The organism is Levilactobacillus tongjiangensis (genome assembly GCF_003946345.1).
Taxonomy (GTDB): Bacteria; Bacillota; Bacilli; order Lactobacillales; family Lactobacillaceae; genus Levilactobacillus; species Levilactobacillus tongjiangensis.
Map to the genome: position 1 here is coordinate 113,822 of NZ_RHNY01000007.1, position 45,118 is coordinate 158,939.

Consider the following 45,118-nt stretch of genomic DNA (forward strand, 5'->3'; position numbering starts at 1 on the left):
TTTTCACCCATTGCTGACACCTGAGCTGACACCCAAGTGATTTTTCGGAATTTTTGGTCTTTTCCTGACACCCAATTTTAGATATCCTTTGAAATCCCCTTAAATACGCCCATGGCACCCTCTGGGGTCTCTCGTGTATAAGAATCGGTCATAGTGATGCTTGCGTGACCAAGCCAATGCATGACGTCAGTTTCGGGTAGTTTTTCTGTTCGTGCCTTCGTCGCAAAGTAATGTCTTAGTAGGTGAGGATGTATTGTGATCCCTGATTTTTGGGACACTCTTCTCATCATGGTATTTGTATACTGTACGTGATATGGTTTTCCAGTTTTAGGATTCAACCACAAAAAATGGTCTTCCGGGGCCTCTATATTGTGGTCTTCAAGAATTCTGTTGGAATATAAGATTGCGTATTTTATGAGATCAACATATTCACCGGCAACCCAGATAGTCCGGTAAGATGATTCTGTTTTTAACCCGGTACCTGTCGGCTCATTGGCAGTTCGGGCTACATAAAATTTAATGCCACAAATATCTTTTTTGTTGACTTCATCACGTTGGAAAGTGAAAGACGATTTGGTGCGCAGACCCATCATCTCGCCTCGACGTTGACCCAATGTCATCAGTTTAATGAATGCGTATTCGTATTTATTAAGTTGTTCCTTTGCGGTCTTCATGAACAAGTCAAAATCACTTTTGGTTAGGTCTTGGCTTTTGGCCGGTTTGCCACCAGTGATAACTATATGTCGCAACTTATTTTTTGTGATGACGTCATTAATTTCAGCGTCATTCATAGTTTGCTGCATTAGGGAATCGACACGATGAAGCGTGCTTTTCGTGTAGCTGCCACTTAGCACAAGCTCATCTATGAAGTGCTGATACTGTGGACGAGTGATCTTTTGGATTTTTTGAGAGCCAAATGATTTGCGAAAATGGGTATTATAGTAGGTCTTATTCGTGCTGGCTGTTGAATTCTTCCAGACACCCATACGTATTTTGCGTTCAGCCATTTGGTCAAAATAATTGTTGAGTGAAATTTGTTTACGCTCAGCAGTCGCAATTGAGCCATCGAACAGACGGGTTTCAAATTTTCGTAAATCCTGTTCAGCATCTTGCCAGTTTAAAAAACCACTTGTTGAGTACCAGTCATCTTTGCCCATGGCGTTTCTGTACTGCTTGCGCACACTGTATCGCTTACCTCGCTTAGTTTCGTACCAGTAAATATTGGGATGTTTTTTCATTGCATATCGCTTAATTGCCATGTCGATTCCTCCTAATGGAAATTAGTTAGCTTGACTTTTCCAAACGTACGTTCTTTTGATGGCAAAAAAGAAAATCCCGGATAGGGACTTTTTTGTATTGCTATGGACCTTGTTGGACTTGAACCAACGACCGGACGGTTATGAGCCGTCTGCTCTAACCAACTGAGCTAAAGGTCCAATGAACCCTGCGAGAATCGAACTCGCAACCTACAGTTTAGGAAACTATTGCTCTATCCTGTTGAGCTAAGGGTTCGGATAATTGTAAATTCGTTTTCTAAATAAAAGCCCAATTAAGGGCTGTATTTGTTATCGTAATTCGAGAAGCTTTTTTTTATTATCCCAAGGCAATAGATTTATACGTGCTTCATCTGCAATCTTTTGTGCTTTATCTGACACATTACCAACATTACTGTTGAAAATAATTGAATAAGTTGGGGTGTTATTCAGTTTGTTAGCTGTACCACTTAGAATATCTGTAAATTTATAAGCATTAATCATAACTTCATTTATTGATATTTTTTGTTGAAAGTCAATCATTCGTTGGGGCCGATCCTTTTTTTCAGGAATAGTGTAATCTATTGAATATGAAACGCCACTTTTACCTTCTGCCGGCCAACCAGACAGGCCACCAAAATCATTTTCTCTGAAGTACGTGTATATTTCTTCATAAAATAGACTTTCAACATTGGATTTTTTAGTATTGGACAGATCATTTATTTGAATCATTGCTGAAATTAGATTCTGTTTCATTGCAGGAAAGTTAGAAACTTTGCCACTAATCGAAAGAATATCATCAATCTGATCTATACCATATCTTTCTTTTATTTTATCAATAATCCGTTTTCTTGCGTATGAAGTTACATCAATACCATATAAAAATAGATCCTCAAAGATGGTACCGTCATCGCTTATTCTTATCCGATCGGATGATAATGGTGTTACGTATATTCTCATATTGTCACCGATCATATTTTCAAATGGAGTAGTAATTTCATCGGATTCGTCGATAGTTTTGATTTTATATTGATTTCTAAGCCATGTGGCATAATCATCGAGCATTTTATTGGTATTCATGTAATTTCACCTCCGTTTACTTAATTATAGTGGCCATTATACAGTTGATAGAGAAATAGATAAATCACTAAGCTCAAAATTATTATATTTTAAAAAGGTAGCCAAAGACTCAATGATATCGGAAGTTTGATTGTAATTTTCGATATCTGACAGTGGAATTGCATCAAGTCCATCGTTATGTTCTTCATCAAAGATATGAACGTGAGGTGTGGGGATACCCTCATGAGTCGCACCAATGAGATCAATACGTATCATGATGCTTTTATACATCAGTACGTAGGAAAGGTCATTCTTTCGGATATGTCCCTTGCGTACCTGTATGACTCTGAACTCTTTATCTGGATCAAAGGTGGCATGACCTTTGATAATCTTTTGCGCTCCCTGCGGAGCACAGTAAATTTTATTTCGGTTGACAGTTTTAGGGTAATCATGTATTTTTTGATATTCATCATTCTCCATTGTGCCACCTCCTTTAATTTATTCTATATTTCTCCCCGGAATCGAACCGAGGGGAGTCACCGGACAGAAGCTATGTTATCTATCTTTAACCCAGCCGCTATTAGTAAATTTCCAACTTTTAAGAATTAGAACTCCTGTTTTATAATGTTCTACTTTATCCCAGTACTTAGATTTTGAATATTTGTCTCCATGACGCATAACGATTTTTGATCTTGATGTAGGACTGTACGGTGAGCTAATACGATTACCGTCTTTCCATGAGTTGAATGATTGAAAACCAGAGTTGTCCTTTTGATAATAGGTTTTTCCGTTCACTCGAATTCTTATGACATCGTTGCTTTCACTATCCCACTTTGCATAATACTTTTTATAGATACTTTTTACCGTGATGTAGTGTCCAGACTTACTGTTGGCATCACTGGCTGATGTGTAAAGTTTCTGAGGGCCTTCGTCTGCTTGTAAGTATGCCGGTGTATATTTGTCGTAATAGTATCCGTTGAATTTTGAAGCCTTGTATTTCACAGAGGGGTGTTTGGCAATTGCCTTTGTCTTATACCAGTAGTCCACATACGTTCCGGTATCTGGTATTTCATGCCACGGTTGTTTAATAGCAGGATGACCTTTATGGTTAACGCGTTTCCACATACCCTCATCATCAGTTCCGTATTTACCGATTCTGTAATACCCCTTTGGTGTTTTTGACACATACATATCGGCGTGTCCATTTGCATAGGAGGGGAACTTTACTCCTGAGTAGCTGCTGGTTCCATTTATTCCGGAAATTTTAAAATGATAAGTAGTAGCAGTTAATTTTTCATAGCTGTCATAAAATGGGTCATAATGATACCAAGTTCCCCTCAGTGATGAAGGGACTTTTACGGCCTTAGCACTGGCATTTGAGTCTGTGAATCCAAGCGCAAATCCTGTGGATAGTGTTAGTAATCCAATGAATGCGAAAATATGTTTTTTCATGCTTTCCTCCTGAAATATGTACAGCTTTTAACGTCATCGGGTGTGGACGGAAATATTAGTCTCTAACGCATTAAAATCTAATCAATACGTTTCTTCTAGTTATTGATACACTTTTTAAATCGTGAAATTACAGCATTTAGTAGATAGCTAGGTATGCCAAATTGTTCCATAAATGGGGATACATTATTGAAGGTATATCCAGTAACATCAACATAAATAGGAATTAGAATGTCTAATCCAGTCATGTTCGCCGCACGTTCATACTTTGACTTGTTTGAGAAGCTAGAATAGTAGAGTGTTCCTTCATCGCCATTAACGACGTGTCCTATTTCGTGAGCCATTTGGAATGGTATTTCTTTTTCCTCATGCCAATTCGTATTAACAACAATTGTTTTAGTATCAGGGCGAGATGCAGAAGGAGTATGGCTGTCAAAATGGCTGGTCAAAATTACGGTTATTTTATGATCGTATGCGTATTTCATAAGATTGACGATAATTACGTCCATACAGCTAGTCCTTCTTCCCACCCCTGAGCAAGCGCTCCATATACTTTAAGTCTTCATCAGGTATAATTCGACCTTCAAAGGTCATAATTTTCTTTTTATCGTTGATTTGGTCCTTAAGGTCGACGTATTCTGGCTTGTCAGTTTCTTTAGTGGCAAGGTCGCTGTTATTTATTCCTGCCATGACAAATATTTGCTCTTTAGAAACGCGCAACCCCTTTGCCATTTTCTCAAGTGTAATGGGTTTAGGGATATTTCTTTTCCCATTCTCTACCTGAGACCAGAAGGAGTTCGAGAGGTTAGCTTGAAGTGCAGCTTGTCGAATTGTGAATCCTTTTTCGTTTCTCAGCTTTTTCAGCTGAGAACCAAATTTTGTTTTATCTACTGTCATTGATTTCACAGCCTTTCTACGACATTAGTATAACAAAAGAGAAACAAAATAATATCAAAAGTAAAACAAAAATAGCAATATATGGTTGCAAAAGTGAAACAAGAGATGTATATTAGATATGTAATCAAGGAGGTGGTATTGATGAAGATGCGATTAATTAGTCCTGATAGTCTCCGCGAGCGTATTGCACTTAGCGGTTATTCTCAAAATGGATTTTCGCGTCATATCAACGTTACTAGTGGGTATTTATCATTGGTTCTTAATCAAGAAGTGGATCCTTCACCAGTAATAGCAAAGAAAATTTCTAAGGGCGTCGGTGCTGAAATAGCAGATCTTTTTTTTGCACTTGATGGGCGCAAAAGTGAAACAAACTCTACTGAACCTGAGGAGGTGAGCTGATGAAAGAAAAGAAAACTGGGGAGTCGTTCGGCTTAATCGATTCCGTAATGATTTTTTTAAATCAACATCAGCGATTCGCTAACGTTTGGTTACCAGTTTTGTTAGCCACGGCCACCAGTTTGGCGTGTTTATGGCTATCGACACAATAATGGGCAATATGACACTTTTGTAGAAGGTTTGTTTGCGAAATTCGAATTGGTTTTCAAAGTAATGCAGACCATGTTCTGTCAAAACGTATCGTTGAGCCTTATTAATTTCGATGTAATTATTGTGAACTAAGTATTCAAGAGCGCTGTTAAAGTCTTGATATGAAATTCGATTTATTTTAAAAATGATCGGATCGGAATAAGCAAAGGACCTAAGTTCCTGAATGTTAATTATGTCGGCGCCAAGCATCGTTTTGTGGCAAAGGTGCAAGACAATGCGTGCCTTTTTATAAAGAATTTCGATAGTAATCGCTCCCTTTTGATAATACCTAATTGTCTCATAAAGAGGACGACTACTAAAACGAGTAAATCTGAGGAGGTGAGCTGATGAAAAAGCATGAAGTGATTCATTTTTACAAGTCAGGTGGTTTTAATCACTTGGTAAATGTCTCTGTTGATGATAATTTGTTTGCCGCAGTTACCTTTACTGATAGTGAGATGAAACGAATTGAACAAAAATATCCACTAGCAAAGGATAATCTGTTTGCACTAGTGGACGGTGTAGAAATTAAATTAAAAAGCTAAAGACCGAATTTGTTTTCAATTAGCTTAGCTGCAACTGAGCTAAAAATGTTTAATGAAGCAGAACCCATCTTAGAAGCAATTGTAGATTTAGTTTCCTCCCAATTCGTGTTATCTCGGATATTGTCGAGAAATTCATGACCTTTGTACGTAATCTTCGTAAAGGCATAAGCATCAGGCATCTGTTGATACTTTCTGCCATCAACGAAGCCACCATCTATCAGTTCGATAAAAGTATAGTAAAACGTATCTAGGTCAAAAAGATCAGAGATATTAGAGGATTCAATTACTTGCTGCAAGTCCGATTCCGAGCCACCGTCATAAGGAACGAGTTCTAATAGTAAGAGCAAATCTCTGACACATTCATGATTAAGTTTCATAATTTATCACCTCCTTCAAGTATCAATTGTACCAGAGAAGGTGAGTGATATCGGTAGCCTGAGGAGGTGAGCTGATGAAGAAAGAAGAGTTCGAAAGCGCAGTTCTTACAGAACTTCGTAGTTTAAACAAAACGCTCAAGATTATCGCTAGTAACCAAGAGCGTCACGAAACGCCATTGTCATCGGAAGAATTGTCCAAAATAGTCAAAAATGACATCCGGCAAAGCATGAGAAGCGTAGAGAAAGAATTACTTAGCTGATGTGTCGTCAACTAAGAACTCTTCTAGAAGGTTATGAACTGCTCGAAGAGTGGATACTTGAAAGCTGCTGCTAACTTTAGTGGCGATCTTTGATGCTATGAGATTACTATCCGAATTATTGTTAATGATTTCGCTTACGGAATCTCCAATTGTTGATACAAACTTTTCAGTATTCTGGTCGTCCAAGGCAGTTTCAACAATTTTGTTGAAGCGCTCTTCAAATTCTGCTTTTTCCATGATTATCACCTCCTTACGCACTAATTGTACCAAAAGAGGTGGCTAATATTAACGTTTCAAAGAACGGGGGTGACACTATGCTCCAAGTTCTAGCAGCAGGATTACTAATTCTTGTGATTGGACACTGCTCATCAAACTAAATTTTAGGAGGAAACACTATGGATTTATCAATTGAGGAAACAATCGAACAGGTCGCAATGAATAGCCGTTGGTCAGTTAAACAATTGGAGTTATTGCGTAAGGTTCATGGCGACGAGTTCATCAAGAGCGTGTTTGTTCTTGAATGTGACGCCGAAGAAACACAGCTTAACGACGCAATGGCCATTCAATAGTCTAATCGTATCAAACTATCGAAGAAAAAATTGCGATATGTTTTCCGTTATGGGGAGTGATGTTTAATGCAAGAAGTTGCGTTTGATAAGCCGCTAGTTGGCCGAATCCGTGAATTCTTTACAAAACACCCTGAATTGCATCAAAAAGATATGGCAAAGGCGTTGTTTATGTCTGATAGCCAACTCAGCAAGTTACTTAATGGTTCAAAATTTTCTAGCTTAGCAACAAGAGTTCGGTTGGTGCATTGGGTCAAGGATATCTTGGTCAGCTGGTCGGCAGCACGAATTGACTTTGGTTTACCGTCGTTCATGTTTGATCGGCGACGAACCGGAGACTTGCTGGGACTGCTGTGCCAAGAAGAAAAAGAATCACGAGAACGTGAAGAAATACAGGCAGAATATCTGGATGCTTTAACTACTAAACCGATCAGTCGGACTGCTCGGCAGACACAGTTAATTGAGATGTTTCCCAAGGAGTTGTTGGAAGACATCGGGGCAAAGCAAGCGTTATTTGCAAAAATCTGTGAAGAAAGTGATAAGGACCCGCAACCATTCATCGATGCGTACAACAAACAATATGGGGGGTGACATCATGCAAATCTCTGGTATCAGTGAAGATCAATTTGTGGATAAGATTGTGGATCGTTTAATTGAAAAGGTGTTGCCAGAGCTTAAGAAACAGGCAGAGGAACAGGAAAAAAAGGATAAAACGCTCACTAAGAAAGACGTTTATACCGACTATATCCCGTGTTCACCGAACACGTTCAATGACTTCTACTTGGCCCAGACAGACCTTCCAAGAATGCGAAAAGGCAGTCGGATAGTATTTTCTGAGAAAGCAATCATCGAGTGGAAGGAAAAGTATGGTAAAGAATACAAAATTTAGGAGGGATAAAGATGGACTTGTTTTATCACTATGTTGGTGAATGTGTGTCATGGTTCGGATTGATCTCTGGGGCAATGTTTCTAGGATTCAAGCTTTCTGAGAGCGTCCACGACATGGGCGGCTGGAAAGCATGGGCAATGGATTTCTTCGGATTGGAGGACAAAAAATGACATTTTGGCATAAAAAAAGAGCTCTGAGTAGCAGCTCAGAACTCAAAGATAAATTACATTTATCCTATTTCTATAACCTTAATTCTACTCCAGACGGGCGGTGGTTGCAATGGCGATGAACGTGCCAGATCATGCAACATTCGATTTTGTCCGGTACATGAATCGGCTGGAATCACAGCCTGAAACGGGATTCATGACCAAAGATACCAATGGCAACCCCATGATTTCTGGTGAAACTTATTGGGAAGCAGAAGGCCGATATGTGCCGACCGATGAAGCTTCAATGCACGACTTTTTAGATGCTGAGGGCGAGGATTACGGAGCCCAGATTGATTGGGACTATGACCATCTGGCAGCTATCTTGGAAGATTTTAAAGGCGCGGAGGTGATCTCATGGACGTAGTCAAGGTACACACAAGCAGTCGTTTCCAGCCTAAAGCAGTGGTTGCTACTAATTTAGCTGAACTAGATGACATTAAATCTGATCTGTTCAAGGAAGTTCAATTGTTGGCCGAGAATGATCGACTTAGCAATGATGAGATTGATCGGCTATACAGCATCAGCGACGAGCTTGTTGCTTGGTCACCCAATTTGGAGGAGGAAGAATAAATGGCTACAAACGAAGTTGCAGAAACCCAACGTTCACTAGACGCGGGTGTTCAGAACCAAATTAATCAAATGATGAATCAGGAGAATGGCTTGAAGCTGCCAGCCAACTATGCTGTTGGAAATGCTCTCAAGTCCGCATTCTTTGCTTTGAAGAGTAGCAATGATGGTGATCTGATTCAGATTGCGGCACACGTTCCTGAAACGAAGACATCTATCGCTAATGCTTTGATGGACATGGTTGTTCAAGGATTAACGCCTGCAAAAACGCAAGTTTATTTTATCAAGTATGGAAATAAGGTCCAAATGCAGCGTTCCTATTTTGGGACGCAGGCCGCACTAAAGCGGCTGTCGGAGGTTGACGATTGCTGGGCTAATGTGGTTCACGATGGTGATGACTTTGAGATTTCCGCGGAAGATGATCGATTAATGGTCACCAAGTGGAAGCCAACATTAGAAGGCCTTGATGGTCAAATTAAGTACGTGTATGCGGTCATTAAGATGGCCGATGGGACTCACCAGTACACTGTAATGACCTTCAAGCAAATTCAAAACAGTTGGTCACAGACACGGTCTAAAGGAGCTGTCCAAAATAAATTCAGTGACGAGATGGCCAAACGGACGGTTCTTAACCGGGCCGCTAAGAACATTTTAAATACTTCTGATGATTCAGATTTGGTCGTTGGAGCCATCAATAATACTACTTCCAACGAGTATGACGAGGATCAAACAGCCAAAGATGTGACGCCTAAGAAGGTTACTGATTTGATCGGTAATGCGGACACAGAGGAACCAACGCCTCCTGAACCCGTTGAACAAGCAGAAACAGATGAACCAGCAGAACAAGAAGAACCGGTTGATACAAATACGGACGAAAGTAGCTCTGACGATATTCGCTCCATTGAAAATATGAAGCCGGGTGATAAGCAAGACAAGGACACTGTCAACAATATTTTGGATGGCCTTGAAGAATCTGAAAATCATAAGGGGGATGGTGACGATGCAAGCAGCACCGAAGAAGGACAGGGTGAACTCTTCCCACCAGACGTTTATTCTAAGTTCTGACAATTACTACGGTCAAGAAGCCAATAAAAACTTCATGAGCCCAACTTGGTTTAAGAAGTTCGTTGCCTGTGAGGCAGAGGCATTAGCTGAATTGAGAGGCGAGTGGGCACCTGATGAGGATAAGACCGCTTTATTGGTTGGTAATGACCTGCACAGCTATTTCGAGTCGTCGGAGGCCCACGAACGGTTCTTAGATGCCAACAAGGAAGTGATGTTATCCAGTCGTGGTAAGACTAAAGGCCAGCTAAAAAGTGAGTACAAGCAGGCCGACATCATGATTGACTCGCTCAAAAACGACAAGACGTTCACGCAGTTATATCAAGGTGAAAAGGAATCAATCGTTACTGGCGTAATTTCTGGCGTTAAATGGATGGGCAAATTGGACTGTTTGAACTTAGATCGTGGGTATTTCATCGATCTAAAGACAACGCAGGAATTGTCTAAGCGGTTTTGGGATAGCCGTAGTCACCGGTGGGTACCATTCGTTCTGAAATATGACTACCAGCTTCAAATGGCCGTCTATCGCGAGCTAGTCAAGCAGCAGTACGGAATCGAGTGTGAACCCTACATTGTTGCAGTAACAAAGCAAAGTCCGCCGGATAAGGCGGTTATCACGATTCCTCATGAGTATATGGAGGATGCCTTGCAACGAATAGACGAGCAGCTACCCCATTTTGAGGATGTCATTGCTGGTGTGCAGGCCCCTGTTCCATGTGGTAACTGTGCTTACTGCCGTGAACATAAGCAGTTGGAAAACATCATCAGCGTTGATGACTTACTAGATAGTTAGGGGGTGCTGGTTTGAATTTGTTTGTTGAGCTAAAAGCGTTCCGCAATTTTCTCGAAACTAATCCCTTGAAACCCAATGCTCAAGTTTTGTGGTTCCATCTTATGATGATCGCTAACGAGAGCGGTTGGAAAAAGGAATTGTCCATACCTAATTCGGTACTAATGGCTCGAACGGGCATAGCGTCCAAAAACACCCTTATCAGTAATCGCAACATTTTGATTCAAGCCAAGCGAATTTCTTATAAATCACGAGGCCGTACTAGGGCAGGAATTTATGTCATCACACCTTTTGATGAAACTTCTAGTCCTAAAGGTGAACCAGTTTCTTCACCAAGTAATGCCTCTAGTCCTATAAATGAACTAGAAACAGGACTAAGTTCTTCACCAGTTTCTTCACCAAGTTCTTCACCAGAAACTTCACCTTATCTAGACATAGACTCAGACGTAGACAAAGACAAGACTAGTTCATTAGGTTCTAGTAGGGATGGATTTAATCAATTTAAGTCAACGCGCACGTACGTGAGTCATTGGCCGACCCCGAACAAGGATATGACCTCTCAGCTTAAACTTTACCGGCAAGAAGTGGGAGATGATCTATTGACCCACAGCCTTGAATATCTTGCTAAGAATAACGTTAGCCCGGCTGGTGTGCCTAAATATCTTGAAAAAGTGATTAATTGCTGGGTGAAAAACGATATTACGACAGTCTCTGATGCCTTGAACTATGAGAAAAACAGAACCACCGTTCCATCAGGAGACGGTGACGTTCCTGATATACCGATTTTTAAACTAACAGATTAGGAGGCTACAACATGAAAAATTTACAAGAATTAATTATGGGCAGTGATAGCGATAGCGTTGCAGTTGATGCTCGAGGATTGCATGACTTTTTGGAGGTTGGGAAAGACTTCTCAACTTGGTTTAAAGACATGACTGATTACGGGTTTGTCGAAGGTAAGGACTTTTCCCCACTTTCGGGGAAAAGCCGTGGTGGTCGGCCTCGCATTGAATATGCAATGGCTTTAGACATGGCGAAAGAAGTGTCAATGATTCAGAGAACACCAAAGGGCAAGCAAGCCCGCGAGTACTTTATTTCGATGGAGAAGCGAGCCAAGCAAGCCGAACTGGTTATGACGCCAGAACAGAAAATTGACTTGTTGATTGAGACTGGGAGCCGCGCCAATCATCGGCTAGACCACGTTGAGGAACGCATGGACGACTTCGAGGAGAACCGCCGACTAGAGACTGGCGACTATACGACAGTCAGCCGTGGCGTATCTAGGGCAGTCAATTTCTACGTTCGTGACCGTCATCTGCAGTTGACCAAGGAGCAACGGTCGGCACTGTATAAAGATATCAATGGCGGACTAAATCAAGTTTGTGGCGTCCGTGCACGAATCCAGATTAAGGCCAAGGACTTCGACAAAGCTATGAAGTACATCGATGACTGGCGGCCAAGCACTGCTACCAAAATGTTGATTCAGCAGACAGAATTGCCATTGGCAGGTGTCGCCGGTGATTGAGTTAGTCGTATATGGTGAACCAGTACCAGCAGCGCGGCCACGTTTTAATCGTAGCGGACATGCGTATGATCCGTTGAAAAGTCGGGCGTATAAGCAGTACGTGTCATTAGAAGCTAGCAAACAGTATCACGGTGATTTAATTGGCCGGAAACCACTAGTGGTTCATATAGCAATTTATCGGCCAATACAGACCAGTGTCAGTAACATTGAACATGCTAGGCGGGCCCAGAACGTTCATCGGCCAATAGTTAAACCAGACACGTCCAATTACGTCAAGCTCATTGAAGACGCGCTCACAGGCGTTATCTGGGAGGATGACAACTGCATTGTTGATTTAACGGCCAGTAAGTACTACTCAGACGATCCGAGAATTGAAGTTACAGTTACTGAGACGGGAGCGAAGAGGCCAAATAATTTAAAAGAGCCTCATTATTAATACTTTATTGGCCCCAGATTCTAGTGCGATGAGCCAATTGCGAGCTAAAGCTGATGGAAAGGTTTAGGGTCGAAGGTACACTCTCAGGTGAATAATGGAAAGAGGATTGACTAAAATGGCGAGCAATTCAAAACTAATGGGATTAATTAATGACGCTGAAGATAATTATGGAAAGCCAAGTAATTGGCCTGAAAAGGTTACTGAGAAGATTAATGCGGAGGCTAATCGAATTAATGATTACGAACACACACCAGCAAATGAGGTATTACGTCATTTGATTTGTCATGGGTATACAAATACTCAAATTACGTTAGATGAACAAAGATCTTCAAATAAGGATGTGATTTTATGGCTAAAGTTCAAGAATTAAAAATTGCCCCAGAATTCATGGAAGCTCAGCTTAATGGACTAAAGAATTTCGAAATCCGTAAGAACGATCGTAACTTTGAAGTTAACGATATGCTGTGGCTTCGAGAGTGGTCTAATGGCGAGTATACAGGAAGAAGCGCATCGGTCTCAGTTACTTTCATTACTGATTATAAGCAGATGCCAGGGTATGTTGTATTGTCTACACGGCCGGTTCAACTTGACACTTTATTAGTTGAAATTCTTATGCTAAATTAAGCGATGATGGAACGCCTAAGACCGTTATGACAAAGGCCGGCGAGGTTCTCAGTGAGCGTGCGTTAGGCTATTACAACTCATTGCCGCAAGCCTTGCAGGCAGTCGCTAAGGATATGATGAAACGCGGTGATGGGCGTGTCACAAACGTTGATCAGTACGTACAAAAGGCCAAGTCAGTAGATGTGGCACTCAACCATGCAGTTTATGAGCATGGGTTAGAGCTGGAAAAGCAATCACAAAATATTTAGACAGCAAAAAGGGCCGCCCGCCAGCAGCCCTTACCCAAATTATGCTTACTCAATGGTCAACAACTAATTATAGCATAACCAAGGGGTGGCAAGCGCTATGGAAAGCATCTTTAAGAATGTGGATGAGGATAAGACGATTGAAAAAGCTGAGTCAGTGCTAAAAGATTATTGGAAGTGGAAATTGCGGGCACGGCGCGCGCGTTTCAACTTGCAGAGTCCTGCAATGGACGGCATGCCACAAAGTCCCAGCTTCGAAAACCACGTTGATGAGAAGCATGTAAACAAGCTTAACGCCGAATTTATGGCTAATCTGGTAGTCAACGTTATTAAGGCGATTGGCATTGACGAGCAGACTGACCGCTATTCACAGGCACTGTATTTCTTGTACATTAAGCGATATTCAAAGGTAAAGTGCATGGCCTGTATGGATCATATCTCAGATAAGACATTCGACAAGTATCTACATGAGGGCCAGCTTGCTTTCGCAGAAGTCTATCCTGACGCTGTTGAGGACTTAATCGTTAAAAAGCCACAAAAGTATGAGCCAGAGAAACGTGCAGAATTTAGCTTTGATTAATTACTCCGTGTTTTTTTCGATAAAATTCCGGGAAAGTTCCGGGTTCACTCCGGATTATACATGGATTCGGGGTGTAAATTAGTAGTATCGAAAGATGTAGGGAGGTCACCCCGCCTCATCTAACACGCATAGCTCAATTTAAACACTATTCTAGCTCGCCAAACTCCTTCATAAAATTGACCGGCCTGCATAACCGGTCAGTAGGGACCTTTAACTCAGTCGGCTAGAGTAGATGGCTCATAACCGTTCGGTCGTAGGTTCGAATCCTACATGGTCCATTGGACGCAATAACTTAAAGGAGATGGACTCTCCCGTTCATCCAAGGCTATAGCGCCCATCACGTACTGTGGCGGAATAGGTAGACGCATTGACTCATGAGGGTAAGAACTGAAATTCCTACCTTCATGAGTCAAGGCCGGACATGTAAGCTCAATCGAAGAGCGCACGCCTGATAAGCGTGAGGTTACTGGTTAGAATCCAGCCATGGCACACTAAGGCTATGCAGGGTGCGAATCCCTGCCAGTACATTGGCCCTAAACAAATCTTGCTTAACATTGGGTCAAAAATCTAATTGAAAAGAGGTGAAGACTCCTCTCGGTTGAGAAGTCTCGCCTGCATCGGTTAGGTGATTTCGTAGAGACTCAGTTTGGACGACTGGGTCTTTTTTGTTACATAAATTTGGTGGTTAGACTTATGTCTATCCGTTTTGGAGGGATGCCCGATGTGGCGACGAAGTGTTGAAGATTTGATAGTGGGACTTACGGCGCTTGCTGTGGGTATTCTGATAGGGTGGTTGGCCTACTTATGGTAAAACACAACCAAACACCCATGTATTGGCAAAATGGCTCATATGCGTCTAAAACAGGGCATAAAATTGAACGCGATTTGGACCCGTGGGTCAGAGAGCAGTATGCAAAGCATCACCCGCAAAAGAGTGGTGCTTTTTCTGTTGAAGAAAGATTGGGAAAGGATGCCCAAAAGGTAAAAGCATCATCAGATGGAGACCAATAGTAATTACAAAACAAACACGGATTGGGAGGTGGTGAAAATGATTGCCAAGACGAAGAACACCGAAGCGGGATGAGGCCAAAAATATTTGGCGTGCATCAGGTAAAACAAAGGCTTTAAAAGACATTGCGGATGAACTGGGAGTCGCCGCTTCAACAGTACGAAAATGGAAATCCACTGACCGCTGGGATGATGAACTGAAAGGGAACGCTCCAATTGAAAAGGAGCGTTACGATTCATTGCGAAAAAACCAGAACGCAGTTGGCAACCATGGGGGCGCCGCCCCACCTCATAATCATAATGCGGTCACTCATGGTCTATTCGCTAAGTGGCTCCCTGATGATACCAGCGATATTCTGCAGGTTGTGGAGCAACAATCGCCGGCAGATATTATCTGGCAAAACATCACGCTGCAGTACACGGCAATTATCAGGGCACAGCAAATTATGTACGTTAACGATCACAATGATCTAAGCGATGAGATTTCTGGTTCAGGCATGGGGACAACCTACGACGTGCAGTATGCATGGGACAAACAGGCTACTTTTATGGCGGCACAGTCCCGGGCAATGGGTACGTTGGGCAATTTGATCAAGCAGTTCGTAGCGATTGCTGATGAAAATGATATCCGGCGCAAGCGTATCACGTTGATGGAGGCCCAAGTTGACAAGGCTAAAGCAGAAGTTGCCCAGCTTAAGCGTGACAGCGACCGTGATAACCTACCACTGCCGACATTCGTTGATGATGTACCGGAAGATGATGAAGAGATTAGAGGAGATGCAGATGGTGATGACAACCAAGCCGCCAAAAATACAGATTAAGTACCTCATTGGCAAGGGGTACAACGAATTCTGGCACGACAAACATTTCTATCGCGTAGTCAAGGGGTCACGGGGCTCTAAGAAATCTCGGACCACTGCATTAAACTTCATCTACCGAATTATGAAGTATCCTTGGTCAAACTTGCTGGTGGTTCGTCGGTACTCCAATACCAATCACGATTCAACTTACACAGTTTTAAAATGGGCGATTAACCGACTTGGGGTTAGTCGCCTTTTCAAATGCAACGAAGGAAAACCAGAGATTACGTACCTACCTACCGGCCAGAAGATTATTCTTCGTGGACTAGATGATCCACTGAAGGTCACCTCAGTGGACGTGGATACGGGAATTCTTAGCTGGGCTTGGTTTGAGGAAGCCTACGAGATAGAGAACAGCGATAAGTTTGAAACCGTCGTTGAGTCAATCCGTGGAAGCTTAGATGATCCCTATGCTGAGCACCAGTACGTTCCGGCTGACGAGTTAATCAAGCGGGAGAAGTGGAAGAAGGAGTTCTTCAAGCAAATCACGCTAACCTTTAACCCTTGGTCGGAACGGCATTGGTTGAAACCAATGTTTTTTGACCCGGAGACACGTAAGCCAGATGTCTTTGCTCGAACGACTACCTTTAGGGTCAACGAGTGGCTTGATAAGCAAGATAGGCAAAGATACCTAGACTTGTATCGAACTAACCCTAGACGGGCTCAGATTGTCTGTGACGGCAAATGGGGAGTTGCTGAGGGACTTGTATTTGAAAACTGGGTTGTTGAAGACTTTGACGTCAATAAGGTAGTAGCGGAGTCGGATGGCGTGGGGCATGGAATGGACTTTGGGTTCACTCATGACCCCACGACCTTTGCTGAAGCTGCTATTAATCGTGAGACCAAGGATATCTGGATTTTTAAAGAGCTGTATCAGAAGGCCATGACGACACAGGACATCTTCGATTGGTTGGACGATAACCACTATCTGAAATCAGACATTGGCGCTGACTGCGCTGAACCCCGTTTGATTGATGAGTTACAGGCTAAAGGCGTGCGGCGTATGCATGCGTCGATTAAAGGCCCTGATTCAATCGACTATGGGATCAACTTCTTGCAGGGCTATCGAATTCATATCCTGCCTAGTTGTGTGCACGCCATCGAGGAATTTAACACCTACGTCTTCGACCGTGATAAGGACGGAAACTGGCTGAATAAGCCAGTCGACGCCAATAATCACTTTATCGACGCGTTACGTTACGGATTAGAAAAGTACATCATTCAATACGAATCACTAGAGAAGCGCTTCGGCGTTGTATAAGCAAGGAGGTGAGTGAATGAGCAAAGATATTGTGGGACTTGATGGTAACCCGTTGATTATGGACTTTATGCAGACCAAGCAGGCCCAAACGGCAGGAACACGACACCCAGACCCCTTCCGTATGCAGCGGCCGGGGATGGGACACCATTTGGGTGACTACGAGTTGGAGCAACTGTATCGGGGTAATTCGATGGCCCGAAACATCGTGGACATTCCCGCTGAGGATATGACCCGTAACGGCTGGCATATCAAGATGGACGACAATGCCCTAGCAGCTAAGTATGAGGCACGATTAAATGAATTGAATGCTCAGAAGCGATTCAAGGACCTTTACCGATACTCACGGCTTTACCGAGCGGGGTATATTGCTATCAGTACGACCGAGAGCTGGAATTATGGACTTGAGGACCCTTTGAACCCAGACAGACTGTTGCGAATCCCATTTATTACGGCGTTTAGCTCCAAGAAGGTCAACGAGACCAAGTTCGATGATGACGTCTTCTCACCAACTTACGGGCAAGCTCTAAGTTATCAGATCAACAACGGAACCGCTGACGTGCAAGGGTCAAATTATTATGGGGTACAGCAGGTAGATAAGTCACGTTTGCTTCGCCAACAAGAACTGCGGTTCGAAGATGAAACGGAAGGTATCTCGCTATTGGAGACCATTTACGACATCTTGATGACGATGGATACAGGGCTCTACTCGGTTGGTGAGATTCTTTACGACTACGTTTTCAAAGTCTTCAAGTCTCCATCGGTTGACGACACGAGCCCCGATAAGCTGTTGCAGGTCGGGGCGGCTGCTTCGTCAAAGTTTAGAACTGAGTCCACCGCGTTGATTAGCGACAAGGACGAATTGACCAAAGAATCAACCAACGTCGGTGGCATTGACAGCTTGCTTGATTTCTTGTGGGAATACCTTAGTGGCGCGGCCCGCATGCCTAAGTCGGTTCTTAAAGGCCAAGAGGCTGGGACACTGACTGGGGCACAGTATGATGTGATGAACTACTATAGCCGCATTGCTTCAGACCAAGAAAACAAGATGCGACCACAGCTGGAATATTTGCTCAAATTGCTTATGCGGGCCAGTGATGAGTGCGGCGGATCGCTAGACCCCGACACCGTTAACTGGTCCATCGAATTTAACCCGCTATGGTCGGTTGATTCGCAAACCGATTCGCAGATTCGCTTAGCAAATGCCCAGGCCGACCAGATTTACATCCAGAACGGCGTACAAGGACCTGAAGAGGTTCGAGAGGCACGTTTTGGTTCCAGTGGCATGGACCCGGATGGTTCCGTTGATATGGACAGTATGAGTGATGACGAGCGCCGGGCGGTAGTTGAGGCTTATCGCAAAGAACATGGCGGTGATTAGCCATGAGAGTGCCACACACGCGTTATCCACTAAGAATTGAGAAATCATACGCACATACTGTCGGTAAGGCTGTAGGCCAAGTTGAGAGCACTACACTGCTGCTACTTAAATCGGAGGTCAAGCCTGTAATCAACCGGGGAACCGTTAACGACTCACTTTACAACGACGACATGATCGACTGGGTTGAGTCTCTGATCGAACGGCTAAAAGAATTGATCCTCGGTTCGTTCACTGATACCGACGCCCAGCAAATGGTTGAGCGGTTTATGTCGGCTATCAGTACTAGCAATCGTGCCAACGTGTCGTCACAGATTCAGGCTCACGAGTTGGTGAAGCATGCAACGTTGCTTCCTAGTGGTAAGCCGGTAATCATGGCAATTAATCCAGTCGCAGGGGATGCGCAGCTTGACGGCTACGTCAAAGGTAAGATTGCCGAAAATGTCAGTTACATCAAGGGTATCCGCGATGATTATGCGACGAAGATTGAGCAGATTATCTACCGTGGCGTCACAAAGGGGCAGTCTTATGGTGAGATGGCGGAAGCAATCCGTCACCAAGGCAAGATGAGTCGCAATCGCGCCGCTTTCATTGCCCGGGACCAGTCTGGGACCATCTACAGTCAGATGACCCGTACTAGGCACCAAGCAGCTGGAATTAATCACTTTCAATGGCGTGGAATGATGGACGAGCGTGAACGTGCCAGTCATGTGGCACGTGAAGGCATTATCTACAACTACGACACGGCTGACTTACTACCCGGAGAAGATTACGGGTGCCGTTGTACTGGTGATCCGGTTTTTGATGACGAATTAGATGATTCAGAAGAATAACGAAACGAAGGGAGGTGAAAGTATGGCAGATACAAATTCATCTAGTGCCGCAAGTACGCCAAGCTCTGCAGCACCTAGCTCTAAAATCGCTACTAGCATGTATGCTTCGAGTACGACACCAGCAGCACCAGCAACTGAGCCTAAGAGTACGGTCAAGACCGTGACCTTAAAAGAAGGCGACAAGCTATGGCGGGTTGCCACTGATGCTGGTATTTCACTGGACACACTTGTAAAGATTAATGGCTTGAAGAACTACTCGGTTAAGCCCGGTAAGGTTCTGCAATTGCCATAGGAGGTGATTGCATGAAATTTTATGATCGTGCTGAGCTTGGCAAGTATACTGAAACGCCTGAAGGTTATTTACACGGCGAGTTTCCGATTACGCGTCCCGGAGTCTTCCCGTATATGCGTAATGGTGGAAGTGTCTCCCAAGTGGCAAAGCTTCCGGATGAGGTATTTTCTAAGGAGACCATCGAATCTGCCAACAACAAGCCATTGACTAATGACCACCCAAACGTGGGTGTTGATGTGCGGAACTTCAAGGCATTATCTGTAGGGATGACCGACAGTGACGCCCACGTTGAAGACAATAAGCTGGTAGTTGGGGCAACCATTACGGACCCAGACATGATTGCTCAGGTTAAGTCGGGTAAGCGGGAACTTTCGATTGGCTTCAATGCTGACGTTCCTACAGAATCCGGGGAGTACGGCGGAGCCCAGTATGACGCCGCTCAGCGCAACATCAAGATAAATCACATTGCTATCGTAGATAGGGGCCGCGCAGGTCATGGAATTTCAATTCATGACAGTGCGGCTTTTGTTATGGATGACGATTCTAATATACAAGGAGGAACCAAAATGGCAACAATGATCATTGATAACCAATCTTTTGAGGCCGACCAGCGGGTTATTGACGCTGCGAACGACACTAAAAAGCAACTGGTTGCAGCAGAAGCCCTCGTGGCAAAGCTGAAAAAACAATTAGCTGGGTCCGAAGACACCGCGGCTAGTTCTAAGAAGGAAGCCGATTCACTCAAGGGCGAACGGGATGCCTTGAAGACTCAGCTTAAGGATGCTCAAGATAAGCAACTTGACCAAGACGCCTTAGACAAGCGCATTGACGCACGGCTTGCACTTCAGACTAGTGCGGCCCGTTTTGTTGGTGATAGCTTCGACTTCAAGGGGAAGACTGACCGGGAAGTTAAGGTGGCTGCCATTAAGACCACCAATGATGCCTTTGATGAAAAGGATAAGTCTGACGACTATATCAATGCATTCTACGATTCTGCGGTTTCCTTGGCAGATAAGAAAGGGTTCACTCACACGTTGGGTGGCCAAGGTGGGAATCAAAACGAAACTGACTCGGTAGATAAGCTCAAAGGCGACCGAGCCAACGCCTACAAGTAAAGGAGGGATAACTCATGGGATTAATTCCACGACCACAAATGTACATGGACCCCAACATTGGGTTGGGCAAGATTGCCGACATTCGGCATACAGAAGTTGACTCAGCGGTTGCTGCAGGAGTAGTAGCTGCCGGGGCCGCCGTTCAAATGAGTTCGGGGGCTGTTACGACCGTCAGTGATGGTAAGTTCTATGGCGTTGCAGTAGCCAAGGACTACGTCGATAACTTGGATGATTCACCACAAACGTCTAAGTACAAGGCTAAGCAGATGGTTCCTGTTTTGCGTAAGGGGACCATCAACGTTGCCATCACGGCCGATGTTGCGGAAGGCCAACCAGCTGCTGTTGACGGGACGACTGGGAACTTCAAGCCGGCTGCAGGTGCTGACACGATTGTGGGGACGTTCAAGACAGCGGGTAAGTTTGTTGCCGACGACGCCACTGCGGGCTCAACGGCACAACTTCAAATTAACTTGCCATAAGGAGGCGACAGTAGATGCCACAAGAATTAGCAATGATTGAAAATCGCGACTTAATCGCGATGGAAAAGACGGTGCTTAAGGCACCACAAGAAGAATTAATTGGTCGGTCACTGTTTCCAACCATTCCTGGGGTAAATCCAGGGGCAGAGACCTACGGATACAGTCTAATGACTCGGCACGGTGCTGCCAAGGTTATTGCCAACGGGGCCGATGACTTACCGATGGTCGACGAAGACATTAAGCGAGCTTATCAGCCAATCTACACTATTGCCGCTGGTATTCACTTCACGTATCAGGAAGTATTTGCCGCTCAAATGGCCGGACAACCGCTTCAAACGGATAAAGCTGAAACGGTCCGCCGGGCAATCTCCGAAAAGGAAAATGACATCATCTTCAACGGGGAATCAAAGGTTGGTATCACCGGTCTGACAAACCTTGAAGGTATTCAGGCAATGAACGCTGACAAGAAGTTTTCAGAGTCGACTGGGGCAGAGATGCAAGAGACTTTGCGTAAGGCTAAGTCCTTAATCACTGTAATTCCAGGGTTCAATCAAGCACGGTTGAAGCTAGTTTTAGCACCAGCCCAATATGAATCTTTGAACTCACGTTACAGCGACTACGACTCCCGCACCATTTTGGAAGTCATCAATGCCGCTGGCTGGTTTAGCTCCATCGAAACGACCTCCGCATTGGTAGGTAAGGGGTTGGATAACTCAGAATGTGCGATGATCTTTGATTCCACTTCACAAACCGGTGGTTTCTTGCTCCCTCGTGACGTCACGCAGTTCCCACAAGAAGCGCACTATCCTAACACGATTGTGCCTTATGATGAACGGACCGGTGGCCTGGTAATCAAGACGCCGTACGCCATCGTTAAGCTGTCAGGAATCTAAGGAGGACGCCATGTTAGTTAAAAATAAGGGTAAATTCATTCACAACGTTGGTGGGGTGCAACTGGTCCCCGGTTCTAACCAACTCACCAAGAAGCAATCCGAAGCATTCAACGCGGCTATCAAGTCGAACAAGTTGAATGCTTTTTTAATTGAAAAGGGCACCTTATCTGCTGTTGAAGGTAAAGGTGGCAAGGACGTGCAAAGCGTTACTGACATGACCCTTGACCAAGCGCTGCCTGAAATTGCTGACACCGTATCGGTTGAGACACTGACCAAGTGGTTAGCCGATGAACAACGCGGTGCCGGTCGTAAGAAGATGGTGGACACGTTGAAGGCTCGGATTGCTGAATTGAAGACCCCAGAAGATGAATAGAGGTGGTCTAAGTGGATGAAGCGGATAAGAGCACCATCCAGAATGTTCGATTGATTCGGTCGGATTTATCGAAGGTAAGCGATGATACTATTCAACTCGCGATTGATGACGCTTGGGCCGAGGTTCAGAACCGCGGCTTCCCCGCACAGTATCAGGAGCAAGCATGCCGTTATCTAGCAGCAAGCCTGATCAGTCGTGAGGATGATCGTGTTTCTCTGAAGCAAGTTGGGGATTTGAAGAAGCAATATTTCAAGGGTGTCAACGCTTGGGCCGACCGGTACAAATATTTGTTGAGCCAGTTCGGTGATGGTGGCCCCCTCAGAATTGTGGTGATTTGATGGAAGATTTTGACAGAATCCCAGATGTCGAACGGGAGATGGCAGAGTTAAGTCATCTACAGTTGCAGGTTGGAATATTTGGTGAGGACGGGTCGTTTATGCAAATGATTGCGTCCGCCAACGAGTATGGCGCTGATATTGAACCGAGGAATGGAAAATGGTTGACGATTCCAACCGAGAATGCGCCCAAGGGAGCTAAGGCCCGGGATATTGATGGCATTTTTCGACCTAAGGATAAAAATATTCTTGCTGTCAGTGATGGTAAGGGCGGGCTTATTCCAATGTTCTATCTGGTGAAGAAGGTTCATATACCAGAGCGATCCTTTATTCGATCCACCTTTGACGAAAATGTTGATGACTGGGTTGAGTATCTTATTGATCAAGTTATCGAGCTGGGGATGGGTGATAGCGGTATTACAGCTAGAAAAATCATGGAATCTTTAGGCAATCGCATTCAACGGAGTATCGTGCAAAAAATACGTTCCATTGAATCACCTGCCAATTCTCCCATAACTATTGCTCGTAAAGGTTCTAGCTCACCACTGGAAGATACAGGTCATCTTATTGATGCTGTGAGATATAAGGTGGTGAACGTCTGATGTATGAAGAGTTTGCCGACATGCTAGTGGAATTTGGAATCCCGCTGCTAGTGTATCTACCTGCCAATGGCGAGGGTGGTCACTTAGAGCATGGAACTTGGGTTAAGGACTCTGAGACGCCACCAGTTGAGGTCAGTGAGCCACTGGTGGTGCCATCCAAGACATCACTGTACAGCATGGAGGTTCAGCATAACGCGGGTGGAGAGACGCAATCTTACGATGCTGTTTGGTATTCAACGATGGAGGCCCCTAAGGGAACAGTTGTTGAAAATAAGCGGACCGGTCGAAAATACGTTGTTGACCACGAGCGGGATTATACGGATTACTCTGACGTGCACGAGTACGACTTGAAGGGGGCAAGTAACCATGACTGACGGTTCTTTTGAGTATGGAGCGCTGGCTGATGTTTTGATTGACGAGGTCAAAGAACTAGTGGAATGTGACTTAGTTGAGCAGGACTTCTCTGGCCCACAGCGGGCTTATCCTTTCTTCACTTATAAGATCACTACGCCTTACATCAAGGACATGGAGCAAATGAATAACGGCGAGATGTTCGATTTGACGGTCTCAATGACTTGCTGTAGTGACAACAGCATTAAGGCTCAAGACCTCGCTATGAAGCTCTTTAAGAATCTCAAATCTGATAACGTGCGTCGCAAACTTCGAACGGATCACGATATCGTCATTGCCGATGTTGATTCTTTCGACAACCGAAGCGTTTTTCAGTCCGTCAATTATGAACGGCGCGTTGGGTTTGATTTACACCTTCGTGTAGTGGATGGCTTCCATGAAGATATTCCAACCATCGATAAGATTAACTTAGACAATACAAATTAAGGAGGTAGCTAAATGACTGTAGCTACGAAGATTGGTGACATCACTGTTACGATCGATGTCAACCACCCGGTAATCCCTGTTGGTTTAGGGGTTCCGGGACTTTTTATTAAGGGTGATACCCAAAAGGACCAAGTGTACTCAAGCTTGGATGCCTTAGCAGCTGACTACGCGGAAGGCACTGACATCTATAAGGCGGCATCAGCATACTACGCACAGCCAAATGCAGGAACAACGATTGAAGTGATCACCTACACAGCGTCCACGACTGATGCTAACACGAAGTCAACGACTGGTGGGATTTCTGCGGCCGCTGCTGCTTACTTCTTTAGTGTCTGGCATTTCGCCGTTGTTATCGGTGACAATGACGCAGATCAGTTGGAACTGAGCAACTACATCGAAGAACAGAACTTTAAGTTCTTAGTTGCGGAGTTCACCACGCCAGACGCAGCGAAGGCTTACACCAATAAGCGGACCATTAACCTCATTCATAAGGCCACGACGGATAACTTTCCAGTGGCCTTTTTAGGTCGAGTAGCTAACCAGACGGTCGGCTCTGTGACGTGGAAAGGTAAGGGCGATTTAGTGGGCGTTGAAGCTGACGACTTATCTTATCCCGAGTATGCAGCAATTGAGGCGGCTCATGGTATTTGCTATGTAGTCAAGGGGAAAAAGGCCGTTAGCTCTAACGGATGGACAGCTTCCGGAGACTGGATCGATGTTTTGCATGGCAGTGATTGGGTCAAGGTCAACATTGAATCATCTCTTCAAGATTTGTTGAACACGCAAGATAAGATCACTTTCGATGATCTTGGATTTGCTCAACTCCAAGCAGTTGTTGAGAAGGTTCTCTCTACGGCCTATGCCAACGGCATCATTGCCTACGATGCCACGACTAAGGCAGCTGACTATTCAGTTACGGCTGATAAGTATGCCGACCTGTCTGTTGAGGACATCAAGAACCGTCAATACAACGGGATTCACTGGTCTTATACGCCTGCCGATGCTGTGCATGGCATGAAGGTCGGCGGGACTCTCGATTTTCCATACTAAAGGGGTGATAAATAATGACTAAATGGAATTACGATGCAACTGATGTCAAGGTCATTACTGATAGTGAACCCATGTACGGATATCAACCCGGAGACATGGTCTCCGGTGAACGTGCAAACAACACCGAAGATTATGATGTTGATGCTCAAGGCTGGGGTGTTTTTAGTACAAACAATGACATTCATGGAACTATCACGATTAACCTGTCTGCTGGCTCACCAGCGAACCTTAAGTTGATGGCTCTCGCTAATGCCCATAAAGAATTTACATTGAGTGTTACGACGCCACACGAACGGGTTTACTCGAATCAGGCCAAGATCCAAAAGGTGCCATCGTTTGGTGCGGGGACCAAGACCGGCGTTAAAGCATGGGTAATCTTGTGCATTGACTACAACGATGAAATGAACGAATAATCGCGAGCGCTTAGGGTTCGACTCCCTGAGCGCTTTTTGTACCAAAAATTTATTGTAAAGGATGATTACAAATGACTGAAGCAAAGAAAACTGTATCACAAGACACTAAGGCGACTAATGATGTTGCGAAGGCACGGCAGAAACGTGACGAAGTAGAACGGATGCCACTTAAGCGGATGGGTAAGACCGAAACCATCACGGTTGATGATTACGATGGCCCCAAAGACTACACGTTATTTTTCCCTGGCTTAAAGAAGGCACACAACATCGTTGACTTTGCACGCATGGGAAATGGAGTCATTGATAACACCACATACAATGAAAGCTTGATGAATACGGTAATCGTGGACCCCAAGACGAATTGGGATTACTGGGATGAACATGACGGCTATGGTGAGGTCATGGAAAAAGCTGATCAGTTTCTTGGCAAATGGTTGCAAAAGTAATCGAAAAGGAATGCAATTGGAGCTTGCCTATCGGAATAATCGGCAGTATGAGTGGCCGGTTGAGATGGGGATTGCTACGCGTGAAGAGGTTGAGTTGGCGACCTTTGATGAACTAGAAATGTTTAACTATCAAACTGATAAAAAGTTTGAGTTGATGCAAGGATTGAATCCCGAAGAATAGTGAGGTGAAAAAGCATGGCAATCAAGCATACGACAATCGATATCGATTGGAAAGTGGATGATAGTGGGCTACGGTCTGCGGAAGGTAGCGTCAAAACGCTAGAAACAGCAACGAAGTCGGCAACGACAGCAAGTGCCAGTTTCTCAGCCAGTCAGCGAGCTTCAGCAGCGGCCCAGCGAGAGTCTACATCAGCTACCAAGTCTTATACTGAGGCCCAACGTAATTCTGGACGACAGGATCGAGAGTCTGCACAAGATAGGGCCAAGCTTAAAGAGCAGGTAAAGGAATACGAAAATGAGCTTAAGTCTTCGCGAAAGTCGTTAGAACTTAGCCAGAAGGCCGATGCTTCGTATACCGAGACCTTGAAGGCGCAGGGCCATGCACATGCGGCCAATAGTGACCATATTCGGTCACTCCGCGGCACATACGCGAGCTTACAGACTCAGTACGGTAAAGAGGTAACCCAACTTCAGCGGATTAAAGCAGCTAATGGAGCAACAACGGAGGCTTATCAGGCGCAGAGAAAGCATGTTAATGACTTGGGCCTGCAGATAGCTAAAACATCCAATGAGCTTAATGGGTTCAATCGGGCCCAGAAGTCCATGAAGTCAGTCTCTGAATCCGCTAACCGTGTCTACGACAAGACTAAGGCACTTAGCTTAGGTGTGGGGGCTGCGTTCGTCTACGGGGCCAAGAAGGCCATTGAGCTGCAACATGAATATAAGGTGACCAACAACCTGTTAACAACCGGTGGTGAAGACGTACGCGCCTCACTACGCGCCACTAAGCAAATGCAGGCCGATGGTGCCAAGTACTCGATCCAATATGGTAAGTCCCAAAAGTCAATCGCCGAGGGCTACCAAGAGCTAACCAAGCGTGGTTACACCTCTGAGCAGTCTCTTGGTTCTATGAAGTCCATGCTAAAGGCATCTGTAGCTTCCGGGGACAGTTTCTCAGACGTTGTGCATGATTCAACAGCAGCCTTAGAGTCCTTTGGGATGCGGGCAAATTCAACTTCTGGCATGATCCGAAACACTAAAAAGGTCACCAATGAGATGGCATATGCCGCCGATTTGACGGCTACGGACTTCCATTCGATGGGGATCGCTCTTAGTTATTCTGGTGTCAGTGCTAAGCAAGCTGGATTAAGCCTGTCCGAAACTTCCAGCGCAATCGGTATTTTATCCAATAATGGGCTTTGGAAACTGGCCTCGCTGCTAGAAATGGCAGCGTAATTAAACTCCGTTAACTCGGGGAAGACTAAGTAATAATGATTTTATGGTATTCTTGACATATGCCAAGAAGATTAACGCAAGTAGAAGCGCAAAATAGAATAGATGAAATTCAGGATAACCAGTATGAACTTTTGGGTAAGTACATTAACAAGGAAACACCAGTACTCATTAGATGTCGAATTTGTGGTCTAGAGTGGAAATGTAGACCTGGAATTTTATTTCAACATCGAGTAGGTAAAAATTGTCGTCATCACGTTAACCTCACACCTGAGATGGCTCGAACGAGAATACAAAATGCTTCTGATGGAAATATTTCAATGATTGGGGAATACAAAGGATCAAAAATCCCAACTAAAATGAAGTGTAAAGTTTGTGGGCATGTATGGCCAACAGAGCCATTTGTTGTTTATTCAATGGGTTTTGGGTGTCCAAAGTGTTCTGGAAAAGCCAAAAAGAGTACTGATGATTTTAAATCAGATGTGAAAAAGTTGGTTGGTAACGAGTATTCAGTTGTAGGTATGTACGTGAATACACATGAGCCTATTGCAATACGACATAATGTTTGTGGAACTACATTTAATATGGCTCCAGATAATTTTTTGAGCCAGTCTCAACGGTGCCCGTATTGCAAGCGCTCCAGGGGTGAACGTGCGGTAGAAGAGTATTTGAAAAAGTACCATTTTAAATACCTATCACAATATAAATTTGATGATTGTCGTTACATCTTACCCTTGCCTTTTGATTTTGTGTTATTAGGTTCTGAAAATAATATTTATTGTGCTATTGAATTTCAGGGGCTGCAACATTATTCAGTAGGTTTTGGCGGTGATGAAGCACTGCTAGATCTTAATAAAACAAGGGATAAAATAAAGGCAGATTACTGTAAAACCCATCGAATTAAGTTGGTTGCTATACCTTGCAAGAGTAAAGGCTATTCTTTTAAGCAAATTAAAGCGTTAGTAAAAAAATACCTTGATGAACATTACTATATGTTAATCCCGAACCAAGCCTAATGGGAAACCTTAGGAAGGCGTAACGACTAGATAGATTAACCTAAACGAGTCTCACCAACTTGGTGAGACTTTTTGCATGGAGAAATATCCACGAAGGCGGAGCACCTAAACAGCACGGCTGCAGGTGGAAATATAGTCTGAACTCATGGGAAATCATGAGAAGTGGGGGATAAAGAGCCTTCACGATAACAAATTGAGAAGCGGATAAGGCTGGTACTGGATTACGTAAGACTTTGACTAGTCTTCAATCACCATCTAAGACGGCTCAAAAGGCCATGGCCGAACTTGGCTTGTCCACTAAGGACTTTACCAAGAAAAATGGTGATATGAAGTCTATGGCTGACACTTTTAGCCTAATTCAAAAGCATAGTGCCAAGCTAGGAGCAACGGAAAAAGCTTCCGTATTTCATAATCTGTTTGGGGCAACAGGGCAACAAGCTGGAGCCATCTTAGCTGAAAATGCTGATCAGCTTGGCAAGTTAAACGAGAAGGTCAAGGAGTCAGCTAAGAATGACTATACCGGCAAGCTGTCGGCCAAAAACATGCGGTCTGCTCAAAACCAGATTAACAAGTTCAAACAGGCAGCATCGGGTTTAGCTATCACTTTTGCACAAACGGTACTCCCGTCGATTACTAAACTGGCAATCGGTATGGGGGGCTTGCTGGAGAAGTTCGGCAAACTCGATAAGTCACAAAAGACTATGCTGACTTGGACTGCTATTTCAGTAGCTGCATTAGCACCGGCAGCAAAAGTCGTTAGTGTCATCACGACACTAGGTAGTGCGGCCATCAAGACGGCCAAACTTATCAAAGGCTTAGCTGTATCTCAGGATGCATTAGCTGCGTCTTCGACAGCATTGGCAGAATCTGAAAGTGCTGCTAGTGCCGCTACAACTGGAGCTCCTGCCGGTAGCGGACTGCTATCTAAGGGTAAGAGTCTCGTTGGTAGTTTCGTTAAAGGCAGTTTATTAACCGCTGGTATTAGTGTTATTGCGCATAACATACCTAAGGCTATTGCTGGACAGTCTAAGGGCATGTCCGAGGCCGCTAAAGGTCGTGGAATTAGCAAGGATACCAAGAAGCAATTCCTTGGCGGTATTGGCACGGACGAATGGATTGGCAACAAGGTTGGGTCAGCTTGGAACTTTTTGACCGGAAAAGATGTTTCTTCTGGAAAGTCTGGTGGTTCACACAAGTCTTCCAAATCTTCTAAGAAGGATAATCCCTTCAGCTCTTTGCCTAAAGATGCTCGAAGTGCAACCCAAACAGCAACTAGTCTAGTCAGCTCAGCAAACAAGAACTGGGCAAATGCAGCAGCTGATTTTTCCTTGAAACAGACCAAAAAGATTAAGGCGGACGAGTCTTCACTACTTACGTCTAATAGTGCTAAGTACAATAAGGCATACTCTGAATTGTCGGGATATGTTGATAAATCGACCTCTAAGTCTACTAAAGCCGCAAGCTTTTTAGAGAAAATTGGTGCAACTAGTGTCAGCTCTGCTCAAAAAGCACTTAGTTCGCAGAAATCCTACAATCAGAAACACTTAGCAGCTGTAAAAGCCGACTACACTGCAATTGAGCGTGATGAGCGTACCGGTGGTAAGAATAGGGTTGCACTGGTTCGGAAGCTGAATGCAGATATTCTCAAGCTAACCGATAAAGGAAATCAGAAGCAGCAGTCCTTACTAAGAAACCTAAACTCTCGGACATCTAAGCTAACAACGAAGCAATACAACTCGGTGGTCAGTCAGTCGGCCAAATCTTATAGTCTGACGAAATCCAATGCCAAGAAGACTTACACTGCGCAAGTTTCTTCAGCAAAGGCCCGTTACGATCAGACTCTAAAGTCAGCTAAGCAGCTTTATGGTGTAAAGTCTGCTGAGTATAAGCGAATCAAGGGATACGCTCAGGCTCAGTACGACAAGACCACTAGCGCGGCACATGATCAGTACAAGAAAACGGTTCACTGGGCAGAAAAGCAACGCGATGCCGTAGTTCAAGCAGCCGCTGATGCCGCAGGTGGTATCAACGGGATTATGGGCGTTATGTCCAATAATCTTGAAACTATGCTTAATCAAAACTCTTCTGCAACCGGCTCTAAACACCAAAAGCCAGTATCTGATACGAAGTCCATCAAGAATAACTACAATCCCGGAAACAAGTTAGCCAAGGCAGCTGGGAAAACTTATATGGGCAGCGGGATTACAGTCAATCAGGGACTCCCTGGAAAAGCTGTTGGTGGATCAATCCGTAAGAGCGGTATGGCAATGGTTGGGGAAAATGGCTCCGAGGTCTTACAACGCGGGAAACAGTTCAGCGTTGTAGGTGCTAAGGGTGCGCAACTTCTACAGGTACGGTCAGGTGATCGTATCTACAACCACGCAGATGTTACCAAGATGGCACGAGGTTCCTTTGGGAAACGACTCCCTAACTTTGCTGCTGGCACGATCCAGTTAACTAGCTTTGCAGCTGGTAGTGGGGCCGCTATGCCAGGGCTGAGCAAGAAGACCTCTAAGAACTCAATTTCGGAATCCAAAAAGATGTCGAAATCAGTCACTAAGAACTATGGTGACATGTATAAGAAGTCTTCTTCGTCGTTGAAACATCTCAACAAGAAAAACGCCTCATTGTGGCATGATACTCGCACTGATGCGGAATCTGAGACCGCTAAACTGCATAAGCGGGCGGTCAAGAAGTTTAACGACGTCAAAGATGATACAGTCACCTCACTGAAGTCGATGCACAAGCAGTTTAACAGCGTCACAACGGACCTGGTTAGCGATTTTGGGTCCATTTTTGGCAAGTTAAAAGGTCAAGCCCATGACGGGATGGCCGGTGCAATTTCATCGATGAATTCTGGTATCAGAAGCATCGATACCACACTGGCACAGTTTGGTGGGAACAAGTCTGTTTTGAAGCCAATTCACTATGCAACTGGGTCTAAGGGCCCAATCGCTAGTGATCAATTGGCTGTCCTTAACGACGCAACAAGTGGCCCTCGACAAGAACTAGTGGCCCGTGGCAGTCAACTTTTGAAGCCTATTGGTAAGGATGTCATTACGCCCCTGAAAAAGGGTGATGAAGTCTTCAACGGATCACAGGTTGAGAAGGCCAAACCATACTTGCCACACTTCAAGAAAGGTACTGGTGCGTCTGATGATAAGCTGATTAGTCTGGCTTCTAAGAATCATAAGAACCCAGATGCTGCTTGGAAACGTGACTTTGATGACAAGACGATTAGGCCTAAAGGGTCCGACCTGCAACGTGGTTTGACCACTACGGCCAAGGGGGCAACGGATTCTGTCGGTCCTAATTGGTACAAGGCTGGTTGGAACGTCATCAGTGATGCAATTAATGGTGGCAGTGGAGCTGGTGGCAACTGGGCCCACTCACCTGGTCTCACTAAGGAGGATGGGTTTGGAACCTCTCGTGCCCAGTACTATGGTGCTGGTGCCGCTCATGATGGTGTTGATTTCAGTGGACCATTGGGATCAGCTATCAGAGCCATTCATGGTGGAACTGTTTCGAGAATTGGTGGCGTTGGAATTCCTGACTTAGGTAAGGTCATCATTGTTAAAAGTGATGATGGCTTTCAAGAAATTTATCAGGAATTCGGTGGCATGGGTAATATTAAAGTTGGCGTTGATGACACGATAAAAACGGGACAGCGTATTGCGACGCTAGGAAAGCTGGTCGGTACAGGCTCTGGTTCTCACGTTCATATCGGTGTTACTAAAGGAAATCCGCTGAAGAAGAACATGCTGTCTACTAGTGGCTGGTACGATGTCACCAAGATGCATGGCAAGAGCTCTGGTGTGGAGAAGAGTAAGTCTAAGGATACTGGCGTTGAAAAGCTCTTCAAGCAAGAGATTGGCAAGTCAGCGTTGGCTTGGATTTCTAAACGTTTGCACGTCGATGATGACTCAGGATCAGGTGGAACAAGTGCGGCTCCTTCTGGGAGCCATAAACATTGGTTAGAACAGGCTGGCATTCCGGCAAGCCAATTTGCTGCTTACAACTCAATTATTACACCAGAGTCTGGATGGAACCCGACAATCCATAATCCAAGCAGTTCTGCCTACGGTATTCCTCAAGCCCTACCTGGTTCAAAGATGGCATCTGCGGGGTCTGATTGGAAGACCAATCCAATTACTCAATTGAAGTGGATGAAGAGCTACGTTAATGGCCGATACGGAGGCATTGATAAGGCATTAGCATTCAGAAAAGTACATGGTTGGTATGCCAAGGGTGGTCGTCCGAAGGTTGGTGAGTGGTCAATTGTTGGTGAGAAGGGGCCAGAACTCTTCAAGCCAGACTCAGCTGGGACCATTTATCCACACGAGAAATCGAAGCAGATTGCAAACCAATCCATTCCTTCAAATTCACGACACAGCAGTAAACCCAAGATTGATTTTCACCCAACGATCAATGTCAATATCACTGGTGACGCCAGTGGAAATGTCACGAAGCAACAAGTTATGAAGTGGGTTAAGGAAGCGATGGGTGAAAGCTTTGAACAGCTACAAGACCTGTTAGGAGGAGCATAATGGTAAAACCTGTATACAAGCGAACTCGGGATGGGACTTCCGAGTTTTTTGGTGCATACATGCACGAGTACGGAAAAAATAAGATGTCTCAACGAATCGGGATTCATGCCAAGACTGAGGATGATGATTCTGCTTCAGAAGTAACTCAGTATGCAATTGAAAAGGGCGAACCTATCACCGATCATTCAAGGCCAACAAGTAAGACAATCACCCTTTCAATCTTGATTCAAGAAGATACGATGGCTAAGGCTAATAAGGTTTGGTCCAAGTTGAATAAGTGGCGATTCGACGGTACCCAAGTTGTTTTTAAAGGTGCTGTTGTCTATTACAAACATCTTCAGATTGAGGACTTAACCCGTCATGGCGAAAAGTACACCTCTACTATTGAGGCAACAATGAGCCTCAAGTTTGTACATTTTGCTAAGACTTCCCGAATTAAAAAGAAGGGTAAAAAAAGTAATGGCAACAAGAAACCTACTGGTAGTACCAAGTCTGCTCAGACTAAGGGCACTTATCGCAAGACTAAGGCCGGTGATACTTACTGGGGGTTCCATCAAAGCTTTGGAACATCGATTGCGATGTTGCGTAAGTGGAACAAGTATCCGGATCGCAAGATACCTATTGGTGTTCGGGTTAGAGTTAAGTGAGGTGAGTGGTGATGTCGCAACGTGACTATATTCCGATAAATGTTGATGATCTCCCAGAGATTTTTGAAATTGAATTAGCAGATGTCACCTTCAACTTTGGAGTTTCCTACAACGCTGTTGGTGATTTTTTTACGGTCGATTTATACGACGAGGACCTCAACCCAATCATTTTGGGAGAGAAATTGGTACTCAATCATCGACTATGGGCCTATGTCAATGATGACCGACTGCCAGCGGTTGACTTGGTACCAATGGATGAGTCCGGACAATCCACAGCCGTCAATGCTGAGACTTTTGGGCGGACAGTGTTCTTGATGATCGATGATGTTGACCCAACAGATGATCTTAGTAGCGATGACTATGTTGGAATTGGCGAAGATGGAGGTGATGATGATGGCGGCTAAGTATCAAGTGGATCGGCGAGTCAAGTTGGTGCTGGATACAGGTAAGGAAAAAGTGACGCTTGAAAATCTAAACCGGCTGAATCATTTGCTGGAAATTCAGTTTAGTGTGCCATTTTCTAGTGAGCCCACACCAGATGTTGCGACAGTGACCATCATGAACCTGTCTAAGAAGACACGGGCTCTTTTTAAAAAAGGAGAGCACGTCACACTTTACGCAGGATATAAAGGTGATGTTGGAGTTCTGACGGAGGGTAACATCAACAAAATTCCGCCTCTGCTATGGTCCGGTGTTGACTCGCAGTTCAGCTTTACCTTCATCCAGGGCGCCGACTACTCAAAAAAGAAAGATGTTTCAATCACCTTTAAGAAACAATCGGATGCTGAACAAGTTATCAAGACGATTGCCAAAAAGTCAGGTATTCCGTTGAAATCCATCAAGCTGCAAATTCCGAAGAAATTTAAAAAGGGCTATACAGCTGATGGTCAGCCGTTAGAACTGATTGAATCTATTGCTAAGAAGTGTGGGTCGGTTCTCCGGATTGTGCGTGGAAAATACTGCGTGGTTTATGACACCAGTGCCAGTGATCTGCAAAAGATTGTACGGACACGACGTACTGCAGTCCGGTCGGCTCATAACCGCTATCTGACCAAGTTGAAACAGCAGGGGACGGCAGCCAAGTATCGGTCGTCTACAACAGCAACAATCTCTAAGGACCGGGAACTTTACAAGAAGAATCTGACAGCGGCTCAGGGACGATTGGCCAAGGCTAAAACCAAGAGTGGCAAGGCCGCGGCCCAGAAATCTATCAAACACTGGCAGCAGCGGATTAGTGATGTTGGCAGCTTGAAATCTCACAAGAATGCTGTTGAATCCTATGCCAAGCGTACCAAAGAAGTTAAGGACGCTAAGGATGATTGGATTAATGCTAAGAAGTTGTTGACCAAGGCGGAGAGGGCGCTGAAGAAGGCCGGAGGGGCCAAGAAAAATAGCACGGCAACCAAGCCTGCTGAGTTCTTACTCTCAAACGAAACCGGACTCACTGATGAGCCTGCCTACAGTGAAGATGACGATGGTGAATCTTGGAGTTTTAGTTGTCTACTGCAGCATCGAATAACGACTGATGCGGTGATCAAGGTTAAGAGTCGAAATCTTAATCGTACGATGGTCGTCGATAACGGTGAGCACGCTTATGATGGGTCGTCCTTCCTAACAACGGGGGTGCTAAAGTAATGGCCAATAAAAGACCGGAATTAAAGTTTTTTCGTTTCTTCGCACGAAAGGTAAAGCGTGAGACACATGTCCACCTACTTTGCCGAGTAGTTTCGGTAGAATCGGATCATACCTGTACCGTACAACCACAAGACCTTGCGCCTGATGGCGATAAGCGAGGGATGATTCTGAGTGTACGAATTCCTAAGCATGCTCGAGACGATGTGAAAAAGGATGTCAGCGTAAGTGTGGGCTTCTTTGATCGTGACGTTTCAGAAGCCGATGTAGGCGATACTGGAGATATCTCAAACGCTTCGGATCGTCTGCATAGTCTGAATGATGCTTTTATCGAGGCGGTGTTTTAATGGAATTACGAGATTTAAAACAAGATGAGAACGGCGATTTAGTCATCGAAAATGGTGAAATGCAGACGGTTACTGGTAAAGAGGAGTTGGCTCAAGGAATTCGCACCATCATCAGTAATCAGCTGGGGGACGCACCACTAGAACCCGATTTGGGAATGGACTATGAAAATCTTATCGGTGAAGACTTTAATGAAGCCTTTGCCCAAGCTGATTTTGAGGATGCAATTTTGGAGCAGGAACCCCGAGTGGTAGCCATCACAGATACCACTTTTAATTTGGACCATAAAACGCGAATTTTGTCAGTAAATTTGAAAATGACCGTTGATATGAACCAAACAGGTATTGAAGATGATCAAGAGGAAATAGAACAGGAGGTGACGATTGATGGCGGAAACTGATGCTGAGTACGGACTAACGCCGCAAGGTTATGTAGCGGAGCCAGAGGATGCAATTCAAATTGACCTATTTGAGCTTGCTGGTAGTCTGATGGGTTCTAATATCGGGACGTCTGAAAAGTCTATCTTAGGTAGTTTTATCCGTATCGTGGCTCACCGAATGGCTAATTACGAACAAACTATCGGGAACGTTTGGGACTCGTGGTTTTTCGATACCGCAACAGGGATTACCTTAGACAAGGTTGTTGCCTTATTAGGACTAACCCGAAATAAATCACAACCAGCTTACGTGTCTTTATCTTTTACCGGAAAAGCAGGAACAGTGATCGATGCTGATGAGATGTTTGAAACGGAAGATGGACAAACCTTCATACTTGAAGATGCAGTTATTTTGGATGCCGATGGCAATGGTTCCGGCATTGCTGTCTCGATGGATGAGTCAGCTGATGCGAATGTCGCAGCAGGTACGATTACTAAGCAAACCATGCCAGTTGAAGAGATTACTTCGGTCACTAATCCGGTGGCAGCGACTGGTGGTATGACTACCGAGGATGATGAGACTTTTAAGGACCGGGTAAAAGTCTTCGAAGAATCACTTTCGGGGGCTACTCGTGACGGAATCAGATCATCAGTGGCTAACGTGGCCGGAGTCGATCAAGTGGAGGTCAACGTCAATGATACCAATGAAGTTGACAAAAATAGTGACCCACCAAAATCAATTCACGTCTATGTTGCAGGTGGCATCGATGGTGATGTAGCTCAAGCTATTAGCGATACTCTTGCTGGTGGGACTCAGACAGTAGGGTCAACGGTTTGCAAGGTGCTGGACCGTGGCGGGCACCCGCAAGAGATTCACTTTGACCGTCCAACAGGCGTGCCAATCTTTATGACGGTCACGCTTGATACTGATAGTACCTTATTTGAGACAGATGGAATTGACCAAATTAAAGCCAACATCAAAACGTATCTTAACTCTCTAACGATGGGAGATAAGGTGCGTTTTACTTATCTCTACACTTTGGTTTATGGAGTGGTCGGCGTGACTGATGCGGAGATCAAGATTGGGCGCACAACTGATACTTTAGCAGCGTCCGATATCCAGCTAGAGACCTTTGAGTCAGCAACTTATGCTCCGGGCAATATCGAGGTGGTAACTAATGCAAATTGATCCAACAATTAAGGGCTTACCGCCATCTTTTGATCGGTCTACTGGGTCGAACAATTGGAAGATGATGCAGTTGGTCGAACAGCCGATAGGTGCTGGTGAGAAGCGATTGGATATGCTGTTGAAAATGCGGTCACTAGACACTGCTGAGGGCGGATTCCTAGACAGAATAGGTAACCTCATTGGAGTTTATCGAGGACAGATGGATGACGACTTCTATCGGCGAATGATTTACGCACGTCTTGCGCGACGTCATACCGATGGGACCATCAACCAGATTTATGATGTCGTCTCGGTAATCCTCTCTGCGGACCCACACGAATTTTGGGTACGCCCTCTTTGGAACGTAACTGGTGAACCGATGGCCATTGAGGTATTGAATGTCCCAGCAATCTATATTGACTCGCAGGAGAAGGAGGCCTTACTTCTGGATCAAATTAGGTCATCAGTCGCAGCCCCCACGCGGGTAGCTGGAATCGGATTCCAGAAGACGGTTAAGTCCACGCTTTACTACGCAATGCAATTTCAGACGACACAGGTTATCGAATCGACGATGAGTGTGCCGCAATTAAAGGAGGGATAAAATGGTGGACAGTTCGAGAACCATTATGACTGATGCGGGTTTTGCGTTAGAAACGCGGGTCCGCGCTGATGAAACAAAGATGCAGTTTACACGGGCCGCCATTAGTACGGACGACCACTTTAGCGATACGGACGACGCTTTAGCTAAGCTAACGGAATTATCTAATATTCAACAAGACGGGAAGGTTATGGCAGTCCAAGTAATTAACACGACCACGGTTTACGTACAAGTTGATGTGAATCAGGCCGAGTCAAAGGCTGACTATCAGATGCGGTCCGCGGCCTTATATGCCAAGGATGACGATGGCACAGAAGTCTTGTATGGAGTCACCGTGCTACAGGATCCTGTCTTTGTCCACAAAGATGCTGATGGTTCCTATCTGGGTTTTGGAATTAATACCACTGTGGGTAGGGCTTCTAACGTCGTTGTAGTGGTTGATCCTGCTAATATGGTGACTCAGCAAGTATTTGAGAGTACCATGAAAAACTACTACACGAAGGCGGAAGTCGACGCCAAATTTGTCACCGACGACGACTTTGCCAGCAAGCTGCCCCAGAACATCGCAACCACCGATGCGGCCAATACCTTCGCCAAGTCGCAGACGCTCGCAGGGGGCGCCACGGACGGCAAGGGGAACGCGTATGCCACGACGAAAGATGTGGCCACCGATTTAAACAATGGATTGAGTACAAAAGTTAATGTTTCAGATATGCGTAAACCTGCCAGTGATGTAGCGGGTATAGAAGAAGTTAATGCTAAGCAAGATAAGTTGGATTACACACCCGCTAACGCCGCTAACGTGGTTGCCCGCAACCCTAACACTGGGGTTGTTTCTACACCTACTGACTTCACCAAGCTCACTGTGAACGGAGGTAAATCAGTCGCTACCAGCGACGATTTGAAAAGCATTGAAGACAGCGCTTGGCGTGAAATAACTAACCCGGCATTCCAAGGGAGCTACCTCTTTAGGGACAATCAGGATGGAACAGCCAGCCTTGCCGGAACTATTTATTTTTACAATCGATCCCAACAGTATAATGGAAATGACGACTATATTGTCCCAATGCCGGATGGTTATAAGGCAACTGGAGTTGCTTCAGAAGGGTCATTAATGGGTTTTATAAACGATATGAGTGTGTCAGCTCAAGGGCTTTCAGCTTATTTTCCAGGAACCGCATTGCATTTATACACTGTTCTTAATCAAAACAGGCCAATTTCCATTCCATTGTGTTCAATAATTAGTTCGTCAAGCACCGGAATTACAAGTAGTCCAATAGTTTTAAAAGTTGTTAAAACAAGTTAGGAGAAAAATAAATGCCAATCTATTATGTAAAACCAGATTCAGATAACCAATTTCCAGACAAGGACACTGCGCCCGTACTTGAGCCAGCAGATGGCTTACGAGCGGTGAATATCCCTACTACCTTGGTTCAATACTTCACGCGATACTGGTGGATGTATGCATTCAAGGGTGACGACTCCCAAGAGGTAACAGCTCCGGGTAACTTACCCAATTTGGATATTGACTACCTGCAAGGATTGATTGACCAGCAGGGTGAACAAGCCGAAAAGCGGGATAAAACCATCGAAGGCTTGCAAACAGCATTGGGAAGTGCCACAAAGGCTCAAGTAGAAGCTCAGCAACAGTTTGTCACTACGCAAGAGCAATTTCAAAAGCAATTCGGTAGTCTTTCGCAACAAATAGTAGCTGTTCAGAAACAGCTTGCAACTAAGGCAGAATAGGAGGAGTTATCATGGGAAACAATCCATTTTCAGCACCAAACATTGAAGATGCTAAGTTGTATGCTTCATGGGGCCTAGACATTAGCTACATGGTCAACTGGTGCATCACACCAGAACAGTACAAGGAGCTGACAGGTAAGGATTACACGGCACCGACGACGGATACCACAACCGCCTAGGCGCTTTTTTGATGGAAGAAGGAATTTATATGTATCATCCAATTCGAGATAATCCGCTGCATACCGTGATTGCTTTTACTATGATTGGTATTGGCCTATTTTTGGTGGTTAGTGATCATTATTTTACTTGGCCACCAGTAGTCGCTGAAATTGCGAATGATGATGCCGTAGGCATGATGTATGTGGTGATTGGTGTGGTTATGGCAATCTGGGTCTTGGACCCTAAGCGGTCGGTTAGGATGGATCACATCATTTTAACTGTGGCCACGTTTGCCATGGCGACCTTGTCATTTTATCAGTTCTTGCATTCAATGGTTATGGGGAGCGGAATGCCGTGGATCAGTAATGCCGCACTGACCATTGTCATTATGATTATTGCCCGCCGCTCGGATTCAGTTTGACTGAGAGATATTTGCATCAGATATATCTAATCATGTCAGTTGTAGCCGGTATGATTGCGGCATGGTACACCAATCGAATATCACGGAAGAAGTCTAATCGTGAAGAATGGCAAGGACTGTACATGGAGATGAAGACGCGAACTGATGAAGCCGAAAAAAGAAATCATGAACTCATTATGGAAAACGAACAGCTACGAATTGAAAATGCAGAGCTCAAGAGTCAGTTAAAATCCTAGGAGGAAAAAGCATGAATGAATTTACGAAGATTATTAAATTGCTCAATGACACCGGTATCTTAGGTGTCTTAATTTTTGCCCTGGTTGGCTGGTTTACCCGGATCAATCCGGCATTGAAGACCAAGATTGCGGCGAATAAGTCCGCTACTCAGCGCGAAGTGTTAGGCATGTTAGACACATTGGCGTTCAGCGCTGTTAACAAAGCGGCTACTAATTATGAAATGCCAGGGGAAGAAAAGCGTGAGCAGGCGATTGCTGATGTAACAGGCCAAATGAAAGCATTTGGTCATGACAGTCTGGCACCGGCAATTATTTCAGCAGCCATTGAAAAGGCATATCAGTCGATGACAACAACAGATACGAAAGCCCAAGCAAAACAGGCCGAATACAATGCCGCTCTGGCGGACACAGAGCAAGCGTTCGCTGATAAGCAAGCACAACTGGACAAGCAAGCTGCGACAGTGCCCGCTGAACCAGCACCCTTAGATGTACCCGAAAAGACGGCCACTACGGAGGGAGATGCAAAGTAATGCCGCATTATGATGTTGTGGATACGTCCAATAACAATGGAATCATGACCGTTGCCAATTGGCGTTCGATGAAGAAGTATGGCGTCAAAGCCATGATAGCTAAGCTATCCGAGGGCACGTACTTCACTGACCAAACGGCCAAGCCAAGCATTCGTAACGCGATTACTGCTGGTCTACACGTCAACGGTTATCACTTTGCCCGATTTACGACGGTAGCTGGGGCTAAGTCCGAAGCTCAGATGGCAGCCCGAAGTGCGTTTAAGGCAGGATTGGGCAAGAACAGTGTGATCGTACTTGATTTTGAAACCACCAACTCTGGTTGGAATCAGAACTCTAAAATCGTTAAAGCTTGGATTAACGAAGTTCATCGCATGGGCTATCCCAAAACGGACGTCTATACGATGGGTAGTTGGATTAATTCGGTACCTTTAAACAACTCTGGCCGTGGTGGTTGGGTGGCTAACTATCCTTATAACCCGTCCGGGTTTAAGCTTTATACCGGATATAATGGCTGGCAATGGACGTCAAGCATGCACTTCCCAGGTTGCTATGGGACGTTCGATGTGTCCCAGATGTACTCAAACTACTACTATGGGACAGCCACTAAGGCAGCTAAGCCGAAGAAGGCCATCTACTACCGGTACAATCCTAAGATGATCTACGCCCGGACGCCGATTAATCGCTACAAGGACGTTGCCTTCAAGCACAAAGTAGACAACTTCCCGGCCAGCACAGTATTTGCGATCGCCAAAGTGATTAACTACGGCAAAATTACCCGGTTCCAGTTGGCAAACGGCTATTACATCACGTCTAACCAAGCCAACGTTAATCGCTTATACTATTCTGTTGATGGCGGTGTCAAACGAGTAAAGTCTGTACGCGGTACTCACCGGTACAAGGATAAGGCCCTTAAGCATGTTGTCGACTGGCAACCAGCTGGGACTGAGTTTGATGTTGCTAAGATCGTCAAGTACGGGGACACAACTCGAATCCAACTGGCTAACGGATACTATATCAGTGGAAACAAGAAGATTAACAGTTTTATCAAGTAACACACGAAGGCGCTCACTCCTAACGGGGTGGGCGCTTTTTTTGATGTTGACATTTTTTTAATAAAATGGCAAACTATTAACATAGCATGTGTGAGGTAAAGGAGGAAAGCAATATGTATCAACTTGAAGGCCTATTGAAAAGCCAATGTGATCCAAAGTTATCCGGCGTTATGTCGATGACAATTAAGCACGCCTCAAAGGCATTTAATGAGTTCATTAGTGGTAACCCGGTTCTGAAAGAGAACGATTTTAGAAACTCATATGGGTATTTACGTCATAGCTTCGTTGACTATAGTATGAAGTGGGCAGTAAGAGAAGGCTTAATCGATGGAGATATCCTAAGTGGTACTTCTAGTAAATATTCTAACGGGCATACCTATCTCTCTCTTAAAGTAAAGGGAGCAGTTATAAGCCCAGTGAAAACGCGAGGTCCAAAAGCTATCCCGCGCAAAGCATTATATCGGCAGAAGCTTGGACTTATGAATCAACAAATTAGTCTTTTCGATGATCCTAATGATCCATTAAATAGTCAAGTTGACATTAATGCACCGACCTTTCTTTTGTTAACATATGGTGGGAGAGACTATGGACTGGATTACATCGAGCTTGGTTTGCCGGATGTAGACACTGGAAAATGGATTGGTCAAGTTAGCATATTGCATGCTCCAATGGTTATTTCTAGTGCAGAGCAGACTAAAGCAGCTGATAAATTAGACCTTAGCCTCACATCTATGTCCAAGAAACTATTGGAGGATGGAAAAAATGGAGAATACTCGGTTTAATCCAGTTCAGCTAAGACGGGCTCGGATTGCTCGTGGAAAAACTATGACAGTTTTAGCGAAGGAAACAGGAATATCAAGACAAATGATTTCCAATTATGAGTTGGGTAAAACGATTCCAAGTGGGAACTATCTAGTGAAGCTTATATCTAATCTTAATTTTCCAAAAAGCTATTTTTCATCTGGGCAGGCCAGCAATTTACATGGAGCGACTTTTTTCCGTAGTCAAAGTGCTGCGACAAAACGGGCGCGTGATATGCAAAGTGTTCGTCTATCATTTCAAAATGATATTTATTCGGTGTTAAGTCGCTATGTTAATTTTCCTAAAGTTGATATACCTGAGCCTCTAGATATGAATGTGAGGGAAATGACTGATGAAATTGTAAAATCGATGGCAATGCAAATACGTGAGCGTTGGGGATTAGGAACTAGCACACCGGTCGATGATGTGATTAGAACTGCAGAAGTGCACGGAATCATCGTTGTAAAAACAAACATGACCAATGATAAACTGGATGCTGTCTCTGAAGTGATTGGGGGTAGGCCTTTCATCATGCTAACCGATAATGGTGAATCATCGGTTAGACGAAGATTTAATGTGGCTCACGAGCTGGGACACTTGGTCTTGCATGCAGGAGTTGAAAGCATACATGATTTTACTACCCAGCAGTTAAAAAATACGATTGAACGACAAGCTAATCTTTTTGCATCAACTTTTTTGATGCCAGATGAGGCATTTACCGAAAGTTTGCTTTCAACCTCGTTGGAATATTATGTAAAGATGAAAAAGTATTGGAAGACATCAATACAGTCTATGGTGTATAAGACGTATCAACTTCATTTAATCAATGACGATCAGAAACTCTATCTAAACAAAAGAATCTCATGGAATAAGTGGAGAAGAGTTGAGCCTCTTGATGATATGTTGAAGGTGGAAGAACCTACACTTTTCCAAAAGGTGTTCAGAATGATTGTTGATAACGGCATCATGTCAGAAGCTGATTTACTTTCAGAATTAAAATTACCATTTGATGAACTAGAGTGCTCTCTTGGAATCAAGTTAAACAATAAAATGGCAGTTAGTGAACCCAAGTTGCGTTTACTATAAGTATGAAAAGGGCCACTCATCTCTTAGGAGGTGGGTGGCTTTTTGTTTTGTTAAGTGTTTATTATCCATAAGTATCTACTAAATATAGGGGATTGAATAAATATAACGGGGATAGGATAATGACTTTTAGAAAATTAGTTTTCTATAGAAATAAAGGGATCCACTGAGTTATGCTGGTTGGCAAAATTTTTTGTTTATTTTTGTCAAAAACGAAGTTTAACAATTCATTTATATCGTATTTTTCAATCGATATATTTGAGCTTTTTCTGAACAAACGTTCTATGCGGCTTGATGATTTTTTGTTGTCAATTGTCCCCAGCGTAGAAATTAGCCATATTTCTTCATTTTCTAAAAGTAATGAACTATAGTCATTAGTGTTTAAATTAACGTTACCGTTTTTAACTTGTATATATATTTTTTTATGATTTATATATTTTCCACTATCATCAATAGAAGTATCTACCAATGCAAATTCATATTTTTCGGTACTGATTTTGTTAGTTGACGGAATAGTAACATATCCAAAACGATCATAAAGCCACAGGGCAACCAAGTCTTCTGCAGCGGCATAGCCGATTAAGTGAAAAAACTCCATTTTATTGGTAATTTTGTGTTTCTTCATCAAGTTCTGTGATGGTTTTAAGCAAAGAGCTGAAAAAAGGCTAGTTGGTGTATAAGGGCATGCTTGATTAATTGTTTCTTCATGGCTATCTATGCGAACTAAAGATCCAAAACCGGGATAAAACGAAACGGATCCAGGTACACTGTCTTCTTTTCCTACTTTAACCCATTCGATATTTTTTAGTTGTGCAGAACAATCATTATCAGTAGCTTCAAGGCTAGTATCAAAGTAAAATAGATTTTTAGGATCATCTGTAATCTCTGCGACAAAATACTCTCCTGAATCTCTTGTCCAAAGAAAATCACCTTTTTTAATATTATCAAATAGTTGATGAACACCTTGATTATTCCATTTCTTTTTCCAATGTTTTTCTTTTATCTGTTTATGCCAAAATACTTTATAATCATCTAATGTTTTGATAGATGATCTATCAGGAATATCTTCAAATGACCATCCACACGAGGCACATTGATGATCAATAAAAAAACGATGTGAATTTAAGTTATGTAATTTTCCACCATTACCTTTTATTTTCCACGCTCTATTTGTATGCAAGGGCAAATTACAAGTTTAATCCGAACAAGCCCGGAATCTTTCAATGGCAGTCTGTTGATGATGTATTTTTAATGGTCG

At 44.2% G+C, this 45,118-nt stretch carries 65 protein-coding genes, 4 tRNA genes and 1 pseudogene; 59 read left to right on the forward strand and 11 right to left on the reverse strand.

Going from position 1 to position 45,118, the window contains the following annotated elements:
• Positions 1–77: 77 nt before the first annotated feature.
• From EKM75_RS05725 to EKM75_RS05760, 8 genes are all read right to left on the reverse strand, one after another.
• Positions 78–1,259: a tyrosine-type recombinase/integrase gene (locus EKM75_RS05725; protein WP_108477402.1), complete on the reverse strand. Its 1,182-nt coding sequence runs from the start codon at positions 1,257–1,259 to the stop codon at positions 78–80.
• Positions 1,260–1,362: 103 nt separating this feature from the next.
• Positions 1,363–1,436 (reverse strand) — tRNA-Ile (locus EKM75_RS05730).
• A gap of 2 nt (positions 1,437–1,438) precedes the next feature.
• Positions 1,439–1,512 (reverse strand) — tRNA-Arg (locus EKM75_RS05735).
• Positions 1,513–1,565: 53 nt separating this feature from the next.
• Complete coding sequence (locus EKM75_RS05740; RefSeq protein WP_114670568.1) at positions 1,566–2,333, reverse strand: DUF1828 domain-containing protein; 768 nt, start codon at positions 2,331–2,333, stop codon at positions 1,566–1,568.
• A gap of 36 nt (positions 2,334–2,369) precedes the next feature.
• A complete protein-coding gene (locus EKM75_RS05745; RefSeq protein WP_125692862.1) occupies positions 2,370–2,792 on the reverse strand; it encodes a DUF6978 family protein in 423 nt (140 codons plus the stop codon).
• Positions 2,793–2,867: 75 nt separating this feature from the next.
• Positions 2,868–3,764, reverse strand: a complete 897-nt coding sequence (locus EKM75_RS05750; protein ID WP_125692864.1) for a hypothetical protein — start codon at positions 3,762–3,764, stop codon at positions 2,868–2,870.
• Positions 3,765–3,859: 95 nt separating this feature from the next.
• Positions 3,860–4,270 carry an ImmA/IrrE family metallo-endopeptidase gene (locus tag EKM75_RS05755; protein WP_225426666.1) on the reverse strand — a complete coding sequence of 137 codons (411 nt, stop codon included), beginning with the start codon at positions 4,268–4,270 and terminating at the stop codon, positions 3,860–3,862.
• Between the two features lie 4 nt (positions 4,271–4,274).
• Positions 4,275–4,658 carry a helix-turn-helix domain-containing protein gene (locus EKM75_RS05760; protein ID WP_042254722.1) on the reverse strand — a complete coding sequence of 128 codons (384 nt, stop codon included), beginning with the start codon at positions 4,656–4,658 and terminating at the stop codon, positions 4,275–4,277.
• Positions 4,659–4,799: 141 nt separating this feature from the next.
• Here EKM75_RS05760 and EKM75_RS05765 point away from each other — a divergent pair, with 141 nt between their 5' ends.
• The 3 genes from EKM75_RS05765 to EKM75_RS05770 all read left to right on the forward strand — a co-directional run bounded on the left by EKM75_RS05765 (position 4,800) and on the right by EKM75_RS05770 (position 5,788).
• Positions 4,800–5,057, forward strand: coding sequence for a helix-turn-helix transcriptional regulator (locus EKM75_RS05765; protein WP_052415626.1), 258 nt, complete (start codon positions 4,800–4,802; stop codon positions 5,055–5,057).
• Entirely contained in the window at positions 5,057–5,206 is a 150-nt protein-coding gene (locus tag EKM75_RS12715) for a hypothetical protein (protein WP_155275713.1), read from the forward strand. The genes EKM75_RS05765 and EKM75_RS12715 overlap by 1 nt, the downstream gene beginning before the upstream one ends.
• 384 nt (positions 5,207–5,590) lie before the next feature.
• Positions 5,591–5,788, forward strand: a complete 198-nt coding sequence (locus EKM75_RS05770; protein WP_041815519.1) for a hypothetical protein — start codon at positions 5,591–5,593, stop codon at positions 5,786–5,788.
• On the opposite strand, the gene EKM75_RS05775 is transcribed toward EKM75_RS05770, so the two are convergent.
• Positions 5,785–6,165, reverse strand: coding sequence for a DUF2513 domain-containing protein (locus tag EKM75_RS05775; protein ID WP_125692866.1), 381 nt, complete (start codon positions 6,163–6,165; stop codon positions 5,785–5,787). The genes EKM75_RS05770 and EKM75_RS05775 overlap by 4 nt on opposite strands.
• A 74-nt stretch (positions 6,166–6,239) precedes the next feature.
• Here EKM75_RS05775 and EKM75_RS05780 point away from each other — a divergent pair, with 74 nt between their 5' ends.
• Positions 6,240–6,425, forward strand: coding sequence for a hypothetical protein (locus EKM75_RS05780; protein ID WP_125692868.1), 186 nt, complete (start codon positions 6,240–6,242; stop codon positions 6,423–6,425).
• Here the strand turns inward: EKM75_RS05780 and EKM75_RS05785 are convergent.
• On the reverse strand, positions 6,414–6,662 hold the full coding sequence (locus tag EKM75_RS05785; protein ID WP_125692870.1) for a hypothetical protein: 249 nt from the start codon (positions 6,660–6,662) through the stop codon (positions 6,414–6,416). The genes EKM75_RS05780 and EKM75_RS05785 overlap by 12 nt on opposite strands.
• 158 nt (positions 6,663–6,820) lie before the next feature.
• Here EKM75_RS05785 and EKM75_RS12720 point away from each other — a divergent pair, with 158 nt between their 5' ends.
• The 55 genes and pseudogenes from EKM75_RS12720 to EKM75_RS06040 all read left to right on the forward strand — a co-directional run bounded on the left by EKM75_RS12720 (position 6,821) and on the right by EKM75_RS06040 (position 43,863).
• Positions 6,821–6,994 (forward strand): hypothetical protein, encoded by a 174-nt coding sequence (locus EKM75_RS12720; protein WP_164508736.1) that lies wholly within the window; start codon positions 6,821–6,823, stop codon positions 6,992–6,994.
• Between the two features lie 66 nt (positions 6,995–7,060).
• A complete protein-coding gene (locus EKM75_RS05790; protein WP_108477406.1) occupies positions 7,061–7,582 on the forward strand; it encodes a hypothetical protein in 522 nt (173 codons plus the stop codon).
• A 4-nt stretch (positions 7,583–7,586) separates the two neighbouring features.
• Complete coding sequence (locus tag EKM75_RS05795) at positions 7,587–7,880, forward strand: hypothetical protein (protein ID WP_108477407.1); 294 nt, start codon at positions 7,587–7,589, stop codon at positions 7,878–7,880.
• 11 nt (positions 7,881–7,891) lie between these two features.
• Positions 7,892–8,050 carry a hypothetical protein gene (locus EKM75_RS12725; RefSeq protein WP_164508737.1) on the forward strand — a complete coding sequence of 53 codons (159 nt, stop codon included), beginning with the start codon at positions 7,892–7,894 and terminating at the stop codon, positions 8,048–8,050.
• Between the two features lie 115 nt (positions 8,051–8,165).
• Entirely contained in the window at positions 8,166–8,453 is a 288-nt protein-coding gene (locus EKM75_RS05800; protein WP_125692872.1) for a hypothetical protein, read from the forward strand.
• On the forward strand, positions 8,444–8,659 hold the full coding sequence (locus EKM75_RS05805; RefSeq protein ID WP_015474119.1) for a hypothetical protein: 216 nt from the start codon (positions 8,444–8,446) through the stop codon (positions 8,657–8,659). Before EKM75_RS05800 ends, EKM75_RS05805 begins: the two co-directional genes overlap by 10 nt.
• Complete coding sequence (locus tag EKM75_RS05810) at positions 8,660–9,721, forward strand: recombinase RecT (protein ID WP_125692874.1); 1,062 nt, start codon at positions 8,660–8,662, stop codon at positions 9,719–9,721. It begins immediately after the preceding gene.
• Positions 9,657–10,511, forward strand: a complete 855-nt coding sequence (locus tag EKM75_RS05815) for a PD-(D/E)XK nuclease-like domain-containing protein (protein ID WP_318531119.1) — start codon at positions 9,657–9,659, stop codon at positions 10,509–10,511. The genes EKM75_RS05810 and EKM75_RS05815 overlap by 65 nt, the downstream gene beginning before the upstream one ends.
• Before the next feature lie 11 nt (positions 10,512–10,522).
• On the forward strand, positions 10,523–11,311 hold the full coding sequence (locus EKM75_RS05820) for a DnaD domain protein (RefSeq protein ID WP_125692879.1): 789 nt from the start codon (positions 10,523–10,525) through the stop codon (positions 11,309–11,311).
• 11 nt (positions 11,312–11,322) lie between these two features.
• Positions 11,323–12,033 carry an antA/AntB antirepressor family protein gene (locus EKM75_RS05825; protein ID WP_015474115.1) on the forward strand — a complete coding sequence of 237 codons (711 nt, stop codon included), beginning with the start codon at positions 11,323–11,325 and terminating at the stop codon, positions 12,031–12,033.
• A complete protein-coding gene (locus EKM75_RS05830; protein WP_051053382.1) occupies positions 12,026–12,469 on the forward strand; it encodes a RusA family crossover junction endodeoxyribonuclease in 444 nt (147 codons plus the stop codon). The genes EKM75_RS05825 and EKM75_RS05830 overlap by 8 nt, the downstream gene beginning before the upstream one ends.
• A 115-nt stretch (positions 12,470–12,584) precedes the next feature.
• A complete protein-coding gene (locus EKM75_RS05835) occupies positions 12,585–12,839 on the forward strand; it encodes a hypothetical protein (RefSeq protein WP_125692881.1) in 255 nt (84 codons plus the stop codon).
• A complete protein-coding gene (locus EKM75_RS05840; RefSeq protein WP_125692883.1) occupies positions 12,818–13,093 on the forward strand; it encodes a DUF3850 domain-containing protein in 276 nt (91 codons plus the stop codon). Before EKM75_RS05835 ends, EKM75_RS05840 begins: the two co-directional genes overlap by 22 nt.
• Before the next feature lie 26 nt (positions 13,094–13,119).
• Positions 13,120–13,341 (forward strand): hypothetical protein, encoded by a 222-nt coding sequence (locus tag EKM75_RS05845; protein ID WP_125692885.1) that lies wholly within the window; start codon positions 13,120–13,122, stop codon positions 13,339–13,341.
• A gap of 97 nt (positions 13,342–13,438) precedes the next feature.
• Positions 13,439–13,918 (forward strand): ArpU family phage packaging/lysis transcriptional regulator, encoded by a 480-nt coding sequence (locus EKM75_RS05850; protein WP_125692887.1) that lies wholly within the window; start codon positions 13,439–13,441, stop codon positions 13,916–13,918.
• A 204-nt stretch (positions 13,919–14,122) separates the two neighbouring features.
• Positions 14,123–14,196 (forward strand) — tRNA-Ile (locus EKM75_RS05855).
• 139 nt (positions 14,197–14,335) lie between these two features.
• A tRNA-Ile gene (locus EKM75_RS05860) sits at positions 14,336–14,409 on the forward strand.
• 313 nt (positions 14,410–14,722) lie between these two features.
• Positions 14,723–14,929: a hypothetical protein gene (locus EKM75_RS05865; protein ID WP_125692889.1), complete on the forward strand. Its 207-nt coding sequence runs from the start codon at positions 14,723–14,725 to the stop codon at positions 14,927–14,929.
• Positions 14,930–14,970: 41 nt separating this feature from the next.
• Positions 14,971–15,747: a phage terminase small subunit gene (gene terS, locus EKM75_RS05870; RefSeq protein WP_087612863.1), complete on the forward strand. Its 777-nt coding sequence runs from the start codon at positions 14,971–14,973 to the stop codon at positions 15,745–15,747.
• Positions 15,704–17,047: a PBSX family phage terminase large subunit gene (locus tag EKM75_RS05875; RefSeq protein WP_125692952.1), complete on the forward strand. Its 1,344-nt coding sequence runs from the start codon at positions 15,704–15,706 to the stop codon at positions 17,045–17,047. Before terS ends, EKM75_RS05875 begins: the two co-directional genes overlap by 44 nt.
• A 16-nt stretch (positions 17,048–17,063) precedes the next feature.
• The gene (locus EKM75_RS05880) at positions 17,064–18,425 is read left to right on the forward strand and encodes an anti-CBASS protein Acb1 family protein (protein ID WP_125692891.1); all 1,362 of its coding nucleotides are present in this window, start codon (positions 17,064–17,066) and stop codon (positions 18,423–18,425) included.
• Positions 18,426–18,427: 2 nt separating this feature from the next.
• Positions 18,428–19,255: a phage head morphogenesis protein gene (locus EKM75_RS05885; protein WP_015474106.1), complete on the forward strand. Its 828-nt coding sequence runs from the start codon at positions 18,428–18,430 to the stop codon at positions 19,253–19,255.
• A 22-nt stretch (positions 19,256–19,277) separates the two neighbouring features.
• Complete coding sequence (locus EKM75_RS05890; protein WP_041815498.1) at positions 19,278–19,547, forward strand: LysM peptidoglycan-binding domain-containing protein; 270 nt, start codon at positions 19,278–19,280, stop codon at positions 19,545–19,547.
• Positions 19,548–19,558: 11 nt separating this feature from the next.
• Positions 19,559–20,662, forward strand: a complete 1,104-nt coding sequence (locus EKM75_RS05895; protein WP_125692893.1) for a DUF2213 domain-containing protein — start codon at positions 19,559–19,561, stop codon at positions 20,660–20,662.
• Between the two features lie 14 nt (positions 20,663–20,676).
• Positions 20,677–21,141 carry a structural cement protein Gp24 gene (locus EKM75_RS05900; protein WP_125692895.1) on the forward strand — a complete coding sequence of 155 codons (465 nt, stop codon included), beginning with the start codon at positions 20,677–20,679 and terminating at the stop codon, positions 21,139–21,141.
• A 14-nt stretch (positions 21,142–21,155) separates the two neighbouring features.
• Positions 21,156–22,034, forward strand: a complete 879-nt coding sequence (locus EKM75_RS05905) for a DUF2184 domain-containing protein (protein ID WP_125692897.1) — start codon at positions 21,156–21,158, stop codon at positions 22,032–22,034.
• Positions 22,035–22,044: 10 nt separating this feature from the next.
• Positions 22,045–22,407 carry a hypothetical protein gene (locus EKM75_RS05910; RefSeq protein ID WP_015474101.1) on the forward strand — a complete coding sequence of 121 codons (363 nt, stop codon included), beginning with the start codon at positions 22,045–22,047 and terminating at the stop codon, positions 22,405–22,407.
• An 11-nt stretch (positions 22,408–22,418) separates the two neighbouring features.
• Positions 22,419–22,745 (forward strand): DUF4054 domain-containing protein, encoded by a 327-nt coding sequence (locus tag EKM75_RS05915; protein WP_125692899.1) that lies wholly within the window; start codon positions 22,419–22,421, stop codon positions 22,743–22,745.
• A complete protein-coding gene (locus tag EKM75_RS05920) occupies positions 22,745–23,344 on the forward strand; it encodes a hypothetical protein (protein ID WP_225426667.1) in 600 nt (199 codons plus the stop codon). The genes EKM75_RS05915 and EKM75_RS05920 overlap by 1 nt, the downstream gene beginning before the upstream one ends.
• Positions 23,344–23,718, forward strand: a complete 375-nt coding sequence (locus tag EKM75_RS05925) for a hypothetical protein (RefSeq protein WP_042254683.1) — start codon at positions 23,344–23,346, stop codon at positions 23,716–23,718. The genes EKM75_RS05920 and EKM75_RS05925 overlap by 1 nt, the downstream gene beginning before the upstream one ends.
• Positions 23,711–24,181, forward strand: a complete 471-nt coding sequence (locus EKM75_RS05930) for a phage neck terminator protein (RefSeq protein WP_114670528.1) — start codon at positions 23,711–23,713, stop codon at positions 24,179–24,181. The genes EKM75_RS05925 and EKM75_RS05930 overlap by 8 nt, the downstream gene beginning before the upstream one ends.
• Before the next feature lie 12 nt (positions 24,182–24,193).
• On the forward strand, positions 24,194–25,231 hold the full coding sequence (locus EKM75_RS05935) for a DUF3383 family protein (RefSeq protein ID WP_125692903.1): 1,038 nt from the start codon (positions 24,194–24,196) through the stop codon (positions 25,229–25,231).
• A 14-nt stretch (positions 25,232–25,245) separates the two neighbouring features.
• Entirely contained in the window at positions 25,246–25,644 is a 399-nt protein-coding gene (locus EKM75_RS05940; protein WP_125692905.1) for a hypothetical protein, read from the forward strand.
• Positions 25,645–25,715: 71 nt separating this feature from the next.
• Entirely contained in the window at positions 25,716–26,090 is a 375-nt protein-coding gene (locus EKM75_RS05945; protein ID WP_191988795.1) for a hypothetical protein, read from the forward strand.
• 10 nt (positions 26,091–26,100) lie between these two features.
• Positions 26,101–26,271, forward strand: coding sequence for a hypothetical protein (locus tag EKM75_RS12730; protein ID WP_164508738.1), 171 nt, complete (start codon positions 26,101–26,103; stop codon positions 26,269–26,271).
• Positions 26,272–26,285: 14 nt separating this feature from the next.
• Positions 26,286–27,506: a phage tail tape measure protein gene (locus EKM75_RS05950; RefSeq protein ID WP_125692907.1), complete on the forward strand. Its 1,221-nt coding sequence runs from the start codon at positions 26,286–26,288 to the stop codon at positions 27,504–27,506.
• A 59-nt stretch (positions 27,507–27,565) separates the two neighbouring features.
• The gene (locus EKM75_RS05955) at positions 27,566–28,519 is read left to right on the forward strand and encodes a hypothetical protein (RefSeq protein ID WP_125692909.1); all 954 of its coding nucleotides are present in this window, start codon (positions 27,566–27,568) and stop codon (positions 28,517–28,519) included.
• A gap of 209 nt (positions 28,520–28,728) precedes the next feature.
• Positions 28,729–32,247: pseudogene (locus tag EKM75_RS13115) on the forward strand (phage tail tape measure protein); the annotation flags it as partial.
• 66 nt (positions 32,248–32,313) lie between these two features.
• On the forward strand, positions 32,314–33,066 hold the full coding sequence (locus EKM75_RS13120; RefSeq protein WP_449818785.1) for an aggregation-promoting factor C-terminal-like domain-containing protein: 753 nt from the start codon (positions 32,314–32,316) through the stop codon (positions 33,064–33,066).
• A complete protein-coding gene (locus EKM75_RS05965) occupies positions 33,066–33,713 on the forward strand; it encodes a LysM peptidoglycan-binding domain-containing protein (RefSeq protein ID WP_125692913.1) in 648 nt (215 codons plus the stop codon). Before EKM75_RS13120 ends, EKM75_RS05965 begins: the two co-directional genes overlap by 1 nt.
• 11 nt (positions 33,714–33,724) lie before the next feature.
• Positions 33,725–34,117 carry a phage baseplate plug family protein gene (locus EKM75_RS05970; protein WP_164508739.1) on the forward strand — a complete coding sequence of 131 codons (393 nt, stop codon included), beginning with the start codon at positions 33,725–33,727 and terminating at the stop codon, positions 34,115–34,117.
• Positions 34,092–35,348, forward strand: a complete 1,257-nt coding sequence (locus EKM75_RS05975; RefSeq protein ID WP_125692917.1) for a hypothetical protein — start codon at positions 34,092–34,094, stop codon at positions 35,346–35,348. Before EKM75_RS05970 ends, EKM75_RS05975 begins: the two co-directional genes overlap by 26 nt.
• Positions 35,348–35,692, forward strand: coding sequence for a hypothetical protein (locus EKM75_RS05980; RefSeq protein WP_125692919.1), 345 nt, complete (start codon positions 35,348–35,350; stop codon positions 35,690–35,692). Before EKM75_RS05975 ends, EKM75_RS05980 begins: the two co-directional genes overlap by 1 nt.
• On the forward strand, positions 35,692–36,090 hold the full coding sequence (locus EKM75_RS05985; protein ID WP_015474088.1) for a DUF2634 domain-containing protein: 399 nt from the start codon (positions 35,692–35,694) through the stop codon (positions 36,088–36,090). Before EKM75_RS05980 ends, EKM75_RS05985 begins: the two co-directional genes overlap by 1 nt.
• Complete coding sequence (locus EKM75_RS05990; RefSeq protein WP_125692921.1) at positions 36,077–37,255, forward strand: baseplate J/gp47 family protein; 1,179 nt, start codon at positions 36,077–36,079, stop codon at positions 37,253–37,255. Before EKM75_RS05985 ends, EKM75_RS05990 begins: the two co-directional genes overlap by 14 nt.
• Positions 37,245–37,835 (forward strand): hypothetical protein, encoded by a 591-nt coding sequence (locus EKM75_RS05995; RefSeq protein WP_125692923.1) that lies wholly within the window; start codon positions 37,245–37,247, stop codon positions 37,833–37,835. Before EKM75_RS05990 ends, EKM75_RS05995 begins: the two co-directional genes overlap by 11 nt.
• Position 37,836: 1 nt before the next feature.
• Positions 37,837–39,138, forward strand: coding sequence for a hypothetical protein (locus EKM75_RS06000; RefSeq protein ID WP_125692925.1), 1,302 nt, complete (start codon positions 37,837–37,839; stop codon positions 39,136–39,138).
• An 11-nt stretch (positions 39,139–39,149) separates the two neighbouring features.
• Positions 39,150–39,578 (forward strand): hypothetical protein, encoded by a 429-nt coding sequence (locus EKM75_RS06005; protein ID WP_125692927.1) that lies wholly within the window; start codon positions 39,150–39,152, stop codon positions 39,576–39,578.
• 11 nt (positions 39,579–39,589) lie between these two features.
• Positions 39,590–39,757 carry an XkdX family protein gene (locus EKM75_RS06010; protein ID WP_125692929.1) on the forward strand — a complete coding sequence of 56 codons (168 nt, stop codon included), beginning with the start codon at positions 39,590–39,592 and terminating at the stop codon, positions 39,755–39,757.
• An 11-nt stretch (positions 39,758–39,768) separates the two neighbouring features.
• Entirely contained in the window at positions 39,769–40,158 is a 390-nt protein-coding gene (locus tag EKM75_RS06015; RefSeq protein WP_125692931.1) for a hypothetical protein, read from the forward strand.
• 32 nt (positions 40,159–40,190) lie between these two features.
• Entirely contained in the window at positions 40,191–40,394 is a 204-nt protein-coding gene (locus EKM75_RS06020) for a hypothetical protein (RefSeq protein ID WP_087609444.1), read from the forward strand.
• Between the two features lie 11 nt (positions 40,395–40,405).
• The gene (locus EKM75_RS06025) at positions 40,406–40,924 is read left to right on the forward strand and encodes a phage holin family protein (protein ID WP_125692933.1); all 519 of its coding nucleotides are present in this window, start codon (positions 40,406–40,408) and stop codon (positions 40,922–40,924) included.
• The gene (locus EKM75_RS06030) at positions 40,924–41,976 is read left to right on the forward strand and encodes a GH25 family lysozyme (protein WP_125692935.1); all 1,053 of its coding nucleotides are present in this window, start codon (positions 40,924–40,926) and stop codon (positions 41,974–41,976) included. Before EKM75_RS06025 ends, EKM75_RS06030 begins: the two co-directional genes overlap by 1 nt.
• A 113-nt stretch (positions 41,977–42,089) precedes the next feature.
• Positions 42,090–42,758: a hypothetical protein gene (locus EKM75_RS06035; protein ID WP_125692937.1), complete on the forward strand. Its 669-nt coding sequence runs from the start codon at positions 42,090–42,092 to the stop codon at positions 42,756–42,758.
• Complete coding sequence (locus EKM75_RS06040; RefSeq protein ID WP_125692940.1) at positions 42,739–43,863, forward strand: XRE family transcriptional regulator; 1,125 nt, start codon at positions 42,739–42,741, stop codon at positions 43,861–43,863. The genes EKM75_RS06035 and EKM75_RS06040 overlap by 20 nt, the downstream gene beginning before the upstream one ends.
• A gap of 142 nt (positions 43,864–44,005) precedes the next feature.
• On the opposite strand, the gene EKM75_RS06045 is transcribed toward EKM75_RS06040, so the two are convergent.
• Positions 44,006–45,040: a hypothetical protein gene (locus EKM75_RS06045; RefSeq protein WP_125692942.1), complete on the reverse strand. Its 1,035-nt coding sequence runs from the start codon at positions 45,038–45,040 to the stop codon at positions 44,006–44,008.
• Positions 45,041–45,118: the final 78 nt, after the last annotated feature.

Coding starts and splice junctions, on each gene's coding strand:
- EKM75_RS05810 (WP_125692874.1), top strand. CDS start 8,660: ATGGCTACAAACGAAGTTGCAGAAACCCAACGTTCACTAGACGCGGGT.
- EKM75_RS06030 (WP_125692935.1), top strand. CDS start 40,924: ATGCCGCATTATGATGTTGTGGATACGTCCAATAACAATGGAATCATG.
- EKM75_RS05880 (WP_125692891.1), top strand. CDS start 17,064: ATGAGCAAAGATATTGTGGGACTTGATGGTAACCCGTTGATTATGGAC.
- EKM75_RS05965 (WP_125692913.1), top strand. CDS start 33,066: ATGGTAAAACCTGTATACAAGCGAACTCGGGATGGGACTTCCGAGTTT.
- EKM75_RS05840 (WP_125692883.1), top strand. CDS start 12,818: ATGGCTAAAGTTCAAGAATTAAAAATTGCCCCAGAATTCATGGAAGCT.
- EKM75_RS12715 (WP_155275713.1), top strand. CDS start 5,057: ATGAAAGAAAAGAAAACTGGGGAGTCGTTCGGCTTAATCGATTCCGTA.
- EKM75_RS05765 (WP_052415626.1), top strand. CDS start 4,800: ATGAAGATGCGATTAATTAGTCCTGATAGTCTCCGCGAGCGTATTGCA.
- EKM75_RS12725 (WP_164508737.1), top strand. CDS start 7,892: ATGGACTTGTTTTATCACTATGTTGGTGAATGTGTGTCATGGTTCGGA.
- EKM75_RS06010 (WP_125692929.1), top strand. CDS start 39,590: ATGGGAAACAATCCATTTTCAGCACCAAACATTGAAGATGCTAAGTTG.
- EKM75_RS05760 (WP_042254722.1), bottom strand. CDS start 4,658: ATGACAGTAGATAAAACAAAATTTGGTTCTCAGCTGAAAAAGCTGAGA.
- EKM75_RS05805 (WP_015474119.1), top strand. CDS start 8,444: ATGGACGTAGTCAAGGTACACACAAGCAGTCGTTTCCAGCCTAAAGCA.
- EKM75_RS05925 (WP_042254683.1), top strand. CDS start 23,344: ATGTATGAAGAGTTTGCCGACATGCTAGTGGAATTTGGAATCCCGCTG.
- EKM75_RS05795 (WP_108477407.1), top strand. CDS start 7,587: ATGCAAATCTCTGGTATCAGTGAAGATCAATTTGTGGATAAGATTGTG.
- EKM75_RS06040 (WP_125692940.1), top strand. CDS start 42,739: ATGGAGAATACTCGGTTTAATCCAGTTCAGCTAAGACGGGCTCGGATT.
- EKM75_RS05725 (WP_108477402.1), bottom strand. CDS start 1,259: ATGGCAATTAAGCGATATGCAATGAAAAAACATCCCAATATTTACTGG.
- EKM75_RS12720 (WP_164508736.1), top strand. CDS start 6,821: ATGGATTTATCAATTGAGGAAACAATCGAACAGGTCGCAATGAATAGC.
- EKM75_RS06005 (WP_125692927.1), top strand. CDS start 39,150: ATGCCAATCTATTATGTAAAACCAGATTCAGATAACCAATTTCCAGAC.
- EKM75_RS05920 (WP_225426667.1), top strand. CDS start 22,745: ATGGAAGATTTTGACAGAATCCCAGATGTCGAACGGGAGATGGCAGAG.
- EKM75_RS05825 (WP_015474115.1), top strand. CDS start 11,323: ATGAAAAATTTACAAGAATTAATTATGGGCAGTGATAGCGATAGCGTT.
- EKM75_RS05750 (WP_125692864.1), bottom strand. CDS start 3,764: ATGAAAAAACATATTTTCGCATTCATTGGATTACTAACACTATCCACA.
- EKM75_RS05955 (WP_125692909.1), top strand. CDS start 27,566: ATGCCAAGAAGATTAACGCAAGTAGAAGCGCAAAATAGAATAGATGAA.
- EKM75_RS06025 (WP_125692933.1), top strand. CDS start 40,406: ATGAATGAATTTACGAAGATTATTAAATTGCTCAATGACACCGGTATC.
- EKM75_RS06035 (WP_125692937.1), top strand. CDS start 42,090: ATGTATCAACTTGAAGGCCTATTGAAAAGCCAATGTGATCCAAAGTTA.
- EKM75_RS05890 (WP_041815498.1), top strand. CDS start 19,278: ATGGCAGATACAAATTCATCTAGTGCCGCAAGTACGCCAAGCTCTGCA.
- EKM75_RS06015 (WP_125692931.1), top strand. CDS start 39,769: ATGGAAGAAGGAATTTATATGTATCATCCAATTCGAGATAATCCGCTG.
- EKM75_RS05995 (WP_125692923.1), top strand. CDS start 37,245: ATGCAAATTGATCCAACAATTAAGGGCTTACCGCCATCTTTTGATCGG.
- EKM75_RS05945 (WP_191988795.1), top strand. CDS start 25,716: ATGACTGAAGCAAAGAAAACTGTATCACAAGACACTAAGGCGACTAAT.
- EKM75_RS06000 (WP_125692925.1), top strand. CDS start 37,837: ATGGTGGACAGTTCGAGAACCATTATGACTGATGCGGGTTTTGCGTTA.
- EKM75_RS05875 (WP_125692952.1), top strand. CDS start 15,704: ATGCAGATGGTGATGACAACCAAGCCGCCAAAAATACAGATTAAGTAC.
- EKM75_RS05745 (WP_125692862.1), bottom strand. CDS start 2,792: ATGGAGAATGATGAATATCAAAAAATACATGATTACCCTAAAACTGTC.
- EKM75_RS05800 (WP_125692872.1), top strand. CDS start 8,166: ATGAACGTGCCAGATCATGCAACATTCGATTTTGTCCGGTACATGAAT.
- EKM75_RS05845 (WP_125692885.1), top strand. CDS start 13,120: ATGACAAAGGCCGGCGAGGTTCTCAGTGAGCGTGCGTTAGGCTATTAC.
- EKM75_RS05910 (WP_015474101.1), top strand. CDS start 22,045: ATGTTAGTTAAAAATAAGGGTAAATTCATTCACAACGTTGGTGGGGTG.
- EKM75_RS12730 (WP_164508738.1), top strand. CDS start 26,101: ATGCAATTGGAGCTTGCCTATCGGAATAATCGGCAGTATGAGTGGCCG.
- EKM75_RS05975 (WP_125692917.1), top strand. CDS start 34,092: ATGGAGGTGATGATGATGGCGGCTAAGTATCAAGTGGATCGGCGAGTC.
- EKM75_RS06020 (WP_087609444.1), top strand. CDS start 40,191: ATGTCAGTTGTAGCCGGTATGATTGCGGCATGGTACACCAATCGAATA.
- EKM75_RS05780 (WP_125692868.1), top strand. CDS start 6,240: ATGAAGAAAGAAGAGTTCGAAAGCGCAGTTCTTACAGAACTTCGTAGT.
- EKM75_RS05850 (WP_125692887.1), top strand. CDS start 13,439: ATGGAAAGCATCTTTAAGAATGTGGATGAGGATAAGACGATTGAAAAA.
- EKM75_RS05935 (WP_125692903.1), top strand. CDS start 24,194: ATGACTGTAGCTACGAAGATTGGTGACATCACTGTTACGATCGATGTC.
- EKM75_RS05775 (WP_125692866.1), bottom strand. CDS start 6,165: ATGAAACTTAATCATGAATGTGTCAGAGATTTGCTCTTACTATTAGAA.
- EKM75_RS05970 (WP_164508739.1), top strand. CDS start 33,725: ATGTCGCAACGTGACTATATTCCGATAAATGTTGATGATCTCCCAGAG.
- EKM75_RS05865 (WP_125692889.1), top strand. CDS start 14,723: ATGGTAAAACACAACCAAACACCCATGTATTGGCAAAATGGCTCATAT.
- EKM75_RS05980 (WP_125692919.1), top strand. CDS start 35,348: ATGGCCAATAAAAGACCGGAATTAAAGTTTTTTCGTTTCTTCGCACGA.
- EKM75_RS05755 (WP_225426666.1), bottom strand. CDS start 4,270: ATGGACGTAATTATCGTCAATCTTATGAAATACGCATACGATCATAAA.
- EKM75_RS13120 (WP_449818785.1), top strand. CDS start 32,314: ATGCATGGCAAGAGCTCTGGTGTGGAGAAGAGTAAGTCTAAGGATACT.
- EKM75_RS05790 (WP_108477406.1), top strand. CDS start 7,061: ATGCAAGAAGTTGCGTTTGATAAGCCGCTAGTTGGCCGAATCCGTGAA.
- EKM75_RS05940 (WP_125692905.1), top strand. CDS start 25,246: ATGACTAAATGGAATTACGATGCAACTGATGTCAAGGTCATTACTGAT.
- EKM75_RS05785 (WP_125692870.1), bottom strand. CDS start 6,662: ATGGAAAAAGCAGAATTTGAAGAGCGCTTCAACAAAATTGTTGAAACT.
- EKM75_RS05900 (WP_125692895.1), top strand. CDS start 20,677: ATGGGATTAATTCCACGACCACAAATGTACATGGACCCCAACATTGGG.
- EKM75_RS05815 (WP_318531119.1), top strand. CDS start 9,657: ATGCAAGCAGCACCGAAGAAGGACAGGGTGAACTCTTCCCACCAGACG.
- EKM75_RS05990 (WP_125692921.1), top strand. CDS start 36,077: ATGGCGGAAACTGATGCTGAGTACGGACTAACGCCGCAAGGTTATGTA.
- EKM75_RS05950 (WP_125692907.1), top strand. CDS start 26,286: ATGGCAATCAAGCATACGACAATCGATATCGATTGGAAAGTGGATGAT.
- EKM75_RS05885 (WP_015474106.1), top strand. CDS start 18,428: ATGAGAGTGCCACACACGCGTTATCCACTAAGAATTGAGAAATCATAC.
- EKM75_RS05985 (WP_015474088.1), top strand. CDS start 35,692: ATGGAATTACGAGATTTAAAACAAGATGAGAACGGCGATTTAGTCATC.
- EKM75_RS05835 (WP_125692881.1), top strand. CDS start 12,585: ATGGCGAGCAATTCAAAACTAATGGGATTAATTAATGACGCTGAAGAT.
- EKM75_RS05895 (WP_125692893.1), top strand. CDS start 19,559: ATGAAATTTTATGATCGTGCTGAGCTTGGCAAGTATACTGAAACGCCT.
- EKM75_RS05930 (WP_114670528.1), top strand. CDS start 23,711: ATGACTGACGGTTCTTTTGAGTATGGAGCGCTGGCTGATGTTTTGATT.
- EKM75_RS05770 (WP_041815519.1), top strand. CDS start 5,591: ATGAAAAAGCATGAAGTGATTCATTTTTACAAGTCAGGTGGTTTTAAT.
- EKM75_RS05905 (WP_125692897.1), top strand. CDS start 21,156: ATGCCACAAGAATTAGCAATGATTGAAAATCGCGACTTAATCGCGATG.
- EKM75_RS05740 (WP_114670568.1), bottom strand. CDS start 2,333: ATGAATACCAATAAAATGCTCGATGATTATGCCACATGGCTTAGAAAT.